Origin of the sequence: Luteimicrobium sp. DT211, assembly GCF_049844995.1 — a bacterium.
Taxonomy (GTDB): Bacteria; Actinomycetota; Actinomycetes; order Actinomycetales; family Cellulomonadaceae; genus Luteimicrobium.
Window position 1 is genome coordinate 570,964 of record NZ_JBNCMC010000002.1, and the last position, 55,567, is coordinate 626,530.

At 73.3% G+C, this 55,567-nt stretch carries 54 protein-coding genes and 1 other RNA gene (2 of these 55 running past the window's edge); 29 read left to right on the top strand and 26 right to left on the bottom strand.

What is annotated here, in order from left to right; genetic code table 11:
• Positions 1-1,697, top strand: partial view of a protein kinase domain-containing protein gene (locus ACLQ14_RS06750; RefSeq protein WP_425811191.1) — the 3' portion only. Its footprint begins 445 nt before the window's first position; the window shows 1,697 of its 2,142 coding nt (coding positions 446-2,142); the start codon falls outside the window, past its left edge; the stop codon is at positions 1,695-1,697.
• Between the two features lie 546 nt (positions 1,698-2,243).
• Here ACLQ14_RS06750 and ACLQ14_RS06755 read toward each other — a convergent pair.
• From ACLQ14_RS06755 to ACLQ14_RS06765, 3 genes are all read right to left on the bottom strand, one after another.
• On the bottom strand, positions 2,244-3,596 hold the full coding sequence (locus ACLQ14_RS06755) for a class II 3-deoxy-7-phosphoheptulonate synthase (protein WP_425811193.1): 1,353 nt from the start codon (positions 3,594-3,596) through the stop codon (positions 2,244-2,246).
• Positions 3,593-4,810 (bottom strand): pyrophosphate--fructose-6-phosphate 1-phosphotransferase, encoded by a 1,218-nt coding sequence (locus ACLQ14_RS06760; RefSeq protein ID WP_425811195.1) that lies wholly within the window; start codon positions 4,808-4,810, stop codon positions 3,593-3,595. The genes ACLQ14_RS06755 and ACLQ14_RS06760 overlap by 4 nt, the downstream gene beginning before the upstream one ends.
• A gap of 96 nt (positions 4,811-4,906) precedes the next feature.
• Positions 4,907-5,743 (bottom strand): lysophospholipid acyltransferase family protein, encoded by an 837-nt coding sequence (locus tag ACLQ14_RS06765; RefSeq protein ID WP_425811197.1) that lies wholly within the window; start codon positions 5,741-5,743, stop codon positions 4,907-4,909.
• Positions 5,744-5,806: 63 nt separating this feature from the next.
• Between ACLQ14_RS06765 and ACLQ14_RS06770 the strand changes: the two genes are divergently transcribed.
• Positions 5,807-6,382 (top strand): hypothetical protein, encoded by a 576-nt coding sequence (locus ACLQ14_RS06770; RefSeq protein ID WP_425811199.1) that lies wholly within the window; start codon positions 5,807-5,809, stop codon positions 6,380-6,382.
• 26 nt (positions 6,383-6,408) lie between these two features.
• Here ACLQ14_RS06770 and ACLQ14_RS06775 read toward each other — a convergent pair whose 3' ends face one another.
• Positions 6,409-7,356, bottom strand: coding sequence for an ROK family glucokinase (locus ACLQ14_RS06775; RefSeq protein ID WP_425811201.1), 948 nt, complete (start codon positions 7,354-7,356; stop codon positions 6,409-6,411).
• 228 nt (positions 7,357-7,584) lie between these two features.
• On the opposite strand from ACLQ14_RS06775, the gene ACLQ14_RS06780 reads away from it, so the two are divergent.
• From ACLQ14_RS06780 to ACLQ14_RS06790, 3 genes are read left to right on the top strand one after another with little or no spacing between them, the layout of a single operon-like run.
• On the top strand, positions 7,585-9,396 hold the full coding sequence (locus ACLQ14_RS06780; protein WP_425811203.1) for an AMP-dependent synthetase/ligase: 1,812 nt from the start codon (positions 7,585-7,587) through the stop codon (positions 9,394-9,396).
• Positions 9,397-9,444: 48 nt separating this feature from the next.
• On the top strand, positions 9,445-11,253 hold the full coding sequence (locus ACLQ14_RS06785) for a DEDD exonuclease domain-containing protein (RefSeq protein ID WP_425811205.1): 1,809 nt from the start codon (positions 9,445-9,447) through the stop codon (positions 11,251-11,253).
• A gap of 18 nt (positions 11,254-11,271) precedes the next feature.
• Complete coding sequence (locus tag ACLQ14_RS06790) at positions 11,272-11,553, top strand: Lrp/AsnC family transcriptional regulator (protein WP_425811207.1); 282 nt, start codon at positions 11,272-11,274, stop codon at positions 11,551-11,553.
• A gap of 24 nt (positions 11,554-11,577) precedes the next feature.
• Here ACLQ14_RS06790 and trpD read toward each other — a convergent pair whose 3' ends face one another.
• Positions 11,578-12,654: an anthranilate phosphoribosyltransferase gene (trpD, locus tag ACLQ14_RS06795; protein ID WP_425811209.1), complete on the bottom strand. Its 1,077-nt coding sequence runs from the start codon at positions 12,652-12,654 to the stop codon at positions 11,578-11,580.
• 294 nt (positions 12,655-12,948) lie between these two features.
• On the opposite strand from trpD, the gene ACLQ14_RS06800 reads away from it, so the two are divergent.
• The 5 genes from ACLQ14_RS06800 (at position 12,949) to ACLQ14_RS06820 (ending at position 17,879) form a co-directional block, all read left to right on the top strand.
• Positions 12,949-13,584 carry a cytochrome c oxidase subunit 3 gene (locus tag ACLQ14_RS06800; RefSeq protein WP_425811210.1) on the top strand — a complete coding sequence of 212 codons (636 nt, stop codon included), beginning with the start codon at positions 12,949-12,951 and terminating at the stop codon, positions 13,582-13,584.
• A gap of 53 nt (positions 13,585-13,637) precedes the next feature.
• Positions 13,638-14,417: a c-type cytochrome gene (locus tag ACLQ14_RS06805; RefSeq protein ID WP_425811212.1), complete on the top strand. Its 780-nt coding sequence runs from the start codon at positions 13,638-13,640 to the stop codon at positions 14,415-14,417.
• Positions 14,414-15,445, top strand: coding sequence for a Rieske 2Fe-2S domain-containing protein (locus tag ACLQ14_RS06810; RefSeq protein ID WP_425811214.1), 1,032 nt, complete (start codon positions 14,414-14,416; stop codon positions 15,443-15,445). The genes ACLQ14_RS06805 and ACLQ14_RS06810 overlap by 4 nt, the downstream gene beginning before the upstream one ends.
• Entirely contained in the window at positions 15,442-17,151 is a 1,710-nt protein-coding gene (locus tag ACLQ14_RS06815; RefSeq protein ID WP_425811216.1) for a cytochrome b, read from the top strand. Before ACLQ14_RS06810 ends, ACLQ14_RS06815 begins: the two co-directional genes overlap by 4 nt.
• Positions 17,152-17,252: 101 nt before the next feature.
• On the top strand, positions 17,253-17,879 hold the full coding sequence (locus ACLQ14_RS06820) for a superoxide dismutase (protein ID WP_425811218.1): 627 nt from the start codon (positions 17,253-17,255) through the stop codon (positions 17,877-17,879).
• Positions 17,880-18,017: 138 nt separating this feature from the next.
• Here ACLQ14_RS06820 and ACLQ14_RS06825 read toward each other — a convergent pair whose 3' ends face one another.
• Positions 18,018-18,773, bottom strand: a complete 756-nt coding sequence (locus tag ACLQ14_RS06825) for a DeoR/GlpR family DNA-binding transcription regulator (protein WP_425811220.1) — start codon at positions 18,771-18,773, stop codon at positions 18,018-18,020.
• Between the two features lie 88 nt (positions 18,774-18,861).
• Here ACLQ14_RS06825 and ACLQ14_RS06830 point away from each other — a divergent pair, with 88 nt between their 5' ends.
• Positions 18,862-19,572, top strand: coding sequence for an NUDIX domain-containing protein (locus ACLQ14_RS06830; RefSeq protein ID WP_425811222.1), 711 nt, complete (start codon positions 18,862-18,864; stop codon positions 19,570-19,572).
• 74 nt (positions 19,573-19,646) lie between these two features.
• On the opposite strand, the gene ACLQ14_RS06835 is transcribed toward ACLQ14_RS06830, so the two are convergent.
• From ACLQ14_RS06835 to coxB, 3 genes are read right to left on the bottom strand one after another with little or no spacing between them, the layout of a single operon-like run.
• The gene (locus tag ACLQ14_RS06835; RefSeq protein WP_425811224.1) at positions 19,647-20,045 is read right to left on the bottom strand and encodes a cytochrome c oxidase subunit 4; all 399 of its coding nucleotides are present in this window, start codon (positions 20,043-20,045) and stop codon (positions 19,647-19,649) included.
• On the bottom strand, positions 20,042-21,823 hold the full coding sequence (gene ctaD / locus ACLQ14_RS06840; protein WP_425811226.1) for a cytochrome c oxidase subunit I: 1,782 nt from the start codon (positions 21,821-21,823) through the stop codon (positions 20,042-20,044). Before ctaD ends, ACLQ14_RS06835 begins: the two co-directional genes overlap by 4 nt.
• Positions 21,823-22,767 (bottom strand): cytochrome c oxidase subunit II, encoded by a 945-nt coding sequence (coxB, locus tag ACLQ14_RS06845; protein WP_425811228.1) that lies wholly within the window; start codon positions 22,765-22,767, stop codon positions 21,823-21,825. Before coxB ends, ctaD begins: the two co-directional genes overlap by 1 nt.
• Positions 22,768-23,005: 238 nt before the next feature.
• On the opposite strand from coxB, the gene ACLQ14_RS06850 reads away from it, so the two are divergent.
• Together ACLQ14_RS06850 and ACLQ14_RS06855 are read left to right on the top strand one after the other, a co-directional pair.
• The gene (locus ACLQ14_RS06850) at positions 23,006-24,208 is read left to right on the top strand and encodes a cysteine desulfurase family protein (protein WP_425811230.1); all 1,203 of its coding nucleotides are present in this window, start codon (positions 23,006-23,008) and stop codon (positions 24,206-24,208) included.
• Positions 24,205-24,447 (top strand): sulfurtransferase TusA family protein, encoded by a 243-nt coding sequence (locus tag ACLQ14_RS06855; RefSeq protein WP_425811232.1) that lies wholly within the window; start codon positions 24,205-24,207, stop codon positions 24,445-24,447. Before ACLQ14_RS06850 ends, ACLQ14_RS06855 begins: the two co-directional genes overlap by 4 nt.
• A 30-nt stretch (positions 24,448-24,477) precedes the next feature.
• On the opposite strand, the gene erpA is transcribed toward ACLQ14_RS06855, so the two are convergent.
• The gene (erpA, locus tag ACLQ14_RS06860; RefSeq protein ID WP_425811234.1) at positions 24,478-24,828 is read right to left on the bottom strand and encodes an iron-sulfur cluster insertion protein ErpA; all 351 of its coding nucleotides are present in this window, start codon (positions 24,826-24,828) and stop codon (positions 24,478-24,480) included.
• Between the two features lie 217 nt (positions 24,829-25,045).
• On the opposite strand from erpA, the gene nadA reads away from it, so the two are divergent.
• The 3 genes from nadA (at position 25,046) to ACLQ14_RS06875 (ending at position 27,541) form a co-directional block, all read left to right on the top strand.
• Entirely contained in the window at positions 25,046-26,281 is a 1,236-nt protein-coding gene (gene nadA, locus ACLQ14_RS06865; protein ID WP_425811236.1) for a quinolinate synthase NadA, read from the top strand.
• Positions 26,282-26,351: 70 nt separating this feature from the next.
• Positions 26,352-26,888: an acyl-CoA thioesterase gene (locus tag ACLQ14_RS06870; RefSeq protein ID WP_425811238.1), complete on the top strand. Its 537-nt coding sequence runs from the start codon at positions 26,352-26,354 to the stop codon at positions 26,886-26,888.
• A 62-nt stretch (positions 26,889-26,950) separates the two neighbouring features.
• Entirely contained in the window at positions 26,951-27,541 is a 591-nt protein-coding gene (locus ACLQ14_RS06875; RefSeq protein WP_425811240.1) for a DUF3043 domain-containing protein, read from the top strand.
• Positions 27,542-27,563: 22 nt separating this feature from the next.
• On the opposite strand, the gene ACLQ14_RS06880 is transcribed toward ACLQ14_RS06875, so the two are convergent.
• Genes ACLQ14_RS06880 through ACLQ14_RS06895 form a run of 4 tightly spaced genes read right to left on the bottom strand, consistent with a single transcriptional unit; the run spans position 27,564 to position 29,701 of the window.
• Complete coding sequence (locus ACLQ14_RS06880) at positions 27,564-27,773, bottom strand: hypothetical protein (protein ID WP_425811242.1); 210 nt, start codon at positions 27,771-27,773, stop codon at positions 27,564-27,566.
• 13 nt (positions 27,774-27,786) lie between these two features.
• On the bottom strand, positions 27,787-28,860 hold the full coding sequence (locus ACLQ14_RS06885) for a quinone-dependent dihydroorotate dehydrogenase (RefSeq protein ID WP_425811244.1): 1,074 nt from the start codon (positions 28,858-28,860) through the stop codon (positions 27,787-27,789).
• Positions 28,857-29,303, bottom strand: coding sequence for a hypothetical protein (locus ACLQ14_RS06890; protein ID WP_425811653.1), 447 nt, complete (start codon positions 29,301-29,303; stop codon positions 28,857-28,859). The genes ACLQ14_RS06885 and ACLQ14_RS06890 overlap by 4 nt, the downstream gene beginning before the upstream one ends.
• Before the next feature lie 41 nt (positions 29,304-29,344).
• Complete coding sequence (locus ACLQ14_RS06895; protein ID WP_425811246.1) at positions 29,345-29,701, bottom strand: hypothetical protein; 357 nt, start codon at positions 29,699-29,701, stop codon at positions 29,345-29,347.
• Positions 29,702-29,787: 86 nt separating this feature from the next.
• On the opposite strand from ACLQ14_RS06895, the gene ACLQ14_RS06900 reads away from it, so the two are divergent.
• Positions 29,788-31,257 carry a leucyl aminopeptidase gene (locus tag ACLQ14_RS06900; RefSeq protein ID WP_425811248.1) on the top strand — a complete coding sequence of 490 codons (1,470 nt, stop codon included), beginning with the start codon at positions 29,788-29,790 and terminating at the stop codon, positions 31,255-31,257.
• Positions 31,258-31,331: 74 nt separating this feature from the next.
• On the opposite strand, the gene ACLQ14_RS06905 is transcribed toward ACLQ14_RS06900, so the two are convergent.
• Positions 31,332-31,685 carry an oxidoreductase gene (locus tag ACLQ14_RS06905; protein ID WP_425811250.1) on the bottom strand — a complete coding sequence of 118 codons (354 nt, stop codon included), beginning with the start codon at positions 31,683-31,685 and terminating at the stop codon, positions 31,332-31,334.
• A 184-nt stretch (positions 31,686-31,869) separates the two neighbouring features.
• Between ACLQ14_RS06905 and lpdA the strand changes: the two genes are divergently transcribed.
• The 3 genes from lpdA to ACLQ14_RS06920 all read left to right on the top strand — a co-directional run bounded on the left by lpdA (position 31,870) and on the right by ACLQ14_RS06920 (position 36,197).
• Entirely contained in the window at positions 31,870-33,249 is a 1,380-nt protein-coding gene (gene lpdA / locus ACLQ14_RS06910) for a dihydrolipoyl dehydrogenase (protein ID WP_425811252.1), read from the top strand.
• A 28-nt stretch (positions 33,250-33,277) separates the two neighbouring features.
• Complete coding sequence (gene sucB / locus ACLQ14_RS06915; protein WP_425811254.1) at positions 33,278-35,044, top strand: 2-oxoglutarate dehydrogenase, E2 component, dihydrolipoamide succinyltransferase; 1,767 nt, start codon at positions 33,278-33,280, stop codon at positions 35,042-35,044.
• Positions 35,045-35,234: 190 nt separating this feature from the next.
• Positions 35,235-36,197, top strand: a complete 963-nt coding sequence (locus ACLQ14_RS06920; protein ID WP_425811256.1) for a TIGR01777 family oxidoreductase — start codon at positions 35,235-35,237, stop codon at positions 36,195-36,197.
• On the opposite strand, the gene ACLQ14_RS06925 is transcribed toward ACLQ14_RS06920, so the two are convergent.
• The gene (locus ACLQ14_RS06925) at positions 36,194-37,840 is read right to left on the bottom strand and encodes a hypothetical protein (protein WP_425811258.1); all 1,647 of its coding nucleotides are present in this window, start codon (positions 37,838-37,840) and stop codon (positions 36,194-36,196) included. The two genes, ACLQ14_RS06920 and ACLQ14_RS06925, sit on opposite strands and share 4 nt — an antisense overlap.
• Positions 37,841-37,939: 99 nt before the next feature.
• Here ACLQ14_RS06925 and lipB point away from each other — a divergent pair, with 99 nt between their 5' ends.
• The 3 genes from lipB to ACLQ14_RS06940 all read left to right on the top strand — a co-directional run bounded on the left by lipB (position 37,940) and on the right by ACLQ14_RS06940 (position 40,487).
• Positions 37,940-38,608 (top strand): lipoyl(octanoyl) transferase LipB, encoded by a 669-nt coding sequence (gene lipB, locus ACLQ14_RS06930; protein ID WP_425811260.1) that lies wholly within the window; start codon positions 37,940-37,942, stop codon positions 38,606-38,608.
• A 60-nt stretch (positions 38,609-38,668) separates the two neighbouring features.
• Positions 38,669-39,670: a lipoyl synthase gene (lipA, locus tag ACLQ14_RS06935; protein ID WP_425811262.1), complete on the top strand. Its 1,002-nt coding sequence runs from the start codon at positions 38,669-38,671 to the stop codon at positions 39,668-39,670.
• A 76-nt stretch (positions 39,671-39,746) separates the two neighbouring features.
• The gene (locus ACLQ14_RS06940) at positions 39,747-40,487 is read left to right on the top strand and encodes a DUF4191 domain-containing protein (RefSeq protein ID WP_425811264.1); all 741 of its coding nucleotides are present in this window, start codon (positions 39,747-39,749) and stop codon (positions 40,485-40,487) included.
• An 86-nt stretch (positions 40,488-40,573) separates the two neighbouring features.
• Here ACLQ14_RS06940 and ACLQ14_RS06945 read toward each other — a convergent pair whose 3' ends face one another.
• On the bottom strand, positions 40,574-41,017 hold the full coding sequence (locus ACLQ14_RS06945; RefSeq protein ID WP_425811266.1) for an RDD family protein: 444 nt from the start codon (positions 41,015-41,017) through the stop codon (positions 40,574-40,576).
• Positions 41,018-41,212: 195 nt separating this feature from the next.
• On the opposite strand from ACLQ14_RS06945, the gene glnA (ACLQ14_RS06950) reads away from it, so the two are divergent.
• On the top strand, positions 41,213-42,637 hold the full coding sequence (gene glnA, locus ACLQ14_RS06950) for a type I glutamate--ammonia ligase (protein WP_425811268.1): 1,425 nt from the start codon (positions 41,213-41,215) through the stop codon (positions 42,635-42,637).
• Positions 42,638-42,719: 82 nt separating this feature from the next.
• Here the strand turns inward: glnA (ACLQ14_RS06950) and ACLQ14_RS06955 are convergent, their stop codons facing one another.
• Together ACLQ14_RS06955 and glnA (ACLQ14_RS06960) are read right to left on the bottom strand one after the other, a co-directional pair.
• On the bottom strand, positions 42,720-45,944 hold the full coding sequence (locus ACLQ14_RS06955) for a bifunctional [glutamine synthetase] adenylyltransferase/[glutamine synthetase]-adenylyl-L-tyrosine phosphorylase (protein WP_425811270.1): 3,225 nt from the start codon (positions 45,942-45,944) through the stop codon (positions 42,720-42,722).
• An 8-nt stretch (positions 45,945-45,952) separates the two neighbouring features.
• Positions 45,953-47,296, bottom strand: coding sequence for a type I glutamate--ammonia ligase (glnA, locus tag ACLQ14_RS06960; protein WP_425811272.1), 1,344 nt, complete (start codon positions 47,294-47,296; stop codon positions 45,953-45,955).
• A 114-nt stretch (positions 47,297-47,410) separates the two neighbouring features.
• Between glnA (ACLQ14_RS06960) and ACLQ14_RS06965 the strand changes: the two genes are divergently transcribed.
• Together ACLQ14_RS06965 and panB are read left to right on the top strand one after the other, a co-directional pair.
• Complete coding sequence (locus ACLQ14_RS06965; RefSeq protein ID WP_425811274.1) at positions 47,411-49,126, top strand: NAD+ synthase; 1,716 nt, start codon at positions 47,411-47,413, stop codon at positions 49,124-49,126.
• The gene (gene panB, locus ACLQ14_RS06970) at positions 49,123-49,968 is read left to right on the top strand and encodes a 3-methyl-2-oxobutanoate hydroxymethyltransferase (protein WP_425811276.1); all 846 of its coding nucleotides are present in this window, start codon (positions 49,123-49,125) and stop codon (positions 49,966-49,968) included. Before ACLQ14_RS06965 ends, panB begins: the two co-directional genes overlap by 4 nt.
• Before the next feature lie 19 nt (positions 49,969-49,987).
• On the opposite strand, the gene ACLQ14_RS06975 is transcribed toward panB, so the two are convergent.
• Positions 49,988-50,188: an SPOR domain-containing protein gene (locus ACLQ14_RS06975; RefSeq protein WP_425811278.1), complete on the bottom strand. Its 201-nt coding sequence runs from the start codon at positions 50,186-50,188 to the stop codon at positions 49,988-49,990.
• Between the two features lie 69 nt (positions 50,189-50,257).
• Between ACLQ14_RS06975 and map the strand changes: the two genes are divergently transcribed.
• Positions 50,258-51,172: a type I methionyl aminopeptidase gene (gene map / locus ACLQ14_RS06980; protein WP_425811280.1), complete on the top strand. Its 915-nt coding sequence runs from the start codon at positions 50,258-50,260 to the stop codon at positions 51,170-51,172.
• The gene (gene ppgK / locus ACLQ14_RS06985; protein ID WP_425811282.1) at positions 51,169-51,942 is read left to right on the top strand and encodes a polyphosphate--glucose phosphotransferase; all 774 of its coding nucleotides are present in this window, start codon (positions 51,169-51,171) and stop codon (positions 51,940-51,942) included. The genes map and ppgK overlap by 4 nt, the downstream gene beginning before the upstream one ends.
• A 13-nt stretch (positions 51,943-51,955) precedes the next feature.
• On the opposite strand, the gene ACLQ14_RS06990 is transcribed toward ppgK, so the two are convergent.
• The 5 genes from ACLQ14_RS06990 to ACLQ14_RS07010 form a co-directional block, all read right to left on the bottom strand.
• Positions 51,956-52,267: an STAS domain-containing protein gene (locus ACLQ14_RS06990; protein WP_425811284.1), complete on the bottom strand. Its 312-nt coding sequence runs from the start codon at positions 52,265-52,267 to the stop codon at positions 51,956-51,958.
• 257 nt (positions 52,268-52,524) lie between these two features.
• On the bottom strand, positions 52,525-52,899 hold the full coding sequence (locus ACLQ14_RS06995) for a DUF86 domain-containing protein (RefSeq protein WP_425811286.1): 375 nt from the start codon (positions 52,897-52,899) through the stop codon (positions 52,525-52,527).
• The gene (locus ACLQ14_RS07000) at positions 52,889-53,194 is read right to left on the bottom strand and encodes a nucleotidyltransferase family protein (protein WP_425811288.1); all 306 of its coding nucleotides are present in this window, start codon (positions 53,192-53,194) and stop codon (positions 52,889-52,891) included. Before ACLQ14_RS07000 ends, ACLQ14_RS06995 begins: the two co-directional genes overlap by 11 nt.
• A gap of 65 nt (positions 53,195-53,259) precedes the next feature.
• An RNA gene (rnpB, locus tag ACLQ14_RS07005) (RNase P RNA component class A) lies at positions 53,260-53,658 on the bottom strand.
• Between the two features lie 33 nt (positions 53,659-53,691).
• Positions 53,692-54,075: a tautomerase family protein gene (locus ACLQ14_RS07010; protein WP_425811290.1), complete on the bottom strand. Its 384-nt coding sequence runs from the start codon at positions 54,073-54,075 to the stop codon at positions 53,692-53,694.
• A gap of 268 nt (positions 54,076-54,343) precedes the next feature.
• Between ACLQ14_RS07010 and ACLQ14_RS07015 the strand changes: the two genes are divergently transcribed.
• Positions 54,344-55,150 (top strand): YaaA family protein, encoded by an 807-nt coding sequence (locus ACLQ14_RS07015; protein ID WP_425811292.1) that lies wholly within the window; start codon positions 54,344-54,346, stop codon positions 55,148-55,150.
• 122 nt (positions 55,151-55,272) lie between these two features.
• On the opposite strand, the gene ACLQ14_RS07020 is transcribed toward ACLQ14_RS07015, so the two are convergent.
• Positions 55,273-55,567 carry the 3' end of a histidine phosphatase family protein gene (locus ACLQ14_RS07020; protein ID WP_425811294.1) on the bottom strand. The gene runs 425 nt beyond the window's last position, so 295 of the gene's 720 nt are visible here — the last part of the coding sequence; its start codon lies beyond the right edge, outside the window; its stop codon occupies positions 55,273-55,275.

The following is a 55,567-nucleotide window of genomic DNA, read 5'->3' on the forward strand; positions in this document are numbered from 1 at the left end:
ACGTGCTCCTCACCGAGGACGACCACGTCAAGCTCGCCGACTTCGGCCTGGCCCGCGCGGTCACCGAGGTCGCCGCGACGGCGACGGGCACCGTCCTCGGCACCGTCGCGTACCTCAGCCCCGAGGTGATCACGACCGGCCGCTGCGACGCGCGCACCGACGTCTACTCCGTGGGCGTCCTCGCCTACGAGATGCTCCTCGGCAAGCACCCGCACACCGGGTCGACGCCCATCCAGGTCGCGTTCGAGCACGTCAACTCCGACATCCCCGCGCCCTCGCGGAGCGCCTGGTGGATGCCGATCGAGGTCGACGAGCTGGTCTGCGCGCTCGCCGCCCGCGACGCCGACGACCGCCCCGCGGACGCCGCCGCCGCGCTCGCACTCGTCCGGCAGACCCGCCGCATGCTGTCCGACGCCGACCTCGCGCGCCGCGCCGACCCGCCCGAGGCTGTCGTCGTCGAGGGTCCGTCGGGGCCCGTCGGTGGCGCGGTCGCCGCGGGGGCTGCCGGGGCTGCCGGGGCCGGCGACGACGCGGACGCTGACGGGGACAGCCATGCCTCGGGCGCACCGGCCGACGGCGGCGGCGGCGACCCGGACGGCCAGGCGCCCGCGGGCGCCGTCGACGACGACCTCGACGAGGGCTCGCTCGACGCGATCCCCACGGCCGTGTTCGGGAACCTCGGCACCGGCACGCGCGTCATGACGCGCGACGAGCTCGGCGCGGGGACCACCCGCGGACCGCTGCCCACCCTCATCGGGCCGGCCGTGCCCGCGGCCGACGTCACCCGCAAGCGCCGCCGACGCCGGCGCCGCTGGGTCTGGGCCCTCGTGCTCGTCCTCGCGATCGTCGGCGTGTTCGCCGGCTGGACCTGGTGGATGAGCTCGGGGCCCGGCGCGTACACCGTCGTGCCGACCGGCGTCGTCGGGACCAGCGCCAAGGACGCCGACGCGGCCCTCGCGTCGGTCGGCCTCAAGGCGCACGAGACCCAGGCGTTCGACGACGTCGTTCCCAGCGGCGACGTCGTCAGCCTCGACCCCGGCGAGGGCGACAAGATCCGGAAGAACGGCACCGTCGACGTCACCGTCTCCCAGGGCATCGAGCACGCCACCGTCCCGGCCGGTCTCGTCGGGAAGCCCGAGGCCGCCGCCCTGGCGAGCCTCGAGAAGAACGGGTTCGACGCCGTCCCGACGCCGGTCGAGGACTACTCCGACGACGTCCCCAGCGGCCGCGTGATCTCCGTGTCCGCCGACCCCGGGACGTCGCTGCCCCACAACGAGCCCGTCCGGGTCGTCATCTCCGACGGGCCGGCGCCGGTCACGGTGCCCCAGGTCAAGGGCAGCACCCAGGACGACGCCGTCGACACGCTCAAGAGCTCCGGCCTCGTCCCGAAGGTCCGCGAGCAGTTCTCCGACTCCGTCCCCGAGGGCACGGTCGTCAGCCAGCAGCCCGAGCAGTCGACCACGCTGCACCGCCGCGACACCGTGCAGCTCGTCGTCTCCAAGGGACCCCAGATGGTGGTCGTCCCGTCCGTCACCGGCAAGCACACGGCCGAGGCGAAGAAGCTCCTCGAGGACAAGGGCTTCAAGGTCAAGGTCAACAAGTTCCTCGGCGGGGTCCTCGACACCGTCCGGTTCCAGGACCCCGACGGAAAGAAGAAGGCCCCGAAGGGCTCGACGGTCTCGCTGACGATCTTCTGAGTCGTCCGGCCCCGTTCGTCGGTGGTTCCGTCCGGCGGCTTGTGGTCGGGTCCGCGGGTGGGTGCGGCCAGGCGGTTCGGACTGCGTCGCCTTCAGGCCCCTGGGGGCCTTCCGGCTCCTTGACGTCCTTCACCACCTGCCCGCACCCACCCGCTCCAGCCGTCACCTCACCTCGGTAGCCCGGCTGCGCCGTCGTCGACCATGCGATCGGCCGCCACCCGAGCGACCGACCATGCGAGCACCCGCATGCTCGACGTCGAGAAGGGGTCTGCTCGCATGCTCGGCACGGTGACGGGTGGCCAACCGCATGCTCGGCACGGTGACGGGTCGCTCGGCGCACGTGCCGCCGTCGCGGGAGGGTGGCGGGAAGCCGGCCGCCTACGGAGGTGGGACGGACGGCGAAAGGGCGGGGCGGGGGTGTGGCGCGCGGTCGTGGACGGGTCTGGCGGGAGCCGGAGCGAGGAACGAGCGCAGGCGGATGGAAGACCGCGCGCCACACCCCCGGACCGCCCGCCCCAGCCACGGACGCACGACCGACGACGCACGTCAGCGGCGGAGCATCTCCACGACCTGGAACGCCAGCTCCAGCGACTGCTGGTGGTTGAGCCGCGGGTCGACGAGCGTCTCGTACCGGCGGGCGAGGCCGGCGTCGTCGATCTCCTCGCTCCCGCCGAGGACCTCGGTGACGTCGTCGCCGGTGAGCTCGACGTGCAGCCCGCCGGGGACGGTGCCGAGGGCACGGTGCACCTCGAAGAACCCGGAGACCTCGTCGAGGACGTCCGCGAAGCGGCGGGTCTTGTAACCGGACTCGCTGGTGATGGTGTTGCCGTGCATGGGGTCGGTGACCCACACGACGGGGCGGCCGTCGGCGCGCACGGCCTCGACGAGCGGCGGGAGGGCGGTGCGCACGTTCGCGGCGCCCATGCGGGCGACGAACGTGAGCCGCCCGGGTACGCCGGCGGGGTTGAGCCTGTCGACGAGCGCGACGGCGTCCTCGGGGCGCGTGGTCGGTCCGAGCTTGACGCCGATGGGGTTGGCGACGCGGGACAGGAAGTCGACGTGCGCGCCGTCGAGCTGACGGGTCCGCTCCCCGATCCACAGGAAGTGCGCGGACGTGTCGTACGCGGCGCCGGTGCGCGGGTCGACGCGCGAGAGCGCGCGCTCGTAGTCGAGGAGCAGCGCCTCGTGGGCGACGAAGAACTCGACGGTGCGCAGGGCCTCGAAGTCGGCGCCGCACGCGGCCATGAACCGGATCGCCCGGTCGATCTCCGCGGCAGTCGACTCGTAGCGCGCGTACGCGGGGTTGCGCATGAACCCCTGGTTCCACTCGTGCACGCGGCGCAGGTCGGAGAACCCGCCGTCGCTGAGCGCCTGCACGACGTTGATGGTGGCACCGGAGATCCGGTACGCCTGGACGAGCCGGGCCGGGTCGGGCACGCGCGAGCCGGGCGTGAACTCGTGCGCGTTGACCATGTCGCCCCGGTACGCGGGCAGGGTCACGCCGTCGCGGGTCTCGGTGTCCGAGCTCCGGGGCTTGGCGTACTGGCCGGCCATGCGGCCCATCTTCACGACGGGCATCGACGCGCCGTAGGTCAGCACGACCGCCATCTGGAGGATGGTGCGGACCTTGTTGCGGATGCGCAGCGCGCCCGCCTCGGCGAACGACTCGGCGCAGTCGCCGCCCTGCAGGAGGAACGCGTCGCCGCGCGCGACCGCCGCGAGGCGCTCGCGCGCCCGGTCGGCCGCGGCCGGCACCACGAGGGGAGCCGCGGCTGCGAGCTCGTCGGTAGCGGCGGCGAGCGCCCCGGCGTCGGGCCAGGTCGGCTGCTGGAGCGCGACCTTGGCGCGATAGGCGTCGAGGGACTCGAGCCCGACGCCGGGGAGCACGCCGACGCTCATGCCTGCGCCGTGACCAGGGGCTGGCCGATGCCGGCGAGGAGCTCGCCGAACCACTGCTGCGAGACGTCGAACGGCTTGCCGCCCGCGATCCGGGGGAACGCGATGGCCTTGAGCCGGTCGCCGTCCTCCTCGTCGTGGCCGATCACGCCGGAGTCGCCGCGCAGCGCGCACTCGACCGCCAGGTCGGTCATCGACTTGATGAGGCGCAGGTCCTCGGCGTTCGCGGCCGCGGCACGCGAGTAGTAGCCCGACTTCTGGACCATGACCTTCTCGGCGCCGAGCTTCTCGGCGAACTGCTTGGCGAACCACTGGCCCGGGTTGATGGTGTCGAGCTTGACGTGCCCGAACGGGTCACGCTCGACGGTCTCCCCCGCGGCCTCGAGCTGCGCGACGATCTCGTGCATGCCGGCGCCCTCGGACAGGAAGATGTTGACGTTGCCCTGCTCGTCCATGATCGCCTTGAGGCGCTCGGCCTCGCCCTCGAGGTCCAGCGCGAGCTCCGGCAGGAACACCGCGTGCACGTCCCAGCGCTCCTTGCTGAGGCCGAGCGAGGGCACCCACTCCTGCTGGTCGAGCCACTCGCGGTACTTCTGCGCCGCGGCGGCCGTGAGCCAGCCGCAGTGCCGGCCCATGACCTCGTGCACGATGAGCATGCGGGGACCGCTGCGGTGCTCGCCGATGATGTTCGCGGCGAAGCCGGCGGCCTCCTCGGCGGCGGTCCAGGCGCCGAGCGACTGCTTGATGGGCACCACGTCGTTGTCGATGGTCTTGGGGAGGCCGACGACGGTCAGGTGGTAGCCGTTCTCCTCGAGATAGGCCGCGAGGTCGGCGGCGGTCGTGTTGGTGTCGTCGCCGCCGATGGTGTGCAGGACGTCGACGCCGTCCGCCTTGAGCCGCTCGGCCGCGACCTTGAGCGGGTCCTCGCCCTCCTGGACCAGGCCGCGCTTGACGCAGTCGGCGGCGTTGGTGAGCTTGACGCGCGAGTTGCCGATCGGCGACCCGCCGAAGCGGTGGAGGATCCCGGCCTTGGCGCGCGCCTCGGCGTCCACGACGATCTTCGTGCCGGTGAGCAGGCCGTGGTAGCCGTACTGGTAGGCGATGATCTCGATCTCGGGGTCGAGCTCGGTGTAACGCTCGATGAGGCCACCGACGGCCGAGGACAGGCACGGGGCGAAGCCACCCGCGGTGAGCAGGGCGACGCGACGGACCGACATGCGATCAACCTCTCGTTGGGGCACGAGGGGGCCTCGTGCCGGTGATGCAGGATCCGGGTGCTGGGGCGGCCAGAGGGCCGACGGCCCGGTCGCCGGTCAGTCTACTGACGACGCCGGGGGCCCCGGCTCGGCGTCCGCCGGTCGGTCCCCGTCCGTCGTCGCCGGCTCGTCGGGCGCGACCGGCAGCACGAGGTCGGGAACGGGACGGCCGCCCGGGGCGCCGGCCGTGGTGGCGCCGTCGGCCTCGATGGGCACGCCCTGCGCGAGGCGCGCCTTGGCCGTGGCGGCGTAGAGGTCGACGTACTCCTGCCCCGAGAGCGACATGATCGCGTAGACGATCTCGTCGGTCACGGACCGCAGGATGAACCGGTCCTCCTCCATGCCCTTGTACCGGCTGAAGTCCAGGGGCTCGCCGTAGACGACGCCGATCCGCTTGGGGCGCGGGATCGTGCGGCCGATCGGCTGCGCGACGTCGGACCCGATCATGGCGACCGGGATCACGGGCGCGCCCGACTCGAGCGCGAGGCGCGCGACGCCGGTCTTGCCGCGGTAGAGGCGGCCGTCGGGGCTGCGGGTGCCCTCCGGGTAGATGCCCAGGAGCTCGTCCTCCGACAGGAGCCGCAGGCCGGTGCGCAGCGCGGCCTCGGAGGCGCGTCCGCCGCTGCGGTCCACCGGAACCGTGCCGACGCCCTTCATGAAGCCCGCGGTGATCCGGCCCTTGAGGCCCGACCCGGTGAAGTAGTCCGACTTGCCGAGGAACTGGACCTTGCGGGGCACGGTGAGCGGCAGCACGAACGAGTCGATGACGGCGAGGTGGTTGCTCGCGAGGATGGCCGGGCCCTCCTGCGGCACGTGGTGCGCGCCGCGAGACCAGGGTCTGAACGCGAGCCGCAGCACCGGCCCGACGATCATCTTCATCAGCCAGTAGAACACCGTGTCGCCTCCCGAGGCGCCGCGGGTCCTCCCCCGGCGTTCCCACGACTCTAGAGTGGATGCATGGTCGATCCCAACGCGGGGGCCGTGCCCGACGACGCACGCGAGCCCGGCGCACCCGATGGCCCCGACGAGCCGTCGGGCCAGGACGGGTCGCGCCCCGACGAGTCAGCCTGGACGGACGCGTGGGCCGAGGAGCAGTGGAGGTCCCTGGTCGCCGACCTCGAGGCGGCGTCCGCCGGCGCGCCCGAGGCCTCCGCCCCCGAAGCCCCGGCGCCCGACTCCCCCGCCGACGACGCCCCGGCCCGCACCATCGACGTCGCGCCGTGGGTGCGACCGACAGGCCCGCGGGACTGGCCCACCGGCCCCGAGGTCGAGGACCTCGAGGAGCAGGAGTCGCACTACGTGCCGCCCGAGCCGCCGCCCGTCCTCGGGCACGACCCGCTGCTGAACCTCGCGTGGGGGCTGGTCGCGGCCGCACCGCTCGTGGTGCTCGTCGTGCTCGTGCTCGTGCGCCCGTTCCCCGCGCTCGTCGGGCAGATCGCCGGGGCCGCGTTCCTGGCGGGGATCGGCGTCCTGCTCTGGCGGATGCCGCACCGGCGCGACGAGGACGACGACGACCCGGGCGCCGTCGTCTGAGGCCGCCGGCCGCTACCGGCGGCCGGTCACTCGATCCGCGCGAGGTCCGCGGCGCCGACCATGCCGGCGTCGTTCCCGAGCGCGGCGGCCACGATCTGGGCCTCCGGGCGGTGCCCGCGGGCCGACAGCTCCCGCTCGAAGCCGGCACGGACGGACGGGAACAGCAGCTCGCCCGCGTCGGCGACGCCGCCGCCGAGGACGATGAGCTCGGGGTCCAGCAGGGCGGCGACGGAGGCCGCCCCCTCGCCGACCCAGCGCCCGAGCTCCGCGAACAGCTCGCGCGCGAGCGGGTCGCCGTCCTGGGCGGCGCTCGTGACGTGCGGCCCGCTGATCGCGTCGGGGTCGCCGCCCGCGAGCGCCAGCAGCGCGCCCGCCCGGTCGGGCATCGCGACGGCGGCGGCCCGCGCGTCGCGCACCAGGGCCGACCCGCACGCGTACTGCTCCCAGCAGCCCTGGTGGCCGCAGCCGCAGTAGTGGCCGCCGGGGACGACGCGCATGTGCCCGATCTCGGCGGCGACGCCCCAGCGTCCGCGCACGAGGCGGCCGTCGACGACGATCGCGCCGCCGAGCCCGGTGCCGAGCGTGAGCATGAGCATGTCGGTGGCGTCCTTGGCGGAGCCGAACCGGAACTCGCCCCAGCCGGCGGCGTTGGCGTCGTTCTCCACGACGACGCGGACGTCGTCGGCGAGCAGCGCCCGGACCTTGTCGCCGAGGGGGTAGTCGCGCCAGGCGATGTTGGGGGCGAACAGCACGGACGTGCGGTCGTTGCTCACGAAGCCGGCGGCGGCGACGCCGATCGCGCCGACCTCGTAGTCGGCGCGGAACTCCTCGTACACCTCCGCGATCGCGCGGTCGATGCTCGCGACGTCGTCGGGCGAGGTGCTCCGGCGCGTCTTGGCGACGATCGTGCCGTCCTCGTCCACGACGCCTGCGGCGATCTTCGTGCCTCCGATGTCGACGCCGACTGCGTACATGGTGTCCTCGCTTGCTGACCGGCCCGGGCGGGCGGTGATGAACGGTGGGGGCGTCGCCGGACGGGCCGCGCGGGCGGCCGGGGCGACCCGTGCAGGCTATAGCCCCGCGGGCCCCGCGGACGAGCCGGTCCACGGCCCGGGCGGACGGCTCCGGCCAGTAGACTTCCCGGCGTCTCGTGACCGCGACCAGGCGCCCGACGAGCGGGTGCGTCCAGCGATGGGAGCCGCATGCCCGAGTCCAGCACGCCCCGGATGGTCGACGTCGACCCGGGGTCCAACCTCAACGCGTTCCTGGCCCAGCGCGTCGCGCAGCGGCCGGACGGCGCGCTGTTCGAGGAGCGGGACGGCCGCGGCGGCTGGCGGGCCGTGACGGCGCGCGACTTCGACGCGCGGGTCGCGCGGGTCGCGAAGGGCCTGGTGGCCCGCGGGCTCGCGCCCGGCGACCGGGTCGGGATCATGGCACACACGAGCCTCGAGTGGTCCGTCCTGGACTGGGCCTGCTGGGCGGCCGCGCTGGTGCCCGTGCCGCTGTACGAGACGTCGAGCGCCGAGCAGGTGCGGTGGTCGTGCGAGGACGCCGGGATCCGGCTCCTCGTCGTCGAGGACGACGCGATGGCCGCCGAGGTCGCGGGCTTCCGGTCGCAGGTGCCCACGCTCGACGACGTCCTCTCGCTCGCGCAGGACGCGCTCGGCACGCTCGAGGCCGCGGGCACCCCGGTGGACGACGCGGAGATCGCGCGCCGCCGCTCCCTCGCGACGCTCGCCGACGTCGCGACGGTCATCTACACGTCCGGCACGACGGGCAACCCCAAGGGCGTCGAGCTGACGCACGGGAACTTCGTCGACCTGTGCGCGAACGCGATCGCGAAGATGCACGAGGTGCTCGCGGGCAGCTCGCGGACGCTCCTCTTCATGCCGATGGCGCACGTGTTCGCGCGCTTCATCTCGGTCGTGGTCGTGCCGGCGGGCTCGGTGCTCGCGCACGCGTCGAGCACGGCGACCCTGCTCGACGACCTTGCCTCCTTCCGCCCGACGTTCCTGCTCGCGGTGCCGCGCGTGTTCGAGAAGGTCTACAACTCGAGCGAGCAGCGGGCGGCCGAGCAGGGCCGCGTGAAGATCTTCCACTGGGCGGTCGCGTCCGGGATCCGCTGGTCGCGCGCGCTCGACTCGCGCCGCGGCCCGGGCCCCGTGCTGCGCGCCCGGCACCGGGTCGCGGACGCGCTCGTCCTGCGCCGGCTGCGCACCGCGCTCGGCGGCGACAGCCAGTGGGCGATCTCGGGCGGCGCGCCGCTCGGCGAGCGCCTCGGCCACTTCTTCCGGTCGGTCGGGGTCACGGTCCTCGAGGGCTACGGGCTCACGGAGACCACCGCACCCGTGACGGTCAACGTGCCGGGGCACGTCGTGATCGGGACGGTCGGCCCTCCCCTGCCCGGCTCGTCCGTGCGCATCGCGGACGACGGCGAGGTGCTGGTCCGCGGACCGGGCGTCTTCCGCGGTTACCACGGCAACGACGCGGCGACCCGGGAGACCTTCGACGACGACTGGTTCCGCACCGGCGACCTCGGCTCCCTCGACGCCGACGGGCTGCTCACGATCACCGGCCGGAAGAAGGAGATCATCGTCACCGCCGGCGGCAAGAACGTGGCCCCCGCGGTGCTCGAGGACCGCGTCCGGGCGCACGCCCTGGTATCCCAGTGCGTCGTCGTCGGGGACGCGCGCCCGTTCGTCGGCGCGCTGATCACGCTCGACGCCGAGGCGCTCCCCGGCTGGCTCGCCGTGCACGGCAAGCCCGAGCTCACGGTGGAGCAGGCCGCCACGGACCCCGACGTCCTGGCCGCGCTGCAGGAGGCCGTCGACCGCGCCAACCAGGCCGTCTCGCGCGCGGAGTCGATCCGCAAGCTCCGCGTCCTCACCACGGACTTCACGGTCGAGAACGGCTACCTGTCGAACAAGCTCGGCGTCAAGCGGTTCCTCGTCCTCAAGGACTTCGCCGACGAGGTCGACGCGCTGTACGCCGACGCGGGGCGGCACGGGTTCTGATCCGCCGCTCCCCGCGGCGTGTCGGTGGCGCCCCCTAGCGTCGCCGCAGTGAGCACAACGACGAGCACGACGACGCAGCCTGCGGTCGCCTACCAGCCGACGCTCGACGAGCTCGGCACGCCGCTGCAGGACGTCACGTTCGTCGTCGTCGACCTCGAGACCACCGGCGCGTCGGCCCGCGAGGGCGGCATCACCGAGATCGGCGCCGTCAAGGTCCGGGGCGGCGAGGTGCTCGGGGAGTTCCAGTCGCTCGTCGACCCCGGCCGGCCGATCCCCGCGTTCATCGCGCGCCTCACGGGCATCACGAGCGCGATGGTCGCGACCGCGCCGACCATCGACCTCGTCCTCCCGAGCTTCCTGGAGTTCGCGCACGGCTCGGTGCTCGTCGCGCACAACGCCCCGTTCGACGTCGGGTTCCTGCGGGCCGCCGCCCGCGCGTGCGCCTACGAGTGGCCGGGCTTCCGCGTGGTCGACACCGTCGCGCTCGCCCGCCGCGTCGTGACGCGGGACGAGGCGCCCAACCACAAGCTCGCGACGCTCGCGCACCTGTTCCACGCGCGCGTCACCCCCGAGCACCGGGCGCTCGCCGACGCGCGCGCGACCGTCGACGTCCTGCACGCGCTCCTCGAGCGGCACGCGGCGTTCGGGGTGACGCACCTCGAGGACCTCGCGAACGCGACCGACCCGGTGCCGCCCGAGGTCCGGCGCAAGCGCTACCTGGCGGACGGCCTCCCCCAGGCGCCCGGCGTCTACCTCTTCCACGCTCCCGACGGCGAGGTGCTGTACGTGGGGACGTCCAGCAACCTGCGCTCGCGCGTGCGCCAGTACTTCACCGCCGGCGAGAAGCGGCGCCGGATGACGGAGATGGTTCGGGTCGCGGCGAGCGTGTCCGTCGTCGTGTGCGGGACGGCGTTCGAGGCGTCGGTGCGCGAGCTCCGGCTCATCGCGCAGCACGAGCCCCGGTACAACCGGCGGTCCCGGCACCCCGAGCGGATGCCGTGGCTGCGCCTGACCTCGGAGCCGCACCCCCGCCTGTCCGTGGTCCGGGAGGTCCGCGCGGAGGCCGACGGAAGCGTCGCGGCGCACGTGGGACCGTTCGCGTCGCAGACCCAGGCGCTGGCCGCCGCCGAGGCCGTCACCGACACGTTCGCGCTGCGCACGTGCACCCGCCGCCTACCGCTCGTCCCCGCGGCCGGCGCGGCGTCGTGCGTGCTCGCCGACCTGGGCCGGTGCGCTGCCCCCTGCGTCGACCCCGACGCCGCCGCGCCGTACGCCCGCACGGTCGAGGAGGTCCGGCAGGCCCTCGTCGAGGACCCGTCGCCCGTCGTCGAGGCGCTGTCGCGGCGCATGGCGTCGCTCGCCGCGCAGGAGCGCTACGAGCAGGCGCAGCACGTGGCCGAGCGGCTCGAGGCGTTCTGCACGGGGGTCGAGCGGGGGGCGCGCCTGCGGGCGCTCGCGGCCTGCCGGCAGCTCGTGGCCGCGCGGCCGGTCGACGGCGGGTGGGAGCTGGCGGTCGTGCGGCACGCCCGCCTCGCGGCCACCGCCCGCACCGCGCCCGGGGACGACGCCGTGGCCGCCGTCCGCGCGCTCGTCGCCACCGCGGAGCACGTGGACGCGCCGGTGCCGCCCGCCCCGGCGGCACATCCCCACGAGGCCGAGCTCGTGCTCGGCTGGCTCGACGCCCCCGACGTGCGGATCGTCGAGGTCACCGACCCGCTCGCGCTGCCCGTCCACCTCGGCGACCGCGCGCGCCACCTCGCCCGGGCGTCGCAGGTCGTGTCGGCCTACGATCTGGGCGACGGCAACCGGCCGTCGTCCGACCTTCCTGCGGCGCCGACCCCGGCGTCGCACGCCTAGCCCCAGGAGCCCTGCCCCATGCTCACCGCGATCGTCCTCATCGACACCGCCCCGGACGTCATCCCCGAGGTGGCCGGCACGGTCGCGGGCCTCGCCGGGGTCAGCGAGGTGTACTCGGTGACGGGCCGCGCGGACCTCGTCGCGATCGTCCGCGTGCGCGACCACGACAAGCTCGCGGACGTGATCGCCGACGGGATCAGCAAGGTGCCCGGCGTGGTGCGGACCGAGACGCTCCTCGCGTTCCGCGCCTACTCGCAGGTCGACCTCGAGCAGGCGTTCGAGATCGGGCTCGAGGACTGAGGACCGCGAGGGCTGAGGACCGGGTCAGCGGCGCGAGGCCGCGACCCACCGCTCGAGCAGCTGGGCGGCGCTCCCGGAGTCCACGCTCCGCGCGGCGACGTCCATGCCCGCGCGCAGGCGCTCGACCAGCGTGCCGTCGCCCGTCCCGGGCTGCGAGCCGTCCGCGACGAGTGCCGCGGCGGCGTTGAGCAGCACCGTCTCGCGGACGGGCCCCCGCTCTCCGCCCAGCATGCGACGCGCGACGCCGGCGTTGTGGTCGGCGCTCGCGCCGCGCAGGTCCGCGACCGTGATGGGCGTCAGTCCGAGGTCCGCAGCGGCGTCGAGCACGTGCTCGGTCACCGCACCCTCGTGGACCAGCCACACGCGTGACGGCGCGGTGGCCGCGAGCTCGTCGAGCCCGTCCTCGCCGCGGAAGACGAGCGCCGAGGTCCCGCGCGACGCCAGCACGCCCGCGACCAGCGGCGCCATCCGGGCGTCGGCCACGCCGATCGCGGTCGCGCGGGGCTGGGCGGGGTTGGTCAGCGGGCCGAGGAAGTTGAACGCCGTCGGGATCGGCAGCTCGCCGCGCGCCGCGGCCGCGTGCCGGAACGACGGGTGGAACGCCTGCGCGAAGCAGAACGTGATCCCGACCTCGGTGGCGAGCTGCGCCACGCGCGGCACGTCGAGGTCGAGCCGTACGCCGAGCGCCTCGAGCACGTCCGCGGAGCCCGACGACGACGTGGCGGCCCGGTTGCCGTGCTTGACGACGCGCACGCCCGCACCCGCGACGACGATCGCCGCCATGGTCGACACGTTCACGGTGTGCGCGCGGTCGCCGCCGGTCCCGACGATGTCGACCGAGGGAGCGGGCGCCTCGAAGCGGCGCGCGTGCGCGAGCATCGCGTCCGCGAGGCCGGCGAGCTCCTCGACCGTCTCGCCCTTGACCCGCAGGCCCACGAGGAAGCTCGCGAGGCGGGCGGCGGAGACCTCGCCGGACATGACCTGGTCCATGACCCACGCGGTCTCGTGGGCGGCCAGGTCACGGCGGTCGACGAGCGCCTGGAGCAGGGTCGGCCAGGTCGGCTCGTCCGTCGCCGCGGGCACCGTCGTTGGGATCGTCACGCAGGTCTCCTCGCAGAGCTGGTCGCAGGACTCGGGCGGCCGGGGCCGCGCTCCTCATGATGCCAGCGACCGACGCCGTCGGGGCCCCGCGTCCACGCCGACGTCCGGCGCCCGGCCCCGCCCCGGCCGGGTCCGGGAGGCGCGCTCCGGCGCCGCCCGTTTGGTGACACCTTCGCGACTTCCGTCATGAGGTGGCCGAACGAGGCGCAGAATGTCAAGGAAGTGTGAGATTCGACCGCGCCGAGACGGCGGCTCCATGAACCAAACCACGTCCTCGTCGGCCATAATGAAGCCGTGTCGACCGCAACGGCTACCCCCCACACCCATGTGACCGTCAACCGGCCCAACCCGGTTCAGGTCGGGACCATCGTCTGGCTGTCCAGCGAGCTGATGTTCTTCGCGGGGCTCTTCGCGATGTACTTCACCGCCCGGTCGGTCATGCCGGCCAGCGAGTGGTCGGCGCAGGCCGACAAGCTCAACGTCTGGTTCTCCGCCGGCAACACGACGATCCTCGTGCTCTCGTCGTTCACCTGCCAGCTCGGCACCTACGCCGCCGAGCGGTTCCGCCCGCGACGCACGGGCAAGCTGTGGCAGGTCGGCCGGTGGGGCATGGTCGAGTGGATCGCCGTCACGTACGTGATGGGCGCGATCTTCATCGCCGGCCAGGTCACCGAGTACTCGGACCTCGTCGAGCAGGGTCTGTCGATCCACTCGAACGCCTACGGCTCGGTCTTCTACCTCGCGACCGGCTTCCACGGCCTCCACGTGCTCGGCGGTCTGATCGCCTTCCTGTTCCTGCTCGGCCGGACGTTCTCCGCCAAGCGGTTCGGGCACCACGAGGCGACGTCCGCGATCGTCACGTCCTACTACTGGCACTTCGTCGACGTGGTGTGGGTGGCGCTCTTCAGCGTCATCTACCTGCTGCGCTGACGCACCGCCGCCCCCGAACCACACATCCACCCACCGCGAGACGAGGATCACCCGTGAAGGCACTCGCCGCCCGCAGGCACCACCGGTACGCACCGGTCGTGCTGCTGCTGCTGGCGCTGCTGGTCACTGGCGGCGTCTACGCCGTCCTCGCGCCGAGCCAGGCGCGGGCGGACTCCGCCAGCACGCAGGACATCGAGACCGGTCAGAAGCTGTTCCAGGCCAACTGCGCGACGTGCCACGGGCTCAACGCCCAGGGCACCGACAACGCGCCGTCGCTCATCGGCGTCGGCGCGGCCGCCGTCGACTTCCAGGTCTCGACGGGCCGCATGCCGATGGCCATGGACGGCCCCCAGGCGCAGACCAAGCCGCGGCAGATGACCGAGGAGCAGACGAGCCAGCTGGCCGCGTACATCGCGTCGCTGGGCGCCGGGCCCGCGATCCCGACGGACGAGCAGGTCGACGGGTCCCTGGGCAACGCGGCGACGGGCGCGGAGATCTTCCGCACCAACTGCGCCATGTGCCACAACGCCACGGGGCAGGGCGGCGCGCTCTCCGAGGGCAAGTACGCGCCCTCGCTCGAGCGCACGTCGGCCCGGAACATCTACCAGGCGATGCTCACCGGCCCGCAGTCGATGCCGGTGTTCAACGACGCCAACATCACGCCTGACGAGAAGCGTGACGTGATCGCGTACCTCGAGGCCCAGCGCCACGGCAGCGCCGGCGGGGCGACCCTCGGCTCGCTCGGCCCGGTCTCCGAGGGCGTGTGGGCATGGGTCGTCGGCATCGGCCTCCTGATCGGCGCCGCCGTGTGGATCGGAGCGAAGTCCTCGTGAGCAGCAAGACGACCGACGTGACCGTCCCCCACCCGGACGGCGACCTGGAGCGTTTCCAGGACCCGGGGATCCCCGAGCACCGTCCGCGCATGGCGGACAGCGACCCCAAGGCGGACAAGCGCGCCGAGCGCCAGGTGGTGGTGCTCTTCACCATCTCCGTGATCGGCACGATCGTCGCGCTGTGGGCCTACTTCGCCATCCGACCTGACGGCACGACCGCCGGCGTCCGGACGTCGACCATGGTCCTGGGCCTCGCGATCTTCTTCGCGCTCGCCGGCATCGGCGTCGGCGCGATCCACTGGGCCAAGACGCTCATGTCCGACCACGAGGTCGTCGAGGACCGGCACGCCACGCGCAGCCCGGACGACGTCCGCGAGATCGCCGTCCAGAAGCTGGCCGACGGCATCAAGGACTCGGGCATCGGCCGCCGCGGCATCCTCAAGGGCGTCGTCGTCTCGGCGCTGGCGCTCTTCCCGCTGACCATCGCCGTCCCGCTGATCAGCTCGGTCGGCGGCGACTGGAACGTCGGCACCTTCCGCACCACGCTGTGGAAGAAGGGCACCCGGCTCACCTACGACCCCACCGGCCGGCCGATCAAGGCGTCCGACGTGACGATCGGCTCCGCCGTGCACGTCATCCCCGAGGTCAGCGACGAGTTCCGCCAGACCGGCGAGTGGATCACGGAGAAGGCCAAGGCACTCGTCCTGATGGTCCGGCTCGACCCCCGTGACTTCAAGCCTTTCCCCAAGGGCAAGGAGAACTGGACCTACGACGGCATCATCGCGTTCTCCAAGATCTGCACCCACGTGGGCTGCCCCGTCGCGCTGTACGAGCAGCAGACCCACCATCTCCTGTGCCCGTGCCACCAGTCGACGTTCGACGTCGCCGACGGCGCGAAGGTCGTGTTCGGCCCCGCCAAGCGGCCTCTGCCGCAGCTGCCGATCACCGTCGACTCCGACGGCTACCTCGTGGCGCAGGACGGATTCGACCAGCCCATCGGCCCGAGCTACTGGGAGCGACTGCGGTGACGACGACAACCCCCGCGCGGCCGACGGCCGCGGAACCGACGACACCGATCGGCCGCACGTCGGACTACCTCGACAACCGCACCGGCATCGGCCACGCGGTCAAGGAGTTCGCGCGCAAGGTCTTCCCGGACCACTGGTCCTTCCTCCTCGGTGAGATCGCGCTCTACTCGTTCGTCGTGCTGCTCATCACCGGCACGTTCCTGACGATGTTCTTCGTCCCGAGCATGAGCCTGAGCACGTACCACGGCGCGCCCAGCACCATGGACGGCCTGACGATGTCCGACGCGTTCGCGTCGACGCTGCGCCTGTCGTTCGAGGTGCGCGGCGGCCTCCTGATGCGCCAGATCCACCACTGGGCCGCGCTCGTGTTCATGGCGGCGATCGTGACGCACATGATGCGCGTGTTCTTCACGGGCGCGTTCCGCCGGCCCCGCGAGTTCAACTGGCTCATCGGCTTCACGCTGCTGCTGACGGGCCTCCTGGCCGGGTTCACCGGCTACTCGCTGCCCGACGACGTCCTGTCCGGCAACGGGCTCGCGATCGCCAACGGCGTGGTCAAGTCGATCCCCGTGATCGGCTCCTACATGTCGTACTTCATCTTCGGCGGCGACTTCCCGGGCGAGCAGATCATCCCGAGACTCTTCACGCTCCACATCCTGCTGATCCCCGCGATCATCCTGGCCCTCGTCGCGCTGCACCTGATGTTCGTCGTCGTGCACAAGCACACCCAGTACCCGGGTGGCGGCCGCAAGGACGGCAACGTGGTGGGCTTCCCGCTCTTCCCCGTTTACACGGCGAAGGCCGGCGGCTTCTTCTTCGTGGTGTTCGCGGTCCTGTCCCTCATGGGCGCGACGATGGCGATCAACACGGTGTGGAACTACGGGCCCTTCGACCCGTCGCCCATCTCGGCGGGCGCCCAACCGGACTGGTACATGCTGTTCCTGGAGGGCTCGCTCCGGCTCATGCCGGGGCAGGCGGAGTTCGTCTCGTGGGGCGACTTCACATGGTCGTTCAACGTGCTCGTGCCCGCGGTCCTGCCGGTGCTGCTCCTCATGGGCTTCGCGCTGTACCCGTTCATCGAGGCCAAGGTCACGGGCGACGACCGCGAGCACCACGTGCTCGACCGGCCGCGCAACCGCCCCGCCCGCACGGGCATCGGCATGGCGTTCCTGGCGTTCTTCATCATCCTGGCGTTCGCCGGCTCCAACGACCTGATCGCGACGCACTTCCACCTGTCGATCAACTCGATCACGTGGTTCTTCCGGGTGTTCATCTTCGTGGGCCCGTGGTTCGCGTTCTGGATCACGAAGAGGATCTGCCTCGGGCTGCAGCGCAAGGACCGCGAGCTCGTGCTGCACGGGCACGAGACCGGCCGCATCGTCCGCTTCGCGTCGGGCGAGTACATCGAGGTGCACCGTCCCCTCGACGAGCAGGAGAGGTGGCTCCGCGTCGGTTACAAGGCGTATCAGCCGCTCGAGCTGCCCGCCCCGACGGGGCCGAAGGGCACCAAGGCAAGGCCCTACAAGTCGGCGAAGCGCTGGTCGAAGCTCTCCCGGTTCTTCTACGAGGACCGCATCGAGCCGGTGACTCCCGCGGAGCTCGCGGCGTCGCACTCGCACGGCGAGCACGACGCCCTCCCGGGCGGCGAGGACCACGCCCTCGTTGCACCGGACCACTCCGTGGACGCCACCGAGCAGTCGCACTGAGTTCGTCGCAGAGTAGGTACATGGCCCGTTCGCACGTGTCCCAGGCTTCCCGCCCGGGCCCCGTGCGGACGGGCCTCACCACATCCAGGAGGTAGTTACGCATGGCTGTCTACACGCTCCCCGAGCTCCCCTACGACTACGCGGCGCTCGAGCCGCACATCTCCGGTCGGATCATGGAGCTCCACCACGACAAGCACCACGCCGCCTACGTGACCGGCGCCAACACGGCCCTCGACAAGCTCGCCGAGGCCCGGGAGTCCGGTGACCTCTCCGCCGTGAACCTGCACGAGAAGAACCTCGCGTTCAACCTCGGCGGCCACGTCAACCACTCCGCTTTCTGGCAGAACCTCTCCCCCGAGGGCGGCGGCGAGCCGACCGGCGAGCTCGCCGCGGCGATCGACCAGGACTTCGGGTCGTTCGAGGCGTTCAAGAAGCACTTCGCCGCGACCGCGGCCGGCGTGCAGGGATCCGGCTGGGCGATCCTCGCCTGGGACTCGATCGGCCAGAAGCTCATCATCGTGCAGCTGTACGACCAGCAGGGCAACATCGCGCTGGGCCTGGTCCCGCTCGTCCTGCTGGACGTGTGGGAGCACGCGTACTACCTCGACTACCAGAACGTGCGCGCGGACTACGTCACGGCCTGGTGGAACATCGTGAACTGGGCGGACGCGGACGCGCGCTTCCAGCGCGCCCGCACGCAGACGGCCGGGCTCATCGTCCCCGCCTGACCGCCCGGGGGCGCCCCGCGCGCCGTCGACACGCCTCGGAGGGCCGCATCCGTCTGCACGGGTGCGGCCCTCCGTCGTGCCGCCGCTCGGAGCGCCTCCGCTCCCCCACGGCCCCGCGGGCACGCCCGCACGCGCCGGTCAGCGGGCCCCGAGGACGAGCACGCCCCGCGCTGCCAGCTCAGCGGCGACGGGGTGGTCGCGCCCGTCGGTGACGACGCCGGCGACGTCCCCGAGCGGGAGCACCGCGTACGGCGACGCCGCACCCAGCTTGTCGGCGCTCGCCAGCACGTACGTCTCCGCGGCGCGCGAGGCGAGGGTGCGCTTCATCGCCGCCTCGTCGGCGTCGCCGGTGGTCAGGCCGGCGTCCGGGTGAACCCCCGTGACCCCGAGGAGGAAGACGTCGGCCGAGACGGTGGCCGCGGCCTCGGCGGCCGCCGCCCCGCACGTCACCGCGGAGTGCTTGAACAGGCGCCCCCCGATGAGCAGCACCTCGACGCCCGCGTGCGTCACCAGTTCGACGGCGACCGTCGGGCTGTGCGTCACCACCGTGCACTCGAGCGCCGGCGGAAGTGCGCGCGCCACGGCGAGCGTCGTGGTCCCGCCGTCCAGGATCACGACACTCCCGGGCCGGACGAGGTCGACGGCGCGGGCCGCCACCGCCTGCTTGCTGCCGGGCTCGACCTCGGTGCGCGCCGCGTAGTCGCCCATCGCCCGCGAGGCGGGCACCGCTCCGCCGTAGACCCGCTGGCACAGCCCGAGAGCCGCGAGCTCGCGCAGGTCGCGCCGGATGCTGTCCTCCGAGAGCTCCAGCTCGGCCGCGAGGTCCTTGGCGACGAGCTTTCCGTCCCTGCGGAGTCGGGCGACGAGCAGGTCTCGTCGTTCGGCTGCGAGCACGGTGGCCCTCCGTCCGTCCGAGCCGGCCACGGTGGCCCGCTTCCCGATTCTGCGTAATCATGCACGTTCTTGCCGATAGTCTAGGGGCATGACACGCACCCCTGCTATCCCTGCCGCCGACGCGGTCCCCGCCGTCCCGCGCCCCGGCACCTCCGTCCCCGACTCCCGTGGCCGCACCGCCCTCGACCGCACGGGGCGTCAGCTGGACCGGAACGCGGACGTGGTCGTCCGCGACGTCGAGCTCACGTCCGACGGGTGGCACGTCCTGCGGCGGACCACCTTCGACTACCGTCGGCGGGACGGCCGCTGGACCACCCAGCAGCGCGAGACCTACGACCGCGGCAACGGCGCCACGATCCTCCCGTACGACGTCGAACGCGGGACCGTGCTTCTCACCAGGCAGTTCCGCTACCCCGTCTACGTCAACGACCATCCCGACGGGATGCTCGTCGAGACTGCCGCCGGCCTCCTCGACGACGACGACCCCGAGACCGCCATCCGTCGCGAGGCCGGCGAGGAGCTCGGCGTCGCGATCGGCCCGCTGACGCACGTCTTCGACGTCTACATGAGCCCGGGCTCGGTCACCGAGCGCGTGCACTTCTACGCCGCTCCCTACACCCCCGCCGACCGGACCGCCGCGGGCGGGGGCGTCGAGGACGAGGGCGAGGACATCGAGGTGCTGGAGCTCCCGTTCACCGACGCGCTCGCGATGACCCGTGACGGCCGCATCGCCGACGGGAAGACGATCATGCTGCTCCAGTGGGCGGCGCTCCACGGTCCGTTCGCCGGCCGGGCCTGAGGCCCGACGACGAACCGGCCGGGCCCGTCTTCCCCGAGGGGGAGACGGGCCCGGCCGCGCGGTGCGACGAAGCGTCAGTGCGCGTGCTGCCCGCGCGAGTACTCGAACACCCAGCCGATGAGCCCGACGACGCCGAGCGCGACGCCGACGCCGACCAGCCACCAGCCGACCGCCAGGCCCAGGAACGTCAGGGCCGCGGGGAAGGCGATCGCCAGCGGCCACCAGCTCCACGGCGCGTACACGCCCTGGTCGCCGGCGCCCTCGTCGATCTCGCCGAAGGGGTTGTCCTCCGGGCGGGGGTCGATGCGGCGGGCGGTGAGGGCGAGGAACGTGCCGATCATCGCGGACAGGGCCGCGACCAGGAAGATCCCGACCGTGCCGACCGGCTCGCCGTGGCTCCACAGGGCGTAGATCACGCCCATCGCCGCGAAGAACGGCGCCAGGAAGAGGAAGAGCTTGGACTCGAGCTTCACTTGGTGTCCTCCGTCCGGCCGGTGCCGTGCTCAGGTCGTCCCTCGAGCCGCTCCATCGTCGCCTGCGTGTGCCCGCGCCGGTCCGCCTCGCCGAAGACCTGTGCGGCCGGCGACGGGTGGACGTCCGGGTGGTCCATCGCCGCGACCTCCGGGTGGTGCAGGTCGAAGGCGGGACGCTCGGAACGGATGCGCGGGAGCGAGGTGAAGTTGTGCCGCGGCGGCGGGCAGGACGTCGCCCACTCGAGCGACATGCCGTAGCCCCAAGGGTCGTCCACCGTCACCTTGGGCGCGTTGCGCCACGTGGTGTAGACGTTCCACATGAAGGGCAGGAACGAGGCCGCGAGGATGAACGAGCCGATGGTCGACACCTGGTTCATCCACGTGAAGCCGTCCTGCGGCGAGTAGTCCGCGTAGCGGCGCGGCATGCCGTCGACGCCGAGCCAGTGCTGGACCAGGAACGTGGCGTGGAAGCCGACGAACAGAAGCCAGAAGTGGATCTTGCCGAGGCGCTCGTCGAGCATCCGCCCCGTCATCTTGGGCCACCAGAAGTAGAAGCCCGCGAACATCGCGAACACGACCGTGCCGAACACGACGTAGTGGAAGTGCGCCACGACGAAGTACGAGTCGGAGAGCTGGAAGTCCAGCGCAGGGCTCGCGAGGATGACGCCCGTCAGTCCACCGAAGAGGAACGTGACGAGGAACCCGATCGACCAGAGCATGGGCGTGTCGAACGTGAGCTTGCCGCGCCACATCGTGCCGATCCAGTTGAAGAACTTCACGCCCGTCGGGACCGCGATGAACATCGTCATGATCGAGAAGAACGGCAGGAGCACCGCGCCCGTGACGTACATGTGGTGCGCCCAGACGGTCACCGACAGGGCCGCGATGGAGATCGTCGCGTAGACGAGGCCCTTGTAGCCGAAGATCGGCTTGCGGCTGAAGACCGGCAGGATCTCCGAGATGATGCCGAAGAACGGCAGCGCGATGATGTAGACCTCGGGGTGCCCGAAGAACCAGAACAGGTGCTGCCAGAGCACCGCTCCCCCGTTGTCCGGGTTGAACACCTGGGCACCGAGCCGACGGTCCGCGCCGAGGCCGAGGAGCGCCGCCGCGAGGGGCGGGAAGGCCATGAGCACGAGGATGCTCGTGATGAGCGCGTTCCACGTGAAGATCGGCATCCGGAACATGGTCATGCCCGGGGCGCGCATCGTCATGATCGTGGTGATGAAGTTGACGCCACCGAGGATCGTCCCGAAGCCGCTGAGCGCGAGCCCGAACACCCACATGTCTCCACCGACGCCCGGTGAGAACGTCGTGTCGGACAACGGCGCGTACGCGGTCCAGCCGAACGACGCGGCGCCCTGCGGGGTGAGGAAGCCCCCGACGGCGATGATCGAGCCGAACAGGTAGAACCAGTACGCGACCATGTTCAGGCGCGGGAACGCGACGTCCGGGGCGCCGATCTGCAGCGGCATGATGACGTTCGTGAAGCCCGCGAACAGCGGCGTCGCGAACATGAGCAGCATGATCGTGCCGTGCATCGTGAAGAGCTGGTTGTACTGCTCACGGCTCTGCACGATCTGCAGGCCCGGCTCGAAGAGCTCGGCGCGGATCAGCAGCGCCATCACGCCGCCGATGAGGAAGAACACGAACGAGCTGATGAGGTACAGGTACCCGATCGTCTTGTGGTCGGTCGAGGTCACCCACTTGACCACGGTCCGCCCGAGCGTCTGGCGCCCGGTCCGCAGACCCGGGATCGTCTCGGCTTGCGCCACCATCACTGACCCTCACCTTCCGTGGCGGGCACGTTGCCCGCCGTCTCGCCGTCGTTCTGCGAGCGGTCGTAGGCGTCCGACAGCAGACCCGTCTGGCCCTTGGCGCGCAGGTCCTCGATGTGCTGCTGGTACTCCTGCTCGGAGACGACCTTGACGTTGAACAGCATGCTCGAGTGCCACTCGCCGCAGAGCTCGGCGCACTTGCCGGCGTAGGTGCCCTCGCGCATCGGCTTGAGCTCGAAGGAGTTGGGGTGGCCCGGGATCACGTCCTCCTTGTAGAGGAACGCCGGGACCCAGAAGGAGTGGGCGACGTCGCGCGTCGTCAGGTCGAACTTCACGGTCTTGCCGACGGGCAGGTAGAGCGTCGGCATGGCCTTGTCGGTGCCCTTGGCGCCGTCCACCAGGTCGTCCTTGGTGAGCGAGCCGACGTCCTGCGCCATGACGCCCACCTCGTGGACGTCCTCGTTCTTGTAGTTGAAGTCCCAGCTCCACTGCTTGCCCACGACCCCGATCGTGACGTCGGGGTTGCCGCTGACCTTCTTGATCTCCGTGACGTCACGGTTCGTGTAGAAGAACAGCACGAGGACCATGACGATCGGCACGACCGTGTACATGATCTCGAGCGGCATGTGGTACCGCGTCTGGATCGGCAGGGCGTCGTCGCCCTTGCGCTTCCGGTACGCGGCGATGCACCAGATCATCAGGCCCCACGTGATCAGGCCGACAACGAGGGCCGCGATCCAGGAGCCGTTCCACAGGTGCGTGATCCGGGCGGTCTGGTCCGTCACCTGCCGGCCGTCGTCGTAGCCGGGCAGGAAGCCGCGCTTCACTTTGTCGGAGGAGCAGCCGGATGCGAGCAGCGCGACCGACACGGCGACGGCCGCTCCGGTGACGAGCTGCCGCCGACGGCGGCGGGGGGTGTGCGGGTGCAAAGGGGGGCCTTTCACGTCACGTCAGGGTGGACCCGTGGCTCCACGGGTCCTCCGCAAGACCTTCGTTCTCGACACACGAAGCCTAGCGCGGGTTCCCCCAGGTCCGCGCCCGCGCCGCCCCGGACGATCGGCGCAGATCGGGCCGGCGCCCTCACGGCCCGCCGCCGCCTCGCCGGATTCCGCCGAACGACCCGTCCTTGCTGGCGGACCCCCGCGATCTGTCAGATCCCTCGCCCCGTCTACGCTGGTCGCTGTGACCGATCCCACCCCGTCCGCCGCGCTGCCGGCGGCGGAAGACGCCCCCGCGCCGGACCAGGCGCGGCCCCGCTCCCGGGCGTGGCTCGACGCCTCCGGCGCGGCCCGCGTGCACCCCGTGGCGCGGCGCGCGTTCGAGCAGGCGCTCGACGACGGCTGGGCGGACCCGCGTCGCCTGAGCACCGAGGGCAGGCGGGCGCGCGCACTGCTCGACGCGGCCCGCGAGGCGGTCGCCGCCGCCGTCGGCGCGCGCACGGAGGAGGTCCACGTCGCACCGTCGCACACGGCGGCGCTCCACGCCGCCGTGCTCGGCACCGCGGCCGGACGCCGCCGCGCGGGCACGCGCGCCGTGGCGAGCGCCGTCGAGCGCGCGGCGGTGCTGCACGCCGCCGAGCACGCCGGGCTCGAGCTTGCGCGCGTGCCCGTGGCGCGGACCGGCGCCGTCGACGAGGACGCGTTCGCCACCGCCCTCGACGACGGGCCGGCCGCCCTCGCGGCCCTGCAGCACGCGAACGGCGAGGTCGGCACCCTCCAGCCCACGGCCGCCGTCCACGAGACGACGTCCCGGGGCGGGGTGCCGCTCCTCGTCGACGGCGGCGCGAGCGTCGGGCACGTGGAGATCGGTCCCGCGTGGGACCTGCTCGCGCTCGACCCGCGCGACTGGGGCTCCGTGCCCGGCGCGGGCGTGCTCGTCGTCCGGCGCGGCGTGCGGTGGCGCCCGGTGACGCCCGAGGACGAGGACCGCTTCTTCCCCGGCGGCCCGTCGGTGCCCGCCGCGTTCGCCGCGGCGGCATCGCTCGAGGCGGTCCTGACCGACCGGGCGGAGGCGGACCGCCGGCGCCGCGCGCTTGTCGACCTCGTCCGTGCCCGCGTCGCCGCCGAGGTCCCCGACGTCGAGGTGGTCGGTGATCCCGACCACCGGCTCCCTCACGTCGTGACGTTCTCGTGCCTTTACGTCGACGGCGAGGCGCTCGTCACCGAGCTCGACCGGGCCGGGTTCGCGGTCGGCTCCGGGTCCGCGTGCACGTCGAGCTCGCTCGAGCCGTCACACGTCCTCGCGGCGATGGGCGTGCTGACGCACGGCAACGTGCGACTGGCCCTCGACCGCGAGGCCACGGCCGACGACGTCGACCGGTTCCTCGCCGTCCTGCCGGGCGCGGTGGCCCGGGTCCGGGCGATGCTGGGGGCCCAGGCGCTGTGACCGTCGTCGACGCGCGCGGGCTGCGCTGCCCGCTCCCCGTCATCCGGCTCGCGGCCGCGGCCCGCGACGCCGCTCCCGGCGCCCGGCTGACGGTGCTCGCGACCGACCCGGCGGCCGAGCACGACGTGCCGGCCTGGGCGCGGATGCGCGGCCACGCCGTCGTCGGCTCGGAGCATGACGAGGCCGCGGGGACATGGTCGCTCACCGTCGAGGTGAACGGCCGGTCGCCCGCGGCCTGAGTCGTGCGCCCGGTGGCCCGGGCCTCGCTGTCAGCTGAAGGAGCCGCCGCAGGCGCAGGAGCTGCCGGCGTTCGGGTTGTCGATCGTGAAGCCCTGCTTCTCGATCGTGTCCGCGAAGTCGATCGTCGCGCCCTCGAGGTAGGGGACGCTCATGCGGTCCACCACGACCTCGACGCCGTCGTAGTCGCGCAGCGCGTCGCCGTCGAGCACGCGCTCGTCGAAGTACAGCTGGTAGATGAGGCCGGAACAGCCGCCCGGCTGCACTGCGACGCGCAGGCGCAGGTCGTCGCGGCCCTCCTGCTCGAGGAGGCTGCGGACCTTGTCCGCGGCGAAGTCGGTGAGGTTCACGCCGTGGGTGGCGATCTCTGTCGTCTCGCTCATGTTCGTTCTCCGCTGGGTCGCGAGGGCTGGGCCCTGGGGGTCGCGGCGCCGTCGGGCTCGGGCGCCTCCGCCAGCGTGAACCATGCCGCGCGCGATCCTGTTCCCGATCACGCGCCGCCGGTCCGGCGGTCCGTCCGAGCCGGCGTCCCGGCCCCAGGTCCGACGACGCCGCAGGGACGCCGTCGGTGCCAGGGTACGCCCGTGCGATGATCGAGCCGTGACGACCACCTTGCTCGAGACGTTCGGCGGAGCCGGCTTCCAGGAGCCCGCCGCCTCTCCCCTGCTCCTGCTGGGACAGGGCCGCGACCTCGCCTCCGAGCGGGGCGTCGAGTGCGCGGGCGCGCTCCCCGCCGCCTCCGACCCGGACCTCGTCGAGCGGGCCGTGGCCGCGCGCGCCGCGCTGGGCGACCGGGCGTTCGTGCTGGGCCACCACTACCAGCGCGACGAGGTGATCCGCTTCGCGGACGTCACCGGCGACTCGTTCAAGCTCGCGCGCGAGGCGGCCGCGCGGCCCGACGCGGAGTTCGTGCTGTTCTGCGGCGTGCACTTCATGGCGGAGTCGGCGGACATCCTCACGTCCGACGCGCAGCAGGTCGTGCTGCCGGACCTCGCCGCGGGCTGCTCGATGGCGGACATGGCAGCGATCGACCAGGTCGACGACGCGTGGGACGTCCTCGAGGACCTAGGGCTTGCGGGCCGGACCGTCCCCGTCACCTACATGAACTCGGCGGCCGCGATCAAGGCGTTCACGGGGCGCCACGGCGGCACGGTGTGCACGTCGTCGAACGCGGAGGTCGCGCTGCGCTGGGCGTTCGAGCGCGCGGACGCGGCGGGTGCCGCTCAGGGCGCGGGCGACGGTGCGGGCAAGATCCTGTTCCTCCCCGACCAGCACCTCGGCCGGAACACGGCGGTGCTGCAGCTCGGCATCCCGCTCGAGGCGTGCGTGGTCTACGACCCCCGCAAGCCGCTCGGCGGGCTGACCGAGGCCGAGCTGGCCGCGGCTCGCGTGATCCTGTGGCGCGGGCACTGCTCGGTGCACGGCCGGTTCTCGGCCCGCAACGTCGAGGACGTCCGGGCCGCGGTCCCGGGCGTGAACGTCATGGTGCACCCCGAGTGCAAGCACGAGGTCGTGACGGCGGCCGACCACGTCGGCTCGACGGAGTTCATCATCCGGGCGCTCGACGCCGCGGAGCCCGGCTCGGCGTGGGCGATCGGCACCGAGCTCAACCTGGTCCGCCGCCTCGCGGCCCAGCACCCGGAGCTCAGCGTCCACTACCTCGACTCGACGGTCTGCTTCTGCTCGACCATGAACCGGATCGACCTGCCGCACCTGGTCTGGGCGATGGAGCAGCTGGTCGAGGGCCGGGTCGTGAACCGGATCGTCGTGGACGACGACGACGCGCACTGGGCGCGGGTCGCGCTCGACCAGATGCTCGCCCTGCCGGGGATCTGACCGCGGCGCCCGACGGCGCTCCGCCCCCGAACTACCCGAGACCAGCGGTCTCGGGTAGTAGCCTGCTCGCGTGACCCGTCAGATCCAGCTCGCGCTCGCCGCCGTGCGTCCCCGGAAGGCGGACCCGTCCGTCCCCGTCCTCGGCCCGTCGATCACCCGGATGCGCGTGCACCCGGGCGACCTCGACTACTACTGGCACGTCAACAACGGCGTCTACCTGCAGATGATGGACGTCGCGCGGACAAACTACATGGCGGACATCGACGCGCTGGGCGCGATCAAGAAGCGCGGCTGGTACGCGGTCGTGGCGGCGTCGACCATGAAGTACCGGCGCTCGCTCAAGGTCGGCGACCGGTTCGAGATCCGCACCCGGGTGCTGGGCTGGGACGAGCGCGTCGTCTACATGGAGCAGTCGTTCTGGCGGGGCGAGGAGCTGAGCGCCCGCGGGCTGGTGGCCGGTCGGTTCCTGCACCGCGACGGCACCCGCGTCCCCGCCCCCGACGTGATCGCGTTCCTCGCGGGGCTGCACGGCCGCGAGGTCACCGAGCCCGAGCTGCCCGCCGACGTCGCGGCCTGGGCGCGCGCCGTCGACGTCGCTCCTCGCTGACGTCTGCACGCGGCACGGCGGGCGCGCAGGGAACGCCCAGGAGCCTCGACTATCCTCGACCCGTGGCCCTTCTTCGCAACAAGCAGTCCGAGACCCCCGAGCCGACCCCGGCCGTCGAGCCGGCACCCGGCGACGGCAAGGGCCGCGCGACGCCCAAGCGCAAGGAGGCGGAGGCCGCGAACAAGCGCCCTCTCGTCCCGACGGACCGCAAGAGCGCGGGCCGCGACGCGAAGTCGCAGCAGCGCGAGGCGAGGGCCCGCCAGTACCAGGCCATGAAGGCGGGCGACGAGCGCTACCTGCCCGCCAAGGACAAGGGCCCGGTGCGCCGGTACGTGCGCGACCACGTCGACGCGCGCTGGAACATCGCCGAGTACTTCCTGCCGATCGCCCTGCTGTTCTTCGTCGTGATGATCGTCACGACCGGGCGCGACCCGGTCATGTCGTTCGTCGTCCTCGCGGCGCTCTACCTGCTCGTCCTGATCGCCGTGGTCGACGCCGTGATCATGTGGTTCGGCCTCAAGAAGCGCCTGCGCGCCAAGTTCGGCGAGGTCCCCAAGGGCACCGCGTTCTACGCCGTCATGCGCGCGTTCCAGCTGCGCCGGTCGCGCATGCCCAAGCCCGTGCACGCCAAGCACGGCGTCTACCCGGAGTAGCGCGGACCCGCCGGTCGGCGGCTCAGCCCACCCGGAGCGCCACGGCCGGGGCCGCGGGCTCGCCCTCGTGCAGCACCGTCGCTGACGCGACGCCGCTGCCCGCGAGGGTGCGCCACGTCTCCCCGAGCCACTGCTCGGCGTCGTACTGGTTGGTGAACAGCGGGCTCACGGGCTCCTCGAGCGCGCGCCCCTCCCCGTCCACGAACCGCCAGGTCCACTGCGGCCTGATCATCGACGCCTCCCCCTCACTGTCGCGGCGCGGACGCCGGCTCGGCTGACGTGAGCGCCCGGTTGATCCGTGACGCCCAGAACGGGCCCTCGTAGATGAACGCGGTGTACCCCTGCAGCAGGTCGGCGCCGGCCTCGAGGTACGCCCTCGCGTCGTCGGCCGTCGTGATCCCGCCCACGCCGATGATGACGGGTCCCTGGCCGAGGCGCGCGCGCAGCCGGCGCACGACGTCGAGCCCGCGCGGCAGCAGCGGCGGCCCGGAGAGCCCGCCGGGCCCGAGGTCGTGGGCGATCGTCGTGTTGACGGCGACCACGCCGTCGAGGCCGAGCTCGAGCACGAGGTCCGCGACCGCGTCGACGTCGCCGTCCGCGAGGTCGGGGGCGATCTTCACCAGCAGCGGGACGCGCGGCGCGCCCGAGCCGGCCGTCGCGGCGTCGGCGGCCTCCCGGACCGCCACGAGGATCGGGCGCAGCGACTCGACCGACTGGAGGTCGCGCAGGCCGGGCGTGTTGGGCGACGAGACGTTGACGACGAGGTAGTCCGCGTGCGGCGCCAGCAGGGCCGCGCTGGTCGCGTAGTCGTCCGCCGCCTGGTCGGCCGGGGTGACCTTCGTCTTGCCGATGTTCGCCCCGACGACGACGGCGCGACCGCCGGACGTGGTCCGCAGCCGGCGCAGCCGGTCGGCTGCGGCGGCGGCGCCCCGGTTGTTGAAGCCCATCCGGTTGCGGAGCGCCCGCTGGTCGAGCACGCGGAAGCTGCGCGGCCTGTCGTTGCCGGGCTGCGCGTGCGCGGTCACCGTGCCGATCTCGACGAACGCGAAGCCGATGGTCGCGAGGCCGCGGATCGCGAGGGCGTCCTTGTCGAAGCCGCCCGCGAGCCCGAGGGGCGCGGGGAACGACCGGCCGAGCACCTGGACGGACCCGGGGCCGCGCGTCGTGCTCTCCGCGAACGGCGCGAGCGTGCGGCGCAGGACCGTGCGGACGCCGGGGACGACACCGACGGCACGGATCACCGGGAACGCGAGGTGGTGGGCCCGCTCGGGGTCGAGGTGCCGGAAGAAGCCCTGGAACAGGGCGGCGTAGACCTTCACGCGGACGCTCCTTCCTCGGCGGCGCGCGGCCGCGTGTGCCACAGCCACCACAGGCCGACGAACGGCAGGACCAGCGGGATGTAGCCGTACCCGGACCCGAAGCTCGACCACACGGTCGACGTGGGGAACGCGTCGGAGTCCGCGAGCGAGGCGACGCCGACCGCGAGGACCCCGACCAGCTCGACGGAGCACGACACCCACGCGACGCCGCGCCAGGTCCCGCCGCGCCACAGGGCGACCGTCGCGAGGATGTAGACGACCGCGGCCAGCAGCGACAGGAGGTACGCGAGGGGGGCGTCGGAGAACTTCGTCGCGAGCTCGTAGCTCGCGCGACCCGTCGCGGCGAGCGCCAGGATCCCGTAGACGGCGACGAGCACGCGGCCGAACCCTGCCCGGGTGGGCGGTCCCTCCGCATGCTGGCTTGCGCGGTCCTCGGCCGTCACGGCGGTCTCCTTGCTCTCGGTCGTCTCGGGTCGTGCCACGCTCAGCCCTGCCACACCTGCACCATGCGCAGCTGCAGGAACGCGACGGTCACGGCGGCCAGCAGCAGCACCACGGAGCTCCAGCGCGTGCGCTCCGCGAACGCGACCGCCGCAGCGAACGGCAGCACCAGCAGCGACGCCGCGACGTAGCCCCAGAACAGTCCCGGGCTGCTCACGCTCTCGGAGCCCGCGAGCAGGACGCCCGCGACCACGGCCTCGACGACCAGCAGCGCCTCGACGACCGCCCCACCCCAGAGCTGACGCAGGATCACCGGACGGTCCCGGTACACGAACCACCCCGCCCAGCCGGCGAGCGCCAGGCTCGCGGCGACCACGAGCACGGTGAGGGGGACGGTCACGACCCGCAGCCTACCGGGCGTGCCCGATCCGCCCGGGTCCGGTCGCCGCCCCGCCCGGGCTCGGCGCCGGGCGTTAGCATCGCCGGGTGACCGACCTCACCGTGACCAGCGACTCCCCCGCCTCCCTCGCCGTCGACGCCCTCGTCGTCGGCGCCGTCCGTACCCCAGAGGGCCCACGCCTCCTCGCGGACGCCCTGCCCACGGCCGCCGCGACCCGGCTCGCCTCGCTCGCCCCCGCGCTCGGCATCACCGGCGCGCCGGACGACGTCCACCGCCTCCCCGCCCCCGACGGCGTCGCGGCCCGTGTGATCGTCGTCACCGGGCTCGGGTCCGACGCCGAGGACGCCGAGGCCCTGCGCCGCGGCGCCGGCGCCGCCGTCCGCACGCTCGCCGGCACCGCCTCGGTCGCCGTCGCTCTCCCGGCCGCGTCCGACGACGCGGTCGCGGCGGTCCTCGAGGGCGCCGCGCTGGGCGCGTACGCGTTCGACCGCTACACCACGGACGCCGACGCGAAGGCCGCCGTCGGCGCCGTGCAGGTCGTGGTGCCCGACGCGAAGGCCGCGCGCGCCGCGGCCGAGCGGGCACAGGTGCTCGCGACGTCCGTCCACCTCGTGCGGGACCTTGTGAACGCGGCGCCCAACGACCTGTACCCCGAGGCGTTCGCGGGAACCGCGAAGGACGCCGCCAAGGGCACGGGCGTCAAGGTGACCGTCCTCGACGAGAAGGCGCTCGCCGCGGGCGGCTACGGCGGCCTCGTCGCCGTCGGCCAGGGCTCGTCGCGTGGTCCTCGCCTCGTCAAGGTCGCCTGGTCGCCGTCGAAGCCGGCGGCCACGGTCGCGCTCGTCGGCAAGGGCATCACGTTCGACTCGGGCGGCATCTCGCTCAAGCCGCCGACCTCCATGGTCGCGATGAAGTCGGACATGGCCGGCGCCGCCGCCGTGCTCGGCACGGTCCTCGCGGCCGCCCGGCTCAAGCTGCCCGTCGCCGTGACGGGCTGGCTCTGCCTCGCCGAGAACATGCCGTCGGGCACGGCCCAGCGCCCGAGCGACGTCATCACGATCCGCGGCGGGAAGACCGTCGAGGTCCTCAACACCGACGCGGAGGGGCGCCTCGTCCTCGCCGACGGCCTCGTCGCGGCGATCGAGGAGAAGCCCGACGTCGTCGTCGACGTCGCCACGCTCACCGGCGCGCAGATGGTCGCCCTCGGGGCGCGCGTGTCCGCGGTGATGGGGACCGACGACGTGCGCGACGAGGTCGTGGCCGCCGCGGGCCGCGCCGGCGAGCAGTTCTGGCCGATGCCGCTGCCGGCCGAGCTGCGCGAGTCGCTGTCGTCCAAGGTCGCGGACATCGCCAACATCGGCGAGCGGCACGGCGGGATGCTCGTCGCGGGCCTGTTCCTCAAGGACTTCGTCGGCCGCACGCCGTGGGCGCACCTCGACATCGCGGGGCCCGCGTTCAACGAGCAGTCGCCGTTCGGCTACACGCCGGCAGGCGGCACGGGCGTGGCGGTGCGCACGCTGCTCGAGCTCGTCGAGGCGCGCGCGGCCCGCGCGTAGTCTCCCGGCACGTCGGCGTCGGTCGGGCCGCGGGGACTCCCCAGCGGCCCGGCCGGCGTCAGGCTTCGCCCGCGTCAGGCCTCGCCGCGGCGACGGCGCGTGTTCCACTCGCGCATGCGCTGCGGGTAGCCCGTGCGGCGGACGTCGTACAGGGGGATGCCGAGGTCGTCGGCGAGACCGCGCGCAGCCTTCTCGTCGGGGACCCGGCGCCGGGTCCACTCCCCCGTCGTCGCGATCAGGAGCAGCGTCGTCGGCATGTCGCCCGTGGACGGCTCGAGGTACCCCTCGACACCCACGCGGGTCGTCACGAAGGTGCGGAAGTGCTCGGTGGTCGCGCGGCGCGCGTCGGCCTGCGAGGGCGACGCGTCGGCCACGGGGCGCGACGACGAGCCGGACGATCGGGAGAACAGGCGGCGCAGCCGGGACATGCGCGTAGCGTAGCCGGGCCGCGCAGGCGACCGGCCGCGAGCGCCCGCGGTGCGACCACCGTCACGTCCCCGCCGGCCGGTGCCGATTGGGGCGTGCGCTGCGATGGTGCCAAGATGGGTCGACGGGCCCAGCGCCCGTACGCGCGGGCCCGGACCCGTCAGAGAAAGAACGCAGGAGGAGCACGTGGCCGAGACCCGCACGTTCGACGTCGTCGTGCTGGGCGGCGGCAGCGGGGGGTATGCGGCGGCCCTGCGGGCTGCGCAGCTCGGGCTGACCGTGGCCCTGGTCGAGCAGGACAAGCTCGGCGGCACCTGCCTCCACCGCGGCTGCATCCCCACCAAGGCGCTGCTCCACGCCGCCGAGGTCGCTGACGCGGCCCGCGAGTCCGAGTCCTTCGGGGTCAGGGCGACGTTCGACGGCATCGACATGGCGGCGCTCGCGCGGTACAAGGACGGCGTCGTCGCCGGGCTCTACCAGGGGCTGCAGGGCCTCGTCTCGTCGCGCGGCATCACGCTCGTCGCGGGTCACGGGAAGCTCGTGGCACCCGACACGGTCGAGGTCGGCGGCGAGCGGTACACCGGGCGCAACGTCGTCCTCGCGACCGGCTCCTACTCGCGCACGCTGCCGGGCCTCGAGGTCGGCGGCCGCGTCATCACCTCCGAGCAGGCACTCGAGCTCGACTACGTGCCACGGTCCGCGCTCGTGCTCGGCGGCGGCGTGATCGGCGTCGAGTTCGCGTCCGTGTGGCGCTCGTTCGGCGCCGACGTCCACGTCGTCGAGGCGCTCGACCACCTGGTCCCCGCGGAGGACGTCGCCGTCTCCAAGGCCCTCGAGCGCGCGTTCCGCAAGCGCGGCATCGGCTTCACGCTCGGCGACCGGTTCGCGTCGGCCTCCGAGACCGACTCCGGCGTCCGCCTGACCCTCGAGTCCGGCGCCGCGCTCGACGCCGAGGTCCTCCTCGTCGCCGTCGGCCGCGGCCCCCGCACCGCCGGGCTCGGGTTCGAGGAGCAGGGCGTCCGGCTCGACCGCGGCTTCGTCGTCGTCGACGAGCGCCTGCACACCGGCGTCGGCAACGTGTACGCGACCGGCGACATCGTGCCCGGCCTCCAGCTCGCGCACCGCGGGTTCGCGCAGGGCATCTTCGTCGCCGAGCAGATCGCCGGACTCGACCCGACCCCGATCGACGAGTCGGGGATCCCCCGCGTGACCTACTCCGACCCGGAGATCGCCTCCGTCGGACTCACCGAGCAGGCCGCCCGCGAGCGCTTCGGCGACGACGCGGTCGAGACCCTCGACTACAACCTCGCCGGCAACGGCCGCAGCAAGATCCTCGCGACGCAGGGCTTCGTCAAGCTCGTGCGCCGCGCGGACGGCCCGGTCGTCGGCGTCCACCTCGTCGGGGCCCGCGTCGGCGAGCTCGTCGGCGAGGCCCAGCTCATCGTGAACTGGGAGGCGCATCCCGAGGACGTCGCCGCCCTGGTCCACGCCCACCCCACGCAGAACGAAGCCCTGGGCGAGGCACACCTCGCCCTGGCCGGCAAGCCTCTGCACGCCCACAACTGACGACACAATCGAAGGAGACCCCCAGGTCATGTCCGAAAACGTGCAGATGCCGGCTCTCGGCGAGTCCGTCACCGAGGGCACCGTCACGCGCTGGCTCAAGCAGGTCGGCGACGACGTCGCCGTCGACGAGCCGCTGCTCGAGGTCTCGACCGACAAGGTCGACACCGAGATCCCGTCGCCGATCGCCGGCAAGCTCGAGCAGATCCTCGTCCAGGAGGACGAGACGGTCGAGGTCGGCACCGACCTCGCCGTGATCGGCGACGGTTCCGGCGCCGGCGCCGAGGCGCCCGCGGCCGAGGCCGCCCCCGCCGCGCAGGCCGCCCCCGAGCCCGAGCCCGCCGCCGAGGCCCCCGCCCCGTCGGAGCCGGAGCCCGCTGCCGCTCCCGCCGAGGCCGCACCGGCCGAGCCCGCACCCGCGCAGGGCGGCGGCGAGGAGATCACGCTGCCCGCGCTCGGCGAGTCCGTCACCGAGGGCACCGTCACGCGCTGGCTCAAGCAGGTCGGCGACACCGTCGAGGTCGACGAGCCGCTGCTCGAGGTCTCGACCGACAAGGTCGACACCGAGATCCCGTCGCCCGTCGCCGGCACGCTGCAGCAGATCCTCGTCCAGGAGGACGAGACCGTCGAGGTCGGCGCCGTGCTCGCCGTCGTCGGCTCCGGCGCGGCCGCCCCCGCTGCCCCGGCCCCCGCCGCTGCCCCGGCCCCGGCCGCCGCCCCGGAGCCCGCACCCGAGCCGACTCCGGCACCGGCACCCGCCGCTCCGGCTCCCGAGCCGACGCCGGCACCCGCTCCTGCCCCCGCCGCGGCCCCGGCGCCCGCCCCGGCTCCGAAGGCGGCGGCACCCGCCGCACCGGCCACCGGCGGCACGTCGTACCTCACCCCGCTCGTGCGCAAGCTCGCGGCGGACAAGGGCGTCGACCTGTCCACCGTGACCGGCTCGGGCGTCGGCGGACGCATCCGCAAGGAAGACGTCCTGGAGGCGGCCCGCAAGGCGGAGGCGGCTGCCGCGACGCCGGCTCCGGCCGCCGCTCCGTCGGCGCCCGCGCCGGCCCCGAAGACGGCGCTCGAGACCTCGCCGCTGCGCGGGACGACCGAGAAGGCCACGCGCCTGCGCAAGATCGTCGCCGAGCGCATGGTCGACGCCCTGCACTCGCAGGCGCAGCTCACCACGGTGGTCGAGGTCGACGTGACGAAGGTCGCGGCGCTCCGCGCCCGGGCCAAGGAGGGCTTCAGGGCGCGCGAGGGTGCGAACCTCACGTTCCTGCCGTTCTTCACGCTCGCGGCGGTCGAGGCCCTCAAGGCCTACCCGAAGGTCAACGCGTCGTTCGACGGGGAGACCATCACGTACCCGGCGCACGAGAACGTGGGCATCGCGGTCGACACCCCGCGCGGCCTCGTGGTCCCCGTCATCAAGGACGCGGGCGACCTCAACATCGGCGGCATCGCGCGGAAGATCGCCGACCTCGCCGGTCGCACGCGTGACAACAAGGTCGGCCCGGACGAGCTCGCCGGCGCGACGTTCACGATCACGAACACCGGCTCGGGCGGCGCGCTCATCGACACGCCGATCGTCCCGGGCGGCACGTCCGCGATCCTGGGCACGGGCACGATCGTCAAGCGCCCCGCCGTGATCAAGGACGCGGACGGGAACGACGTCATCGGCATCCGGTCGCTGTGCTACATCTTCCTGTCGTACGACCACCGGCTCGTCGACGGCGCGGACGCCGCACGCTTCCTCACGGCCATCAAGGCCCGCATCGAGGAGGGCGCGTTCGAGGCCGAGGTCGGCCTCTGACCGTGCTGCCCTGACCGGGACGCCCCCACCGGCGCCCGGCCACGACGCCCCGACGGCGCCCTCGTCCACGGACGGGGGCGCCGTCGTCGTGCGGGGACTCCTGTCCACCGTGCTGTCAGAACCTGGTGAGCCTCGAGGCTCACCAGGTTCTGACAGCCGCGGGCGACGCGATGGGCTAACGTCGGCGGGTATGACGCCTGCCCGTGGAACCGTCGTGGTCGCCGGAGCGGGCGGCCTCATCGGGACGCGCCTCGTGGCCTCCCTCGTCGCCGACGGCGTGCCCGTCCGGCGGCTGGTGCGACCGGGCAGCGACGCCCTCGCCCGGCACGCGGACGGCGTCACGCCGGTCGCCTGGGACCCCGACCGGGGCGTCCTCCCGGAGGACGCGCTCGACGGCGCGGCCGCCGTCGTGAACCTCGGCGGCGTCGGCATCGGCGACCGCCGCTGGACGCAGCGGTCCCGGGCGGTGCTCCGCAGCTCGCGCCTGGCCGGCACCGGCCTGCTCGCCCGGGAGCTCGCGCGGCGCGGACCTGACGCGCCCGCACTCGTCCAGGCGTCAGCGATGGGGTTCTACGGCGACCGGGGCGACGAGCCGCTGCCCGAGACCGCGCGGCGTGGCGACGGCTTCCTCGCGGACCTCGTGGCGGACTGGGAGGCCGCGACCGACCCGGCGCGCGACGCAGGCGTACGGGTCGTCCTCCTGCGCACCTCGCTCGTCCTGGCCCCCGAGGGCGGCGCGCTCGGACGGCTGCTCCCTCTCCTGCGCGCGGGCCTCGGCGGGCCCCTCGGCGACGGGCGCGAGTTCTGGAGCTGGATCACGCTCCCCGACCACGTCAGGGCGATCCGGCACCTGGCGTCGTCGGGCGTCCACGGACCCGTGAACCTCGCGTCCCCCGACCCGGTCCGCAACGCGGAGCTCACCCGCGCGGTCGCGCGCGCCCTGCACCGGCCCGCGGTCCTCCGCGTGCCGGCGCCCGCGCTCCACCTGGCGCTCGGCGGGTTCGCGGGCGACATCCTGGCCTCGGCGCGGCTCGTGCCCCGCGTCCTCGAGGCCGACGACTTCCGGTGGGAGCACCCGCGGCTCGCGGACGCCGTCGCCTGGCTCGTCGCCGACGGCCGCGGGCGGGTCCTGGCGACCCCACCAGCCGGCTAGCTCGCCGCGCCGACGGCGCGCACGCGCCACCCGTGCGCGGTCCACGCGAGCTCCAGCCGGTCGGTGCGCTCGGCGGAGGCGGCCACCGTCGTCGTCGAGCCGTCCTTCGCCCGCAGGGTGTAGGCGCCGATCGTGTAGGTGACGTCGACGCCCGCGCCGCCGTCGCCCGAGCCCACCTCGCGGGCCGACGCCACCTCGACCGCGGGCGCGGTGACGATCTCCCCGCGCTGCGCGACCTCGGCGACGAGCGCGTCGTCGGCGGCGCGGGCGGGCGACCCCGCGACCGTCACGGCGTCGCTCGCGGTCGCTCCAGCGAGCATCGCCCCGCGCCGCTCGGTGAGCTGCCGGGCGGCCAGGTCGGGACGGTCGCGCTCGAGCGTGGCGTCCGTCGGGGCGGGGGACGCGGTCGTGGCGCCCTGCGACGTCGTCGGGTCTCCGGCGGCGCGGGCGTCGTCCGCTGCCCAGGGCCGGAGGGCCGCCAGCGCGCCCACGACGACCACGGCCCCGACCAGCGTCCCAGCGACCGCGAGCGCCCGCGCCCGACGACGCCGGAGGCGCGCCATGGTCCGCTCCCGGCGGCCGGCGGCCGGGTCGGCGAGGTGTCGAGGTCCGCCGTCCGGTGCGGCCAGGGCCCGTGCGCGGACGAGCGTGTCCTCCATGGGATTGGCGGTGCGGGGCGGGACGACGCGGCGGCGCGGGACCTGCGCTACCGGCCGCCGCACCACGCCGGGCACGGGCCGCCCGCCCGGAGCCGCCGTCCCCGCGACCCGCGACAGGTCGGCGCCGGCCTCGGAGGCGGCCCGCGGAGCGTCGGCGGCCGGGCGCTGCGCCACCGGCCGCCCGAACGCCACGGCCGCGAGCGCCGCGAGGTCCGGCACGGCGACGGGCTCGGCGGTCACCGTGCCGGCGGCCAGGCCCGCGAGCCGTGCGGCGTCGTGCGGGGCCTCGGGTGCCGTGCCCGCGGCCGCCGCGTCGAGGAGGGCGGCCAGCGCGAGGAACTGGGTGGTGCTCGTCGCGTCCGGGACGTGGGCCGGGTCGGTGGCGGGACCGTCGACACCGCCCGCGCCGTCCGCGAGGGCGTCCCGGGCGAGCGCGGCGAGCGCCCGGACGTCGCTCGCGGGCGACGTGGGTGCGGGCGGGGCGGCGACCGCGGGCCGGAGGTGGGCGCGCCCGTCGTCGTCGACGACGACGTCGTCGACGCTCACCGCGCCCTGCGTGAGGCCGGCCGCGTGCAGGGCGTCGAGCGCGTGCCCGACGCCTGTGACGATCGTCACGATCTCGCCTGCCCGCAGCGCGCCGCGCCGGGCGAGCACGTCACGGAGCGTCGTTCCGGTCGCGCCGCGCAGCACGACGGCGACCTCGCCGCCGGCCTCGACGACGGTCACGATCCTCGCCAGGTGCGCGTGCTCGACGCTGCGCAGCCGCGCCACCCGATCGTCCGTGCCGGGCGGGACGGCGGCTCGCCGCAGCACGCGCAGCACGCAGGAGGCGCCGTCGGGCCCGCGCACCGTCCATGTCCGGCCTGCGCGGGCCGCCCCGGTATAGCCGGCGGCCTGGAGGGCCTCGCGCACCGGGCCGCCGGGCACGTCGACGACCGCGTCGCCGGCCTCCTCCGGTCCGCCGGTCTCGTTCGGGCCTGTCATGAAGGACATCGAACAGGAAACCGGCGGACGGCATGTCGGTCGTCCACAGGGAGGCGGGCGGCGGCACGGGCACCCGCCGGCAGGGTCTAGCCTGGCGACATGCGCTTCGCTCCCCTCGGGCTCGGCACGGTCCACTCCCCCTACGAACCGACGTGGGAGCTGCAGCGGAGCATCCACGCCGAGGTCGCAGCGGGCGAGCGCCAGGACACGGTGCTCCTGGTCGAGCACGAGCCCGTCTACACCGCGGGCCGGCGCACGCACCGCGACGAGCGTCCCGACGACGGCACGCCCGTGGTGGACGTCGACCGCGGCGGCAAGGTCACCTGGCACGGCCCGGGGCAGCTCGTGGCGTACCCGATCGTGCGGCTGCGCGCCCCGATCGACGTCGTCGCCTACGTGCGCTGCCTCGAGCAGGCCGTCATCGACGTGTGCGCGGAGCTCGGGCTGGAGACCATCCGGGTGGAGGGCCGCTCGGGAGTCTGGTTCGCCGCCGACGACGCGCGGCGCGAGCGCAAGGTCTGCGCGATCGGCGTCCGCGTGGCGAAGGGCGTGACCATGCACGGGCTCGCCCTCAACTGCAACCCGGACCTCGGGGAGTTCGGCCGGATCGTGCCGTGCGGCATCACCGACGCGGACGTCACGTCGCTGTCGGCGGAGCTCGGCCGGCCCGTGACGATCCAGGAGGTCCGTCCCCTGCTCGAGCGCGCCCTCGCGGACGCGCTCGCCGACGTCGTCTCGGACCCCCCGACGACACCCGCGCTGTCGTAGGCTGGACGGCGCCCGCACGCCGCCCCGACCGGGGCCGGCGACCACCACCTGGGAGACAGCGTGACCATCGCACCCGAGGGCCGTCGCATGCTGCGCATCGAGGCCCGCAACGCGGCGACCCCCATCGAGAAGAAGCCGTCCTGGATCAAGACGCGCGCGACGATGGGCCCCGAGTACACCGAGCTCAAGGGCCTGGTGCGCAAGGAGGGGCTGCACACGGTGTGCGAGGAGGCGGGCTGTCCCAACATCTTCGAGTGCTGGGAGGACCGCGAGGCGACGTTCCTCATCGGCGGCGACCAGTGCACGCGGCGCTGCGACTTCTGCCAGATCGACACGGGCAAGCCCGCCGACTTCGACGCGGACGAGCCGCGCCGCGTGGCCGAGTCCGTCCAGGCCATGGGCCTGCGCTACTCGACGATCACGGGCGTGGCGCGCGACGACCTGCCCGACGGCGGCGCCTGGCTGTACGCGGAGACGGTCCGGCAGATCCACGCGACGAACCCCGGCACCGGGGTCGAGCTCCTCATCCCCGACTTCAACGCGATCCCCGAGCTCCTGGCCGAGGTCTTCGGCTCGCGCCCCGAGGTCCTCGCGCACAACGTCGAGACCGTCCCGCGCATCTTCAAGCAGATCCGCCCCGGGTTCCGGTACGACCGCTCGCTGTCGGTCCTCACGCAGGCGCGCGAGGCAGGCCTCGTCACCAAGTCGAACCTCATCCTCGGGATGGGCGAGACGATCGACGAGGCGAAGGAGGCCCTCCAGGACCTCCACGACGCGGGCTGCGACCTCATCACGATCACCCAGTACCTGCGCCCGTCGCTCCGCCACCACCCGATCGACCGGTGGGTCAAGCCCGAGGAGTTCGTCGAGCTGTCGGACGAGGCCGAGCGCATCGGGTTCCTCGGCGTCATGTCGGGCCCGCTGGTGCGGTCGTCGTACCGCGCCGGCCGCCTGTGGGGCCAGGCGATGACGCGGCGCGGCGAGACCATCCCGGCCGCGCTCGCGCACCTCGCGGAGCCGACGACGTCGCGCCAGGAGGCCGCGTCCCTGCTCGCGCGCTGAGGCCCGGCCGGGGCGCCGTCGTCGTTCGCCGACGGCGGCGCCTCGCCCGTCGCGCGCCCCGGTAGACTGCCGGATTATGGCCCGAAGCACGAAGGACGCCTCGAAGGGCGCCGGCGCCGACACGAGCGCACCCAAGCAGAAGAAGCAGCGCTGGTACCACCAGGTGTGGTCCGCGTACACGATGACGCGCCGAAGCGACCCCGCGGTCACGTGGTGGGTCCTCGGCATGTTCGTCGGGATCGCCGGCGTCGCGACCCTCATCGGGTTCCTGCTGGGCGGCCACTGGATCTCGGGCCTGATCGTCGGCGTGCCGTTCGGCCTGCTCGGCGGCATGTTCGTCCTGACGCGCCGCGCCGAGGCGGCCGCCTACCAGCAGATCGAGGGCAAGCCCGGCGCGACCCGCGCCGCGCTCGGCTCGGTGCGCCGCGGCGGCTGGAGCTTCGACGAGGAGCCCGTCGCGTTCGAGGCGCGCACCCAGGACCTCGTGTTCCGCGGCGTCGGGCGGGCGGGTGTCCTCCTGGTCGGCGAGGGCCCGACCGGCCGCGCCACGCGCCTGCTGGAGTCCGAGAAGAAGCGCACCGCGCGCGTCGTCGCCGGCGTGCCGATCACGACGCTCGAGTGCGGCGACGGCGAGGGCCAGGTGCCGCTCCGCAAGCTCGTGAAGACGGTCCAGAAGATGAAGCCGACGCTCACCAAGGCCGAGGTCGCCGAGGTCTCCAAGCGCCTGCGCGCGCTCGGCGGCGCGAAGCTCCCGATCCCCAAGGGCATCGACCCGACGCGCGTGCGCCCGGACCGCAAGAGCCTGCGCGGCCGCTGAACCGGGACCTGAACCGGGACCACCGAAGCCCCGTGCCCGACGTCGGGCACGGGGCTTCGTGCTTCCCGGACGTGGTGCGGCGCAGGTCAGCGGCGCACGATCGCCGTCCCCGCGACCCGGTCGTGGAGCCCCCGCCCGTCGCCGTCCCAGACGACGGCGGGGATCACCAGGCACACCAGCACCGAACGGACGAGGGCGCGCAGCGGGCCGGGCGGGCCGTCGGGGGCGCCGGGCACCAGCCGCCGCACGCGGAGGCCGAGCACGCGGTGCCCGATGGTGAACCCCGCGGTTCCGACGAGCACGACGTTCTCGCCCAGGAACACGAGGAGCGGAGCCCACGCCCCGTCGCCGAAGAATCCGCGTGCGATCGCGAGGCACAGCACCCAGTCGATGATCAGCGCGACGACGCGCCGCCCGAGTCCGGCGAGCGACCCAGGACCAGCTGGGGGGAGGCCGAGGCGTGCGCCCCGGGTGGACGGGCCGCCGGGCGTGCCCTCGAGCCAGGAGCCGATCTCGTCGCGTGACACCACTCGACCAGGGTACGGGGGCCGCCTGGGCGTCCGAGCGCCGTCGGACGCCCAGGCGTCTCGATGGTGAGACGAACTCGTCACATGGTGGGCGTACGCGTAACGTGCCTGAAACACGACCTACACGGCGGCGAAACCGCCTCCCCCTAGGTTCGAGACGCCCCCTGCCGGGGCTCCACCGATCAAGGAGTTCATCGCATGTTCAAGAGCGCGGAAGAGGCGATCGCCTTCACGCGGGAGCAGGACGTCGAGTTCGTCGACGTGCGTTTCTGCGACCTGCCGGGTGTCCAGCAGCACTTCAACATCCCGATCTCGGAGTTCGAGGACGCCGCGTTCACGGACGGCATGATGTTCGACGGCTCGTCGATCCGCGGCTTCCAGGCGATCCACGAGTCCGACATGAAGCTGATCCCGGACGTGGAGACGGCGTTCATCGACCCGTTCCGCAAGCACAAGACCCTGGTCGTGAACTTCTCGATCGTCGACCCGTTCACCGACGAGGCGTACTCGCGCGACCCGCGCAACATCGCGGCCAAGGCCGAGGCGTACCTCCGCTCGACGGGCATCGCGGACACCGCGTTCTTCGCCCCCGAGGCCGAGTTCTACATCTTCGACGACGTGCGGTTCTCCACGAACCAGCACGAGTCCTTCTACTCCCTCGACTCGCAGGAGGCCGCGTGGAACACCGGCCGCGACGAGGAGGGCGGCAACCTCGGCTACAAGACCCGCTACAAGGGCGGCTACTTCCCCGTCTCCCCCAACGACCAGATGGCCGACCTGCGTGACGACATGGTCGCCGTGCTCGGCGAGGTCGGGCTGCAGGTCGAGCGCGCGCACCACGAGGTGGGCACCGCGGGCCAGCAGGAGATCAACTACCGCTTCAACACGCTGCAGCACGCCGCGGACGACCTGATGAAGTTCAAGTACGTCATCAAGAACGTCGGCTGGCAGGCCGGCAAGACCGTGACGTTCATGCCGAAGCCGCTCTTCGGCGACAACGGCTCGGGCATGCACTCGCACCAGTCCCTGTGGAAGGACGGCGAGCCGCTGTTCTTCGACGAGAAGGGCTACGGCGGCCTGTCCGACCTCGCCCGCTGGTACATCGGCGGCCTCCTCAAGCACGCGCCGTCGCTGCTCGCGTTCACCAACCCGTCGGTGAACTCGTACCGCCGGCTCGTTCCGGGCTACGAGGCGCCGGTCAACCTCGTGTACTCGGCCCGCAACCGGTCCGCGTGCATCCGCATCCCCGTCACGGGCTCCTCGCCGAAGGCGAAGCGCGTCGAGTTCCGCGTGCCGGACCCGTCGAGCAACCCGTACCTCGCGTTCGCGGCGATGCTGATGGCGGGCATCGACGGCATCCAGAACCGGATCGAGCCGCCGGAGCCGGTCGACAAGGACCTGTACGAGCTGCCCCCCGAGGAGCACGCACAGATCCAGCAGGTCCCCGGCTCGCTCGACGCCGTGCTGGACCGGCTCGAGGCCGACCACGACTTCCTCACGCAGGGTGACGTCTTCACGCCGGACCTGATCGAGACGTGGATCGCGTACAAGCGCGCCCACGAGATCGACCCGATCCGCCTCCGTCCCACCCCGCACGAGTTCGAGCTGTACTACGACGTCTGATCGGTACGTCGCAGTACGAGTGCCGACGGCGCTCTCCCCTCGGGGAGGGCGCCGTCGGTGCGTCAGGGTGGGCGCGCGGGCGCTACTCCTCGCCGTAGAACACGCGGTCGACGACGGCACGTGCCCGACGCGCCGTGCGCAGGTAGTGGTCCTCCAGGTCGCCACCGGACCCGTCGAAGCGCAGGACGGCGGCGAGGCCGCCGAGATCGTGGCTGACGTGCGGGAGCACGTCGACGGCCTGCCCCGTCGAGCGGCCCGACCACAGCACGTTGGCGGCGCGGAGCCGCGACGCGAGCAGCCACGCCTCGAACAGCGCGTCGGCGTCGTCGGCGGCGAGCAGGTCCGCGGCCGCCGCGGCCCGGAGCGCGACCCCGGTCTCGGTGGTGCGGAGCCCGGGCACGGCGCGCGCGTGCTGCAGCTGGAGCAGCTGCGCCGTCCACTCGACGTCGGAGATGCCGCCGCGTCCGAGCTTGAGGTGCCGCGTGGGCTCGACGCCGCGCGGGAGCCGCTCGGCCTCGACGCGCGCCTTGATCCGGCGGATCTCGCGGACGGTCGCCATGTCGATGCCGCCGTCCGGGTACCGCAGCCCGTCGACGAGCGTGACGAACCGCGCGGCGAGCCCCTCGTCGCCCGCGACCGGCCGGGCCCGCAGGAGCGCCTGCGCCTCCCACGGTGACGACCAGCGTCCGTAGTACTCGGCGTACGAGTCGAGGGTCCGCACGAGCGGGCCGTTGCGGCCCTCGGGGCGCAGGTCGGCGTCGACCGCGAGCGCGGGCTCGGGTCCGAGCCGCGAGCAGACGGCGCGCAGCCGCGTCGCGACGGACAGCGCGAACGTCTGCGCCGCCCGCGCGTCGACCCCTGGCCGGGGGTCGTGGACGAACAGCACGTCGGCGTCGGAGCCGTAGCCCATCTCGCGTCCGCCCAGCCGGCCCATCCCGACGACGAGCAGGTTCGTCGGGGAGTCGTCGGGGCTCGTGCCGTAGCCGAGCTCGGCGCGCGCGTCGTAGGCGGCGATCCGCAGCGCCCCGACCAGCACGACGTCGGCGGCCGCGGAGATGGCCTCCATCGCCCCGACGGTGCTCGTGAGGCAGAGCAGCTCGGCCGCGGCGGTCCGGGCGAGCTCGCGTCGGCGCACGGCACGCAGCGTCGTCGTGGCGGGCTGCGTCTGGTCGGCACGCGTCAGCACGGCGTCGACCTCGACGTCGAGGCGCCCGGCGTCGCGGGGCGTGAGGTCGGCGTCGTCGTCCAGCCAGGCGACCGACTCGGGTGACCGCGCGAGGGCGTCGGCGACGTACTGGGAGTTGGCGAGCAGAGTCGCGAGGCGCCGCGCCGCGAACCCGGAGTCGCGCAGGAGCTTGAGGTACCACGGGGTCGCGCCGAGCTCGTCCGACAGCTTGCGGAAGGCGAGCAGCCCGCGGTCCGGGTCCGCGCCGTCGGCGAACCAGCCGAGCATGACGGGCAGGAGCTGGCGCTGGATCGCGGCCCGCCGGCTGACGCCGTCCGTGAGCGCCTGGATGTGGCGCATCGCGCCCGCCGGGTCCCGGTACCCGATGGCGGCGAGGCGCGCCCGTGCGGCGTCGGGCGCGAGGCTCGCCTCCTCCTCGGAGAGCTGCGCCGTGGCGGGCAGGAGCGGCCGGTAGAAGAGCTCCTCGTGGAGCGACCGGACCTCGCGCCGCGTCGCGCGCCAGCGCTCGACCATCCCGTCGTCGCCGCCCGCGTGCATGCCGAGCGACCGGGCCAGGCGCCGCAGGTCGGCGTCGGCGGTGGGCATCAGGTGGGTGCGGCGCAGCCGGTAGAGCTGGATCCGGTGCTCGAGGGCGCGCAGGAACCGGTAGCAGACCGCGAGGCGCGCGGCGTGCGCGCGGCCGACGTACCCGGCGTCGGACAGGGCAGCGAGCGCGGTCAGCGTGTTGGGGCTGCGGATCGACTCGTCGGCGCGGCCATGCACGAGCTGCAGCAGCTGGACGGTGAACTCGACGTCGCGCAGGCCGCCCTTGCCGAGCTTGATCTGCCGGTCGGCCTCGGCCGCGGGAACGTGGTCCTCCACGCGGCGGCGCATGGCCTGCGAGTCCTCGACGAAGTTGTCACGCTCGACCGCGCGCCAGACGAGCGGGTCCACGGCCTCGCGGTACGCACGCCCGAGCTCGGCGTCGCCGGCGACCGGCCGGGCCTTGAGGAGCGCCTGGAACTCCCACGTCTTGGCCCACCGCTCGTAGTACGCGAGGTGGCTGGCGAGCGTCCGCACCAGGGGACCCTGCTTGCCCTCGGGGCGGAGCGCGGCGTCCACGGCCCACAGCGGCGGCTCCCCCGACGGCGCCGCGCACGCCCGGGTGAGGCCCGTCGCGAGCCGGGTGCCGACGCGCGTCGCGTACTCCTCGTCGTACCCGGGCTCGGCCTCGACCACGTAGACCACGTCGACGTCGGACACGTAGTTGAGCTCGCGGCCACCGGTCTTGCCCATCCCGAGGACGGCGATCCGCACCCCGGCGCCGTGGTCGTCGAGCTCGGCGCGCGCGAGCGCGAGGGCGCCCTCGAGGGCCGCCGACGCGAGGTCGGCGAGCGCCGCCGCGACCCCGGGCAGGCGGGTCAGCGGCTCGCCGCAGCACAGGTCGGCGGCCGCGATCCGCAGCAGCCGCGCCCGGTACGCATGGCGCAGCGCGTCCACGCCCACGTCCCCCGCCGCGCGCGCCACGGGGACGCGCGTGCCCGGATCGGCGCCGACGGCCTCGAGCAGCTCCGCCCGGACGGCGCCCGCGGCACGCCCGAGCGCGGGCTCCGGATCGGCCAGCACGGCGAGGAGCTCGGGGTGCCGGACCAGCTCGTCCCCCAGCGCGGCCGACGCCCCGAGCACGGACAGGAGCCGCTGGCGGACGACGCCGGTCGCGACCGCGGGCGGCTCCGCGGAACCCTCGGGCTCAGGTCGAGGGTCAGTGCCGCTCGCCCCGTGCCCGACGGCGGAGCCCTGACCCTCAGGTGCAGGTCGAGCCCCGGGGCGCCCCGCCGCGAGCGCCGGGACGGCGCCGTCGTCGGGGCCGACGGTGAGCACGCGCCGCAGCAGCGCGAGCGCAGCGCCGTCCGGGGCCGTGCCCTCCGACCGCCGCTGCGCCGCCTCCGCGAGCCGGACGAGCGCGAGCAGGGCGAGGTCCGGGTCGGCGACGGCGCCGAGCGCGTCGAGCAGCGGCGAGGCCGCGTCGACGGGCCCCACGACCGACGCGAGCGCGGGATCCGCGACGAACGACTCCGCCCGCGCGACGTCGGTGAAGCCGAGGCGGGTCAGCCGCCCGGTGAGCGACTGGGGACGGGTCACGGGCGGCGTCACAGGATCGACAGGAAGCGCTCCAGCTCGAACGGCGTGACCTGCGTGCGGTACGCCGTCCACTCCTCGCGCTTGTTGCGGAGCACGTAGTCGAAGACGTGCTCGCCCAGGGTCTCGGCGACGAGCTCCGAGCGCTCCATGATCCCGATGGCCTCGTCGAGGTCCTGCGGCAGCGGCCGGATGTCGAGCGCGCGGCGCTCGGTCGGAGTGAGCTCCCAGACGTCGTCGGACGTCTCCTCGGGCAGCTCGTAGCCCTCCTCGATCCCCTTGAGCCCTGCGGCCAGGAGGAGCGCGAACGACAGGTACGGGTTGGCGGCCGAGTCGAGGGCGCGGTACTCGATGCGGCTCGAGTTGCCCTTGCCCGGCTTGTACATGGGCACGCGGACGAGCGCGGACCGGTTGTTGTGGCCCCAGCTGACGAAGCTCGGCGCCTCGGAGCCGCCCCACAGACGCTTGTACGAGTTGACGTACTGGTTGGTGACGGCCGTGATCTCGGCGGCGTGGTGGAGCAGCCCCGCGATGAACTGCCGCGCGACCTTGCTCAGCTCGTACTGCGAGCCGGGCTCGTGGAACGCGTTGCGGTCGCCCTCGAACAGGGACATGTGCGTGTGCATGCCCGAGCCGGGGTGGTCCGCGAGCGGCTTCGGCATGAAGGAGGCGTACACGCCCTGCTCGAGCGCGACCTCCTTGACGACGGTCCGGAACGTCATGAGGTTGTCGGCGGTCGTCAGGGCGTCCGCGTAGCGCAGGTCGATCTCGTTCTGCCCGGGGCCGGCCTCGTGGTGGGAGAACTCGACCGAGATGCCCATCGACTCGAGCATCGTGATCGCCGCGCGACGGAAGTCGTGCGCCGAGCCGCGCGGCACGTGGTCAAAGTAGCCGCCCCGGTCGACGGGCACGAGCCGGGGCGAGGGCGCGTCGATGTCGAGCGCCTGGAACAGGTAGAACTCGACCTCGGGGTGCGTGTAGAACGTGAACCCCTTGTCGCTGGCCCTCTCGAGCGCCCGCTTGAGCACGTAGCGCGAGTCCGCGAGCGAGGGCTCGCCGTCGGGCGTGAGAATGTCGCAGAACATGCGTGCCGTGCCCTGCTGCTCGCCCCGCCAGGGCAGCACCTGGAAGGTCGTCGGGTCCGGCTTCGCGATCATGTCGGCCTCGTACACGCGCGTGAAGCCCTCGATCGAGCTCCCGTCGAAGCCGATGCCCTCGGAGAACGCCGACTCGAGCTCGGCGGGGGCGACCGCGACCGACTTGAGCATCCCGAGCACGTCCGTGAACCAGAGCCGGATGAACCGGATGTCGCGCTCCTCGACGGTGCGCAGCACGAACTCCTGTTGCCTGTCCATGCCCCCATCCTGCCCGACGCGCGGGCCCGTCGTGCACACCTGGGCCCGCCCGTTCGACAGGTGGTCGCAGGAGCGATTCGCGGACCGCCCGGTCGGACCTCCTACGCTGGGCCCATGGAGCCCACGACCCCGCCGCTGCGGATCGCGCTCGCCCAGGTGGACACGTGCGTCGGCGACGTCGCGGGGAACGCCGCGACCGTCCTCGCACGCACCCGCGAGGCAGCCGCCCGGGGAGCCCGCCTCGTCGCCTTCCCGGAGATGACCCTCACCGGCTACCCGATCGAGGACCTCGCGCTGCGGGCCTCGTTCCGGCGCGCCGCCTACCGGGCCGGCGACGACCTCGCCCGCACGCTCGCCGACGAGGGCCTCGGGGACGTGACCGTCGTCGTCGGGACCGTCGGGGCCCGGCCCGTCAAGGAGCGCCCGATGGCCGCGCTCGGGTCGCCGGCGCGCCCCACGAACCGCGCGATCGCGCTGCGCGACGGCCGCGTCGTCGCCTCCTACGACAAGCACCACCTGCCGAACTACGGCGTCTTCGACGAGTTCCGCGTCTTCACGCCCGGCGACACGACGTGCGTCCTCGACGTCGACGGGCGCAGGGTCGGGCTGGTGGTCTGCGAGGACGTCTGGCAGGACGGCGGACCCGTCGCCGCGCTCGCCGGCGAGGGGCTCGACGCGCTGCTCGTCGTCAACGCGTCCCCGTTCGAGGAGGGCAAGGGCCACCAGCGCGCCGAGCTGGCTGCGCGCCGGGCGGCCGAGGTCGGCGCCCCCCTCCTCTACGTCAACCAGGTCGGCGGCCAGGACGACCTCGTGTTCGACGGCGGGTCGTTCGTCGTCGCACCCGGCACCGTCGGCGTCGCCGCGCCGCTCGCCCGAGCCCCCCAATTTGTGGAGCACCTGCTGCTGTGGGACCTGCCCGTCCGCGGCGAGGCGCCCGGGCGCGGCGAGGTCGCTCCCCCGCTCGACCCCGACGAGGAGGTCTACCGGGCCTGCGTCGCCGGGCTCGCCGGGTACGTGCGCAAGAACGGGTTCCGGTCCGTCGTCCTCGGCATGTCCGGCGGTATCGACTCGGCGCTCACGGCGGCGATCGCGGCCGACGCGATCGGCGGGGAGAACGTCGTCGGGGTGTCCATGCCCTCGGCCTACTCCTCGGAGCACAGCAAGGACGACGCCGCCGACCTCGCGGCCCGCCTCGGCGCGGACTACCGCGTCCAGCCCATCGCCCCGATGGTCGAGGCGTTCCAGGGCCAGCTGCACCTCGACGGCGTCGCGGAGGAGAACCTGCAGGCGCGCGTGCGCGGCGTGCTGCTCATGGCGATCTCCAACAGCGAGGGCCACCTGGTGATCGCGCCCGGCAACAAGTCCGAGCTCGCGACGGGCTACGCCACCATCTACGACGCCGGCTCGATCGGCGGTTACGCGCCCATCAAGGACGTCGACAAGTCGCAGGTCTGGCGGCTCGCCCGGTGGCGCAACAACCACGCGCTCGACGCCGGCGAGATCCCGCCCATCCCCGAGTCGTCCATCACCAAGCCGCCGTCGGCCGAGCTGCGGCCCGGCCAGCTCGACCAGGACTCGCTCCCGCCCTACGACGTCCTCGACGAGGTCCTCGACGCGTACATCGAGCACGCCGAGGGTCGCGCCGAGCTGCTGGCCCGCGGCTTCCACCCCGAGGTCGTCGACAAGGTGGTCACGCTCGTCGACCGCGCGGAGTGGAAGCGACGCCAGTACCCGCTCGGCACCAAGGTCACCGCTCTCGCGTTCGGCCGCGACCGGCGTCTGCCGATCACGTCCCGCTGGCGCGAGCCCCAGGAAGGGAACCCGTCATGACCCAGCCCGCACCGTCCAGCCCGCAGGCGGCCGCCGCGCCCCGCAGGCGCGTGCGCGTCCAGCACCTCGCCGAGGCCAAGGCGCAGGGCCGCCGGCTCACGATGCTCACCGCGTACGACGCCGTGACCGCCCGGATCTTCGACGCCGCGGGCGTGGACATGCTGCTCGTCGGGGACTCGATCGGCGACAACGTGCTGGCCCACGAGAACACGATCCCGGTCACGGTCGACGAGATGATCCCGCCGGCCCGCGCCGTCGCCCGGACCGCGAAGCACGCGATGGTCGTCGTCGACCTCCCGTTCGGCTCGTACGAGGACTCGCCGCAGCACGCGTTCGCGACGGCCGTGCGGATGCTCAAGGAGACCGGTGCTCAGGCCGTCAAGCTCGAGGGCGGGCGACGCGTCGCAGCCCACGTGAAGCTGCTCACCGACTCAGGCATCCCCGTGATCGGGCACCTGGGCTTCACGCCGCAGTCGGAGAACATCCTGGGCGGCCACCGCGTCCAGGGCCGGGGCGACGAGGCGGCCGACGTGCTCTGCGACGACGCGCTCGCGCTCGCCGAGGCCGGCGCCAGCGCCGTCGTGCTCGAGATGGTGCCGGCGCCCGTCGCCGCCCGCGTCACCGAGATCCTCGCGATCCCGACGATCGGCATCGGCGCGGGACCGCACGTCGACGGCCAGGTGCTCGTGTGGACCGACATGGCCGGCATGGGCGACTGGTCGCCACGCTTCGCCAAGCGGTTCGGGCAGGTGGGCGCCGCGCTCGCGGCCGCGGCGTCGTCGTACGTGGACGAGGTCACCTCCGGTGCGTTCCCGCAGGCGGAGCACTCGTTCGAGAGCTGACGGAACTCAGTCGTCCTCGTCAGTCGTCGTCATCGAGGGCCCCGGCGGTCGACCCTTCCTGGCCGTCCCACGTCTCGTTGCGCTGCTGCGCGCGCTCGAGCGCGTGGGCGGCCTCCTCCCGCGTGCGGTACGGGCCCATGCGGTGCGTCCAGGACGACGGCTTGCCCTCCTCCACCTCGCCTGTCTGGGTGTTGAAGTAGTACTCCACGTCCGTGCTCATGGGGGGATTCTCCCCCGCCGCGGAGCCGTCGGCACGCGAGCGCGGCGCCGGGCTCCGTAGACTCGGGCCATGCCCGTCCCGCCCGCCGCGACGTCCCGCGGACCACGCCCCGCGACGTCGCGGGCCACGACCACCGATCCGCTGGTCCCCGGGACCGTCTCGCCGCCCCGCAGCGTGCCCGCCTCGATCGCCCGGCCCGAGTACGTCGGCCGGTCCGGCCCGGCGCCGTTCACCGGCAGCGAGACCAAGACGGCGGAGACCGTCGAGCGGATCCGCACCGCGAGCCGCATCGCCGCGCAAGCCCTCGAGGAGGTCGGGCGGCACGTCTCTCCCGGCGTGACGACCGACGAGCTCGACCGCGTCGGCCACGAGTTCCTGCTCGACCACGGCGCGTACCCGTCGACCCTCGGCTACCGCGGCTACCCCAAGTCCGTGTGCACCTCGGTCAACGAGGTGATCTGCCACGGCATCCCCGACTCGACCGAGCTCCTCGACGGCGACATCGTCAACGTCGACATCACGGCGTTCGTCGGCCGGGTCCACGGGGACACGAACGCGACGTTCCTCGTGGGCGACGTCGACGACGACTCGCGGCTGCTCGTGGAGCGGACGCGCGAGGCTCTCGCGCGAGGCATCAAGGCCGTCGCTCCCGGCCGGGAGGTCAACGTCATCGGACGCGTGATCGAGAAGTACGCGGCGCGCTTCGGCTACGGCGTCGTCCGCGACTACACGGGCCACGGGGTCGGCGAGTCCTTCCACTCCGGCCTCGTGATCCCTCACTACGACGCCGCCCCCGACCACGCGACGCTGATCGAGCCCGGCATGGTCTTCACCATCGAGCCGATGCTGACCCTCGGCACCTACGCCTGGGAGGCCTGGGACGACGGTTGGACCGTCGTCACGGCCGACCGGTCGCGCACCGCGCAGTTCGAGCACACCCTCGTCGTCACCGACACCGGAGCGGAGATCCTGACCCTGCCATGACCCACACCACGAAGACCCCCGAGATCGCCATCGGCATCGACGTCGGCGGCACCGGCATCAAGGGCGCGCCGGTCGACCTCAAGACCGGCGAGTTCGCCGCCGACCGCCTGCGCATCCCCACGCCCGAGAACTCGACCCCGGACGCCGTCGCCGAGATCGTCGCGAAGATCGTCGACTCGTTCGACCTGCCCGACGCGCCCGTGGGTGTCGCCTTCCCCGGCCCGATCAAGCACGGCGTGGTGACGTTCATCGCGAACCTCGACGAGTCGTGGACCGGCACCAACCTCGTCAGCGTCATGCACGAGGCGACCGGCCGCACCGTGGCCGCCGTCAACGACGCCGACGCCGCCGGGTACGGCGAGCTCCACTACGGCGCCGCCCGCAGCACCGAGGGCGTCGTGCTGGTCGCGCCGCTCGGCACGGGGATCGGCTCCGCGCTCTTCGTCGACGGCATCCTGCTGCCCAACACCGAGCTCGGCCACCTCGAGATCGACGGGCACGACGCCGAGTCGCGCGCCTCCACCCTCGCCCGCGAGCGGGAGGGCCTGAGCTACGACGAGTGGGCCGTCCGGCTGCAGCGGTACTTCTCCGTGGTGGAGAACCTGCTGTCGCCCGACCTGATCGTCGTCGGCGGCGGCGTCTCGAAGAGCTGGGAGAAGTTCCTGCCCCAGCTCCACCTGCGGGCACCGATCGTGCCCGCGGCCCTGCGCAACCGGGCCGGGATCGTCGGCGCCGCGTGGCTCGCCTCCCAGGAGGAGCCGCAGGACTAGGGCCGCCGGCGGCTCAGGCGGCGCGGACGAACAGGTCCCGCACACCCAGCATGTCGAGGACCTCGACGATCACCGGGGGCGGGTTGCGCAGCGTCACGTCGAGCCCCTCGTCGTGGCCGATCGTCACGAACTGCACGAGGAACGCGATCCCTGTCGAGTCCGCGAACGTGACCTCCGACGCGTCGATCACGACGGGCAGGTCGCGCTCGAGGGTGTTGGCGAGCGCGGCGCTCGCCTCCGCACGCAGGGCGACGTCGATCTCGCCCTTCAGGACGACGATCGTTCGTCCCGGCTCCTCGGCCAGGGCGATCGTCCCCGTCGCCACCACACCGCTCGTTCCGACCACGCAGACCCGACCTCACTCCCTGTGCACGACGCCTCGTTGCGTCCACCGGCGGCAGGTCCCCTGATCCCACGCGCTGACCGGTGCGTGCGACGAGGCTAACCCAGACGCGCCCCGATGTGTAATCCCCGTGGCGGAGTCTTTACCGTCCCGACACGAAGAGCGTCGTCCCGACACATGGGAGCAACCTGGCGCGAGTCTGGGAACGCCCTGGCAACATGGCAGCGCCGACGTCGAGGTCAGACTCCCGTCACCTCGGGCGGCGTGCCTCCGGGCTGCGAGGAGAGGAGTCCGTCCAGGTCGCCCACGAGAGCCGCGAGGCGGCGTGCAGCGGCATCGTAGGTCACCGAGTCGTCGACGACGGCATACCCGTGGGCGAGGACGTTCCGCATACCGATGATCCGGTTGACGTCGGTGACGCGAGCCGCCGTCGCCGGGTCCGCCTTGCGAAGGTTGTTGAGCGCCTCGCCGAGGATCTCGAGCTGGCGCTCGACTGCCGACCGGCGCAGGTCGTCCGCGACGTACTCCGCCTCCCCCACTCCGTCGACGAAGGCCATCGCTAGCTCAGCGGCGCGGCGGGCATCCCAGACGAACGCCGCCGACTCAGGCTGCATACAGAAGCTCCGCCCGAGCGCCGGCAGAGGCTGCAAAGTAGGGATTGCGGACCGCGTCGCTCATCACGAGATCCACCTCGCGTCCGACGAGCGCCTCCAGGTCCTCCTTGAGATCGAAGTACCTGTCGAAGGGATGGTCGGCGCCGGGCTCGAACTCCACGAGAAAGTCGTAGTCGCTGCACAGGGGGTTGAAGCCACCGGAGACTGCCGATCCGAAGAGCCGGAGACGGCGAACGCCGTGCGCGGCGCAGATGCGTGCCAACCGGTCGCGATCAAGTGACAGCGTCGCCTCCATGGGCCTGATCCTATCGACGCCCCGCCAGGAAGGGCACGGTCGCGGCGATCCGGACGCCGAGAGTGCGGACGAGTCGGTCTGTACGCCGGGTTCTGTCCCCGCGCGCGGTTGCCCCCGCGCGGGTGACGGCCATCCATCTAGGACGCACGTTGCCGTGCGTCTCGAGCGGTCTACCCGGGAGCTCGGGCGGGCCGCCCTCGAACGCTCCCTGTCTGACCTTGCTCCAGGTGGGGTTTACCGAGCCGCACCGGTCACCCGGCACGCTGGTGGTCTCTTACACCACCGTTTCACCCTTACCGCGTGTCGGGGTCGAAACCCCAGCCCGTGGCGGTCTGATTTCTGTGGCACTGTCCCGCGGGTCACCCCGGGTGGGCGTTACCCATCACCTTGCCCTTCGGAGCCCGGACGTTCCTCGGCACTACCAGGCATGAGCCCAGCGGTGACGCGGCCGCCCGACCGACTCGTCCGCGCGCTCAGCCTACCGGGTGCCTCGCGCGTCAGACGTCGACGCGGTAGTTCAGCGCGAGCTCGTCGCCGGCCCGGCCGCGGATCCCCCAGTTCCCCTGGGGCGACTCGAGGATGACGACCTCGAGGTCGTCCGCCGGCAGGTCGAACCGGGGGGCGACGTCGTCGAACAGCGCACGGACGAGCGCGCGCTTGGCCTCGTCGCTGCGGCCGGTGAAGCACACGACCTCGACCACGAGGTACGCGTCGCCGCGCGGGGCGACGAGGTCGTCGTCGTCGAGCCACAGGAAGCGCTGGAACCGCTTCTCCGCCGGCAGCTGCCACGTGCGGACGAGAGCGTCGTGCAGCGCGTCCGACAGGTCGTCGCGGCGGTGCGCCCATGCCGAGCGCCGTCCGTACACCTTCACCTGGGCCATCGCCCGACCCTAGCGGCACCGGCCGTCAGGAACCACGACGTCGCCGACGGAGCAGTCGAACCAGCTCGCGCCAGGGTTCGACGGTCTCCCTGCGCAGGACCATCCGGAACGAGCGGACAGGCGTCCGCGGCTCACCCGGACGACGGCGGTGCCGCCCAACAGGCTCGGATCCGGGCTCGGTCGACGTCACCCCGCGCATGCTAGTAGCCGGCGTCGAGGGCGCCGGCATCGATTCCGGCCGGGCTCCACCACCGCCTAGGCTGACCGGGTGCTCGTCCTGCTCCCGCCGTCCGAGGGGAAGACCGCGCCCGCGACGGGCGACGCCGTCGACCTCAGCCTGCTGACCTCGCCCGAGCTGACGGAGCACCGCGAGCGGGTGCTCGACGCACTGGCGCGGGTCAGCGCCCAGCCGGACGCGCTCGACGTGCTGCACGTCGGGGCCTCGCTGGCGGAAGAGGTGCGGCGCGGCGCCACGATCCGCGAGCAGCCGGCCTCGCCGGCGGCCCACGTGTACACCGGCGTCCTCTACGCGGCGGCGGGGCTGGCCTCCGCCCACGACGACGCAGCGTCGGACCGCGCACGGCTGGACGACGTCCGGGTCGTGAGCGCGCTCTGGGGCGTCGTCGCACCGTCGGACCTCATCCCGGCCTACCGACTGTCGATGGGGGTCGACCTGCCCGGCGTCGGGCCGCTCGCCCGGTCCTGGCGCGAGCCGCTCGCGAAGGCGCTCGACGCGCGGGCGGAGGGCGACGTCGTCGTCGACTGCCGATCAGCGACCTACGCCGCGGCGTGGAGGCCGCCGACGTCGGCGGTGCATGTGCCCGTCACCGTGCTGCGCGAGCACGCCGGGAGGCGCGCCGTCGTGTCGCACCACGCGAAGCACACGCGCGGCGTCCTGGTCGGGCACCTGCTGCGGCGCGAGGGGGCGCCCCCGACGACGGCCGAGGGCCTCCTCGACGCCGCGCGCGAGCTCGTGGGCACCACGGTCGACCGGCGGCGGGTCGTCGCGGCCGAGCTCGTCCCCGGGGCGCGCGGATCGCTCCGGCTCGAGCTCGTGGTCGTCGACGCCCCCTGACCGGACTTGTCAGAAGCTGGTGAGGCCCGAGTCTCATCAGGTTCTGACACAGACCCGTGCAGCCCGTGCTGTCAGAACCCGATGAGGGTCGAGGCTCCCGAGGTTCTGACAGGTCGCGGACGTCAGAGGTCCGGCGGACAGCCGACGACCGTCGCCTCGGTCTCGTCGTCGGGCCACAGCCGCAGGATCGTCACGGACGCGGGCGTGATGCGCGTCTTGGTCCACTGGGACGACGGCGAGCCGAACGCGCGGCCGACCGCCGCCCGGACTGCCATCGCGTGCGTGACGACGACGACGGTGCGCCCGGTGCCCTCGTCGCGCAGCGCCCGCAGCCCGTCCCAGACCCGCTCGCCGACGTCGACGAGCGACTCCCCGCCGGGCGCCGCGACGTCGCCACCCTGGTAGAAGCGCTGCAGC

What these genes read in the sequence shown, in the direction of transcription:
- ACLQ14_RS06905 (WP_425811250.1), bottom strand. Translation starts at nt 31,685, where the DNA reads ATGTCCCGGCTGCGCCGCCTGTTCTCCCGATCGTCCGGCTCGTCGTCG.
- ACLQ14_RS06975 (WP_425811278.1), bottom strand. Translation starts at nt 50,188, where the DNA reads ATGAGCACGGACGTGGAGTACTACTTCAACACCCAGACAGGCGAGGTG.
- ACLQ14_RS07010 (WP_425811290.1), bottom strand. Translation starts at nt 54,075, where the DNA reads ATGGCCCAGGTGAAGGTGTACGGACGGCGCTCGGCATGGGCGCACCGC.
- ACLQ14_RS06775 (WP_425811201.1), bottom strand. Translation starts at nt 7,356, where the DNA reads ATGTACGCAGTCGGCGTCGACATCGGAGGCACGAAGATCGCCGCAGGC.
- ppgK (WP_425811282.1), top strand. Translation starts at nt 51,169, where the DNA reads ATGACCCACACCACGAAGACCCCCGAGATCGCCATCGGCATCGACGTC.
- erpA (WP_425811234.1), bottom strand. Translation starts at nt 24,828, where the DNA reads ATGAGCGAGACGACAGAGATCGCCACCCACGGCGTGAACCTCACCGAC.
- map (WP_425811280.1), top strand. Translation starts at nt 50,258, where the DNA reads ATGCCCGTCCCGCCCGCCGCGACGTCCCGCGGACCACGCCCCGCGACG.
- ACLQ14_RS07000 (WP_425811288.1), bottom strand. Translation starts at nt 53,194, where the DNA reads ATGGAGGCGACGCTGTCACTTGATCGCGACCGGTTGGCACGCATCTGC.
- ACLQ14_RS06760 (WP_425811195.1), bottom strand. Translation starts at nt 4,810, where the DNA reads ATGTCGGTCCGTCGCGTCGCCCTGCTCACCGCGGGTGGCTTCGCCCCG.
- ACLQ14_RS06755 (WP_425811193.1), bottom strand. Translation starts at nt 3,596, where the DNA reads ATGAGCGTCGGCGTGCTCCCCGGCGTCGGGCTCGAGTCCCTCGACGCC.
- panB (WP_425811276.1), top strand. Translation starts at nt 49,123, where the DNA reads ATGACCCAGCCCGCACCGTCCAGCCCGCAGGCGGCCGCCGCGCCCCGC.
- ACLQ14_RS06965 (WP_425811274.1), top strand. Translation starts at nt 47,411, where the DNA reads ATGGAGCCCACGACCCCGCCGCTGCGGATCGCGCTCGCCCAGGTGGAC.
- ACLQ14_RS06995 (WP_425811286.1), bottom strand. Translation starts at nt 52,899, where the DNA reads ATGCAGCCTGAGTCGGCGGCGTTCGTCTGGGATGCCCGCCGCGCCGCT.
- sucB (WP_425811254.1), top strand. Translation starts at nt 33,278, where the DNA reads ATGTCCGAAAACGTGCAGATGCCGGCTCTCGGCGAGTCCGTCACCGAG.
- ctaD (WP_425811226.1), bottom strand. Translation starts at nt 21,823, where the DNA reads ATGGTGGCGCAAGCCGAGACGATCCCGGGTCTGCGGACCGGGCGCCAG.
- lipB (WP_425811260.1), top strand. Translation starts at nt 37,940, where the DNA reads ATGCGCTTCGCTCCCCTCGGGCTCGGCACGGTCCACTCCCCCTACGAA.
- ACLQ14_RS06880 (WP_425811242.1), bottom strand. Translation starts at nt 27,773, where the DNA reads ATGATCAGGCCGCAGTGGACCTGGCGGTTCGTGGACGGGGAGGGGCGC.
- ACLQ14_RS06925 (WP_425811258.1), bottom strand. Translation starts at nt 37,840, where the DNA reads ATGACAGGCCCGAACGAGACCGGCGGACCGGAGGAGGCCGGCGACGCG.
- ACLQ14_RS06830 (WP_425811222.1), top strand. Translation starts at nt 18,862, where the DNA reads ATGACACGCACCCCTGCTATCCCTGCCGCCGACGCGGTCCCCGCCGTC.
- ACLQ14_RS06920 (WP_425811256.1), top strand. Translation starts at nt 35,235, where the DNA reads ATGACGCCTGCCCGTGGAACCGTCGTGGTCGCCGGAGCGGGCGGCCTC.
- ACLQ14_RS06820 (WP_425811218.1), top strand. Translation starts at nt 17,253, where the DNA reads ATGGCTGTCTACACGCTCCCCGAGCTCCCCTACGACTACGCGGCGCTC.
- glnA (WP_425811268.1), top strand. Translation starts at nt 41,213, where the DNA reads ATGTTCAAGAGCGCGGAAGAGGCGATCGCCTTCACGCGGGAGCAGGAC.
- ACLQ14_RS06770 (WP_425811199.1), top strand. Translation starts at nt 5,807, where the DNA reads ATGGTCGATCCCAACGCGGGGGCCGTGCCCGACGACGCACGCGAGCCC.
- ACLQ14_RS06940 (WP_425811264.1), top strand. Translation starts at nt 39,747, where the DNA reads ATGGCCCGAAGCACGAAGGACGCCTCGAAGGGCGCCGGCGCCGACACG.
- ACLQ14_RS06790 (WP_425811207.1), top strand. Translation starts at nt 11,272, where the DNA reads ATGCTCACCGCGATCGTCCTCATCGACACCGCCCCGGACGTCATCCCC.
- ACLQ14_RS06780 (WP_425811203.1), top strand. Translation starts at nt 7,585, where the DNA reads ATGCCCGAGTCCAGCACGCCCCGGATGGTCGACGTCGACCCGGGGTCC.
- glnA (WP_425811272.1), bottom strand. Translation starts at nt 47,296, where the DNA reads ATGGACAGGCAACAGGAGTTCGTGCTGCGCACCGTCGAGGAGCGCGAC.